The sequence below is a fragment of the Mycobacterium sp. SMC-17 genome (assembly GCF_045310915.1).
Taxonomy (GTDB): domain Bacteria; phylum Actinomycetota; class Actinomycetes; order Mycobacteriales; family Mycobacteriaceae; genus Mycobacterium.
Genome location: NZ_JBJIAK010000045.1, coordinates 1 through 50,289 on the forward strand (window position 1 = coordinate 1; position 50,289 = coordinate 50,289).

The window sequence follows — 50,289 nt, forward strand, 5'->3', positions numbered from 1 at the left end:
CCCGGTCGTACTTCTTCCGCTTCTCTGACATCGCTACTCCTTATAGCTGATGCCTCCACGGTCTCGGGGGAAGGTCACTTCTGCGATCCGGCCAGCCCGTGGCAGCGCGGCACCAACGAGAACACCAACGGCCTGCTGCGCCAGTACTTCCCCAAAGGCACCGACCTGAGTGTGTTCGGACCCGAAGACCTCGAACACGTCGCCCAGCAACTCAACGGACGCCCACGTAAAACGCTCGACTGGGACACCCCAGCCGAGCGCTTGCGTGATCTACTACTGACTCAATAACCAGCAGTGTTGCGACGACCCCTAGAAACCGCCGGTGTAGATGCGCCGCGTCTGGGTGACGTCTCCGTAGACAGTCACCTTGGTGTCCGCGACCATCGTGATGCGCCCGTCGGTGCCGGCGAGGATCTCCGCGATCACGAACGTCACGGCGGCTGCTTGAACGCGGACGGCATCCGCCGACCGTAGCGCCGCCGTACGTCAGGATTCAGGAACCGGCGGCGTGTCGGATCGCTGGTTCTCCACCGCGACCTGTCGGCCTCCGGCTCTAGGCTGCGATAGCGGCTGAGCTGAGGAGGAACCTGAGGTGAACAAGGCCGAGCGACTGTGGCGCCTGCGAGACGGAGTGCTGGCGTGGCTGTACGAACTGCGGATCGAAGGACAGACCATCTCCCAGGCGCTACCGGAACCGTTCATGGCCGCGACCGCGTGGTCCGATGCGGAGGTCACCCACCAGGAGTTGAACGCGGCGGTCGAGTGGCTTATGGAGGAGGGCTACGTGAATGGCCATGGCACCATGCAGCGGGTCGTTATCCGGCCGCGCCTGACCCCTTACGGCGAGAAGTATGCAGCGTCTGGCCGATCCGTCCGAGACCTCCCGGGAGTAATTGAAGTGAACAGTCCCTACCTGCACATCGAGGGCAGCAGCGGCGTCGCCGTCGCGTTCGGAAGCAACAACGTCACGCAGAACGTCAACGTTCAACAGAAGGTCGAGCAGGCCCGAGCCCTCGCCGGGGCGATCGAGCGGGCGCTACCCGCCATCGCCGACGAGCAGGTGCGCTCTGACGCCGAACAGCTGGCGCTGGAGATTCGGGCCGAGTCGCAATCGGCAGAGCCGAAGCAGGGAAAGTTCAAGGAACTGGCCACGAAGGCGATGACAGCGATCGCCACTGCGGCCGGGACAGAATTCGGCAAGGCGATCATCGACACAGCGCTTCCGCTGCTGTCTTGAGGTCGTCTGCCAACGTCGGATAGCTGTACTGGACACAGGCTGACCCCGGGACCGGATCGACCAGTCCCGGGGCCGGCGGTCAGCTACCGACGCCCTTCTGTCCGCTGTCCCTGGTCCGTTCCTGCCGACAACGCGGGCAATCACCGCACCGCTGCGACGGGTCAGCTCCCAGCGGGATGAACTGGGCGTGGTAGCCGGGGTGGTTGCAGTATCCGCAGATCACCATGGTGCGGTTCTCCTGATTCTTAGTGGGGTGAGTGACACGGACGTGCCCTTCAGCCCTTCATGTGCGAACCCGCGCCGAACACAGTGCCGGCGTTCCGACCGAGTGCGTGCACCCCTCCGAAGTAGCGTTTTCCGGCATGACGAACACAAGCAGTGAAGTGACGGCAACCGAGCGGTTCTTCGAGGCATCAGGGCCGATGGCGACATCGCTTTTGAAGTGCAACGCGCACCGCTACCGCGAGTGCCTGATGTCCGACCGGGGCGCAGTCACGATGTGGCTCAGCTCCGGGGAGGTGGAACACATCGCCGGCACCCGCTACCTCGACATTGAGCGGCTGCGTGGCGAAGAGAACGAGGGCGCAGTCGAGGTCATCTATCTCGGCGTGGTGCTGCGGTCGTACCCGGCCGGTACATGGAAGCGATGGGAGTCCGTCGAAACCGTCGACCCGTTTACCGTCTGACCTGTCGGACCCGCTGGCTACCGTGGATTCAGCCGCACCGCGGCGGCATTTCGACTCCACGGGAGAACTCATGACCTTCGACGAACTCCGCGCCCTCATCGCCAACTCGCATGCGCGTGACTGGCAGCGAATCAAGCTGATGGGGCCGACCTACCGCGACCGCTTCGGCGCATGGAGCAGTCCCGCCGACGGCACCTCCGGCCTCGACCACGACACCCACGCCGAGTTGGCCGTGTACCGGCCGGACATCGATCTCACGATCGCGTACGGGATGCCACAGAGCCAGCACGGGCACAGCTTGACGTTCAAGTGGTCGGAGGCGTTCCCCGACGCCGAGACCCGCGAGATCAGCATCGCCGACATCTTCTGGCGCGGCTCGTTGGTGGACCGCGTCAATTACGTCTACGTGGATGGCGGCCGTGGGATCGTACCGATCGGCGGCGGGCACCAGGGGCTGCGCATCAACCGGTACCAACTCGCGGTGGCGCGGCTCCTCAGCGGTATAGCGGACTACGACGAGTGGGAGCGATACTTCGGCGCGGTGCCGTTTGAGCTGCAGGATTGAAGTGGCGCTCCACCTCATCGATCTTCGCCCCGGGGACGCCGGCAGTCGCTGGTGGATGCCTCCGTTCGACCAGGCCGTGGAATACGAGCACCCGCACTGGTGGAACCGCCAGCTCGGCGACGACCCGTGGTGCCTTCAGGTGATCGAGGACGACACCGAGGTCGCGCGGGTCGAGTTCGACGACCCGGGCGGCATCAACCCGCAGTACGCGAACGTCCCTGAGTTGGGCGACGACCGGCTGGAGATCCAGTTCATCGAAGTATCCACTGCGGCTCGTGGCCGCGGCGTTGGAACGCAGCTGGTGCGGGACCTGATGGAGAGGCATCCGGATCGGCGGCTGTTCGCGTACAGCGAGGGCGCGGACCGATTCTGGTCGAGGCTCGGATGGGAGCCGTTCGTGCACCCGGCGGGCGGCTACCGCACCCTGTTCATCCAGCCTGCTGGCGAGGTTTAGAACCTGCCACAGAATGCCTCCGGTCGCCTTCTCATCCACTCCCAGATCTCATATTTGTAATGGTGTATGACGATTGTACGATTTGCGTAATACACAACTACGGATGGAGTCGGCGTGGCCGTTCTTAATATCCGCGTGGAGGACCGGATTCGTGACCAGCTCAAGGAGTTGGCCGACGCGGAGGGGGTGTCACTCAGCGAGTACGTGCGCGATCTGGTCCTGGCTGCGGTGGTCCCGGTGTTCGAGCGGGAAGTCGAGCCCGGCGAAGAGCCCGCACCGGAAACTATGCGACTTGCCGACCGGCAGGTCCTTGCCCTGCTCCACCGCATCCTCGCGCGAGTGCTGCCCGAGGACTCCAACGACATTGATGGAGACGCCGAGTATCAGCTGGAACGTGCGCAGGTGATCGAGGCGGGCTTCACCGGGGAGTACTGGCGCGAAGTCGCAGGGTTCCGGACTGAGCTGTCCAAGCGTGACTGCGACCGGGTGCTGGACATCCTCGACATGTTCCGCGTGATCACCTACAGCATCCAGCGGTTGGCGAAGGACGGAGTCGCCGTCAGCGATGAGCTGAGCTACGACTTGGAGTTCCACGGCTTCGACTTCCGCGACGGGCTCGAGGGGCAGATGGCCGACTATGTCAAGTTCCTGATGAGCGACGGCCGGTGGGCTGAACTGCAGCCGCAGGTGGACCGTAACGACCGCGGCAACTCGCACCACAAGGTGCTGGACACGTACCAGCGGATGCTTGCCGAGCACCGCCGCATCATGGACAGCCGCGGCCGCGGGTTCCGCCGCGATGACTACCTGCTGTCCCTGGAGGAGCTGGAGCAGATCGCCGCGGCTCGGATCCACCCGTCACACCGTGGGTAACGCAGCGCAGCGAGAGCGGGAACGAAGGGCCGCTGAGGGGATGCTGGCGCAGGCATATGCGCGAGCGCCTGGTGGCTACGTTGCGTTCCTTGACGAGACGTTCCAGCTCGACGACTCGGACAAGAACCGAGAGCGGACCGGGTTCCCCTCCCCCGCACCTGGTCACGGCGAAGGAGCAGTAGCCATCACCCGGTTCTCCACGGCGCAAATGGCCGAACTGAACGACGCCGTCAAACCCCGCCTCGCGGATGTGTACTCCCGGTGCGCGCCGCTGCTCAGCAAGCGAGGCCAGCAGATCGTCGACCGTGCGCTGAAGAAGGGCACAGTCGGCGGGGATGTCGGCATGCAGACGCTGCTCGAACCGGCGATGCTTCTCAGCCTCGTCGCCGACAGTGACGCGATGTACGAGCTGGCGGCGGTGGTCACCGACATCCCGTTCATCGGCGACTACGGCCTCTGGGCTCCGTGTGAGGCGGTCATCGCCGCCGCGTACCGGGTGCTCACCCGCGACAGCGACCCCCGGGCTACCAAGGTCGAACTGTGGTTGTCGCTGCCGGAGAACGGCGGCGAACCCGGGCCACCGGTGGTTCATCAGGCGATGACGAACCGGCTGAACGGCCTTCTCGTGGAACAGATTCAGTCTGACGCGTACGCGCCGCCTCTGAAGCTGCCGCAGTTCTCCTACGTGATCGGGAAGCTGCGGGAACTGGCGGTGATGTGGGCGTTCGGCGGATCCGTGGCGTGGCCGCGTGAACGGATCGACGAAGCTATCGCGGCGGTGAGGGTGCAAGTCGCCGACTTCGTCGTGCCGCAGTGACCGGCCCCGCGTGGGACGGCCGTCCACTGCGGCTTCCGGCACCACCGGACCCGGAGCACGCCGCCGAGCTGGCGCAACGCGCCGTCGATGCCGCGCGAAACGTCTCCGGCATCGACCTCGATTACACCCCAGAGTCGCTGAGGCTGGTGGACGAAGTCTTGGACAGCTTCCGGGAGCCGGGTTCGGACGCGGTGGCCGAGACCATCTTCGTGTTCGGCTGCTACGTCGGGGAGGTACTCGTCCGGAACGCTGGCTACGAGTGGGCGCGAACCCCGCCGGAGATCACCCGCATCTTCATGCCGCTCACCGTGTTCCGTGCGTCCACCGCGTCGCGGGTGAATCCGATCGGGAAGGCCTTCAAGCGGGTCGACAACGGCCCAATCGACGACATCCCGTACTTCTACCAACTCTTCAGCGACGTCGATCTCTGACCCGACCAGAGGTAACCAGCACAAGTTCGAGTTCCTTGAGTACTTCCGCGACACGACCGTCCCGGCGCCGCAACCGGCCGCGTGCTCGCAGCGACGCATGAACGGGCCGGTCTAGACGTGCGTGCGGCGGCGCGAGCTTCGGGCTTCACTGCCTTAGTCTCAAGTTCCCAAACTGACGTGGACAGCCGCTGAAGGAGTCCGTGTGCTTGAAATGGTAGTGACTTGGCATCCGGGTGCAGGTGGTAGCAGCTTGCGCACCGGCAGCCGTGCGATCGCGCCCGCCCTGCTGTACGCAGACAAATTAGTTGTGTGGTCCGATGAGCGCGACCATGCCCTGGAGGCCGCAGACTACTTTGAGTTACTAGACGTCTCCGAGGACATAGTCGAATTCGAGGGACTCGACTCGTCCTATCTTGGTGAAGATAACGTGCTGGTCGGATTGGATGAGCCGGCCAATGAGATGGTCGTTGAGTGGCACTCAAACGAAATCTCAAAGCTATCGGTTGATGATGTCGACGGAATCTGGCAGCACGTGCAGGTCATGCAGGATATAAATCGAGATTCCGTGATTGATTTCGTCTTCGACAGTCTTCTGCCAAGAGACTACGATCTCTTTTCGGAAATACTTGATCGCGTCAGGCGTACTCCGTATACGCATATGAAATCCGACGAGTGTGTGAGCGAAGTATTACTCGCCAATCATATTATCCAGACCCAAGGGCGCATCGGGCTTCTTGATGACTTGCGCGGCAATATCGACATCAGGGCGACGCAGTTCGGGAAAGACAACTTGGTCTCCTACGCCCAAACGCTGAATGCTCAGGGATCTTTGGGTGTCGGCGCGATTCAACGTTTGCCGTCCATTCGTCAGATTGAATGGACGGAGGTGTGGCACGCGCGGGAACAATTACAAGCCCCGCTTCGTCGATTCCGGTCCGCGACTCTGGAGCTTGTCAAAGGGCAGGTTGCACACCCCGTCGACGAAGAATTTGCCGCATTCGTTGATTTCACATGGCAGTCGAAAATGTCGCCAGCGATAGAAGAGGTGGAAGAACTTGTGCGGGAAAAATCGCTCCGCCAAATGTTCTTCTTGAACGCACTGGGTGATCTGAAAACGTACGCGGGACCCGGCATTGGAATCGCTGTCGCGGAGACTATCAACGTGGCAGGTTGGGTAGGCGCCTCCGTTGGCGCGGCTACTGCTGCCGGTAAGCTAGCTGCGGATTTCATCAAGGCGCGAAGAGAAGTAGCCAAGCACAATTTCTTCTACCTCTACGAAATCGAGCGGCGAGCAGCGAAAGCACTTCCCGAGTAATTTGCCGGGGATGGGGGTGGCGTTCGCCGGGTTCACGATCATGCCGCGTTCTCCTTCGCCTCGCGGTAGTTGTAGACGCTCTGCCTCGAGATGCCGTACTCCGCGGCGAGCTTCGTCGCGGACTCACCCGCCGCGAGCCGCGCCCGCAGCTCAGCAGCCTGCTCACCCGTCGGCTTCGCCTTCCTCCCCTTGTAGACCCCGCGCGCCTTGGCCAACGCGATGCCCTCCCTCTGCCGCTCGAGGATGAGGGAGCGCTCGAACTCGGCGACGGCCCCGAGCATGGTCAGGAGCAGGTTGTTCATCGGGGAGTCGTCCCCGGCGAAGGCCAGCCCCTCCTTGAGGAACTCGACGCGGACGCCGCGGGCGGTGAGCTCGCGGACGATGCGGCGGAGGTCGTCGACATTGCGGGCGAGCCGGTCCATGCTGTGCACGACGAAGGTGTCGCCATCGCGCAGGAACCGCAGCGCCTCGGCAAGTGCCGGCCGGTCGGTGCTCCTGCCGGAGGCCTTGTCCTCGAAGACGCGATCCACCGGAACACCGTCGAGCTGCCGCTCGGTGTTCTGGTCGGCAGTACTGACTCGCAGATACCCGACTCGTTCGCCCACGGTGCGTCCCCGGCTTGATGTGTCGAGTTAGCCTCTGAGACCTGCCGCGACACTGTGTCCATCAATGCGATTCGGACCCTAGATGTGCGCACTGACAGAAACCGGCCCGCGACGCGTTTGGGTACACCCCAGATGTACGACACGATCACTGTTTCGCGCGAGTGTGCCCCGGCGTCTCGATACTCGCCAGAAGAGTGCGGCGGGCGAACTACCGTGAGCCCATGACTCAGGGTTGGCCAGCCGGTGCTCATCACGTCGCGTACGACAAACTGCCGGATGTTCTGTGGGACGGCTCTTCTCACCATGCGCGCCTTGTGCATGAGTTGTATCCCGGCGAGGCTGCCTGGGACGCACAGCGGGTGGCGATCTCCATAGGAACCGCTGTGGAGCTTCTCCTCAAGCACGCGCTGGCACGTCAGAGTTTCCACCTGCTGCCCGACAAGTACGCGGTCGAGACAGCACTGACGCTGGACGACAAGGGAACCATGCAGGACCACCTGCCACAGCTGACGACGGTCACGGGACTGGTCGCCTTCGACCGAGCAAACGCTCAGTGCAGCCTGAAGCTGAATAAGAAGGACTTCGAATCGATCTTCCAGGTCCGAAACGCAGCCATTCACCTCGGAGTCGCGTCGACAAAGGCCAACGAGGCCGCGCTCAAGAAGATGGTGCTGCTCACCGACGAGGTGTTCACGCACCTAGGCACCGAACGTTCGGAACAGGTTCGGTATTGGGGTGGCGAGGAGGCGGAGAAGTTCGTCCGCGCGATCGTCGACGAAGCGGTCACCGAGGCGAAGGCCCGGTATGAGCAGATGGTGCGCCGAGCTAGGGAGGACTACCAGAGGCTGGAGCGGAGCCTGGTTGATGCGGGCAGAGCGGAGATCATCAAGCAGTACGCGCTGGTGCCGCCGACGATCGATTCGGTCCGAGAGGAGGCCTCGCCGCACGAATGCCCCGCGTGCCAGAACATGGGCTGGGTGGTCTACGAGGTGCACCGCGGGCATCCGATGGTCGAGTACTCGGATACCGGGGAATACGGGTACGAACCCGCCGGTGCTGCATATGTCGAACGGGAAGGCTCTGCCGACCGGTTCGAGTGCGGAGTGTGCCGACTCAAGCTGGATCGCCGGGAGCATCTCGTCGAGGCTGGGGTGCCGCTGGAGATCGAGCTGGAAGCGGACGACGCGACGGAACAGGAGATAAGCGACTTCGAGGAAGCTCAAGTCGAGTCCTACTTCGAGCGGATGAGTGACGAGATGCGTGGGAAGTAGTCTCGTGCTGACTCGGGTGCTCAGTTCCGGTTGAGGCCGAACTCCTGAGTCATCAGCGCCCGCTTGTAGTGGGACTCTGATTCGTTAACTTCCGAGGGCGAGGTGCTGGGGCCGAACACGCGCAGGATGCTGAATCTGAAGTGCCGGGCATGGTCGGTCTTGCCGCCGCCGGCTCCGATGCTGATCTTGGCGAGTTCCTTGAGCGCGTGGTTGCCACCGTGACCGTCCTGTGCGTACGACCTCCACCGCTGCAGTATCCGCTCGGCGCCATCGGCTTTCCCGACGTACTGCTTGCCGTTGGAGGAGTCGGTGATCAGGTAGATGCCCTGCACCTGTGACAGCGCGGCCCGCCAGTCGGCGTAGCGGCGATCCGACACCATCTCGCCGAGCTCGTGGAAGGTGAGCAGCACCTTGTCGAACCCCGGAAACGGAACGTGATCGCGGTCGGCGATCTCGAGGACAGGCATGCCCGCCACGCGGGAAGCGCGGCGGTGCCAGACCCGCGGGGTGTCCCACTCCACGACGAGTCGGTTGACGAGCGGAGTCAGGAAGTCGCTGCGGTGCAGATCGAAGTATCGGACGTCGGCCGTGCGCTCGGCGGTGATCTCGCCGCGGTTCTCGAACACTCCCCACAACCGGGACCGTTTCTTACCGTCGGCGACCAGGACCACCCAGAACCGCTCCGGTTCGGGAGGGAATTGGCGGGGTGAGGCGCCTTGGAACCGCGTGTATCGCCGAACCTTGTCCTCGGTCAGATCCTCCGGCCCGCGCAGACCCAACTCCTCCCCCGTGTTGAAGCTGTGCCGGATCACGCGGATGTCGTCGAGGCTGATGGGCGGGTCGTGCTCGGCGCCGAGCGCGGCAAGCACGTGGCCGAGTGTCAGAAAAGCGCCAGCGACAGGGGCATCGCCCTCGTCAGGGGCGGGGTTGATGTCCAGGTTCCCCACAGGGAGCAGACTACGGCCAGAGTCGCGGTACGAGACTGAGTTCGAAGTTCATGACCGGCCGTCGCGCAAGTCGACCCTGCGGCGACCGGCCAGCCTCATAGTGTGTCGGCATGTCGGTCCCCTACGTGTTGCAAGCCGCCCCCGATGTCATCGAGCTGTGGTCGACGGTCCGCCTGCCGTTCGAACCGCGCGACTGGGTGCTCGACATGCGCAACGACTTGCGCCGAGCGCTGCGCGACTCAGCTGCGAAGTCGGGTGGGAACCTGCACGCGGTGTACAGCGCAGCCGACGACGGCGCATTTGTCGATACCGAGAACGTCTTGCTCTACAACGTAGGGAGCGCCGCGCTCCGCCCACTGATGGCACGTTCGGTGACCTTCGAACGCGGCTACGAGATGCCGCCGCCACCGTCGGGCAGCGGACTTACCGAAGGTGCGACCCTGCACTACCAGCGCTACCGCGAGGCGCGCGACGACGCGTACGAGTTCTGGAAACCTGGAAAGCAAGTGGCCGCGTTCACCGGGGTCCCCGTGGACTCCGTTACCGGCAAGCCCGCCCCGGTGTGGAAGGCGATACGGGACTTCGCGGCGCCACCAGCCGAGACCGCCACTGCGCCAACACGATTCCTTCTCAAGGTCCACGTAACGGACACGAGAAAGGACAGGCCCGCGAACTCGTTGGCCGACATCGTGAAGCCGACCCTCGACGGCATCATCAGCGCCTATCACAGCCACGAGGGCTCCGACGGCGTCGTCGAAGCTCAGCGGCTCGAGGTGGCGGGGCTGGGATCGGCGGAGACGCTGCGGGACCAGCTTCATGATCGGCGATGGGCCGCACTCGGGGGCAGGCGACTGTTGTCATCGTTCGGCCCGACGGGAGTGCAGTGGAACCCCGCCGACGACTTCTGCGTCGCCGCCCACATCACCCTCAGCACCGGCCGTTCCGTCGCGGACGGCCACCATGCCCGGTGGCGACTGTCGGGCGAGCTGGCGGAGGCCATCCCCGTGCGTAAGGGCTGACGCCCGGGTCCCTCTCTGTTAATTTGCCCGGGCAGTCGGTCGCGCAGGCTGGAATGGGAGATGCGATCGAAGTGATCCTTCGTACGTCTGGCCGGGCCTACATTCAGTTGCACACGGACGGACTATCGGAGGGCGGGCGGCGTGAGCGAGCGGAGACGGCCGACCATGGGTGAGCGCGGTGCGCTGCCCGATCCCATACGCGGCATCCGCTACGGGATCGAAGAACCGTGCGGCGATGTCCCTGCGTGGCGGCAGAACAATCCACAGCAACGACCCGAGCCGAAGCCGCCCAGCCTGTGGGATCGAATCCGGGGCTGGTTCACGTAGGAGTCGATGAGGCGACCTCATGCGGTGATTATTGGAGCGACGTCAGTCGACCAGCACACGTGTGAGTCGCAGTAATCAGGCCACGAGAGCGAGGACGGTAGCCACCATCTGGATCGCGCCGCCCGCGGCGATGAGGGCCGTGGCCAACTGCTGGTCGTGGAGCAGCGCCGGCACGACCTTCGACTCCTGCTGCCCCGGGTAGAGAAGGCCGTCGTCCTGGTACCGCGGGTTGTCGGGGCGGATGCGGACCATCAGAATCGACCCGATCAGCGTGACCAGAGCGCCTAGCGCGGCGGTGATCGCTGCGGCGAGCTTCACGGCCGTCTCCTTTCCGTTGCGCTCCCGGGGATGTCGTGGTCCGAGGAGCAGAGTCGAGGCCATCCGGGTGCGCCGTGCGGGTAGGCGGTCAGTCCAACTCCTCGCTGTACACGTCGCTCTCGCTGAGACCCGGCAGTCGCTCCGCGAGCAGGTTCTGCACCATGGTGCGCGCCCCGGTCTCGGAGGCGCTCGGCGCGCTCCAGGTCCGTTCGTGACCGGGGCGTTCGCGCACCGTCCAGGACACCACCCACAGCGGTGTGCCGGCTATCGCGGTGTGGTCATCGTCGTCGGCGGTGCGCGTGCTGAGTGCGACTCGGACTACACCCCGGCGCATCCCCATGCCGTGGACGGTACGCGGCGGGTGCGACACCGGAGTTGGGATCGGTAGCGCCGCGGTGGTGGTGCGCTTCGTCCATGTGGTGGACGATTCCGGTGGTGGTCATCGCGTTCGACGTGGCGCTCATCGCCCTGTTCGCAACCGTCAAGCGACGGGGGCTTCGGCGCTTTGGACCTGCCCGCCGCGGAAGGTTCGGGTCTGCTGCCGGCGCCGGCTGGACGGCCGGTGCAGACTCCTCGGGTTACAGCGACGGAGGCCATGTAGGCCACGGAGGCCACTCAGGTTGCGGGGGCGGGCACAGCGGGTGCGGGGGCGGAAGCAGTTGTGGCGGGGGCGGCTGCGGCGGTGGCTGCTGATGATCGCGCTGCGGAGGGCGGGCAGCTCGGGATTGTCAGGACCTACGCCCCGTCGACGGTGCCCCGCCCAGCACCTCGCGCCCGCCGAACAACAGCTCTGGGTTCTTGACGAGCCCGCGGGACTTGCCGGTCGGCCCCTTCTGTCGCGGCGGCCGCAGGGCCTTCTTCTGGATCTGCAGCGCCCGCTCGTAGAGACGCCGGTACTCGGGTCCCTTTTCTACGAGGCGTGCTGCCTCGTTCACGATCTCGTGGAGTCGCGCGAGGCCTTTGCCTTGGAGCGGCTGTTTGGCCGCCAGCCCGGACAGCTCGCGGTGGGTGTGACCGAGCCATCCGCCGCCTTTCCCAACTGGAGGCTTCGCGCCGGGTGACGGAACACCGGCCTCGCGGGTCCGGGTACGAACCGCGGACACGCGGCGTAGAAGGTCGAGGAGTCCTTCGGACCGGTCGTTACGAGACCGCTGCCGCAGCCGGGCCGCGAGGCTGTCGAGCATCCGGATCTCGCCTGAGGTGAGGGGACGGTCGGCGGGGATCAGCTCGACGCGTGCCACCACTAGGGCGATCTCTTCGAGCTTCGGATTCGGGCGCCACGGCTTTTTGCTCTGCATGGTGGGGTCAGCGTAAGCGGAGGGACCGACGCCGCGGTGGGGCTCGCGGTGATCCGGCTAAGAGCAGCTGTCACACTCGCCGGTGACTGGCAACTCGATGCGGCAAGTCGGACACAGCTTCGGTTCCGGCGGCTCGACCTGTTCCTTACGGCGCGCTCTGGACGGGAACCCGATACCGAGGCACGCCGCGCACGTGCAGCCGCCCGGGTGGCCGCGGGCGTAGAGATCCGGAGGAGCACCTCTGCTCCCCATCGTGCGCCGTCGACCCATCAGACGCCTCCTCCGACGAGACACCAGTACACGGTCGGTCACCGCAGCGTAAGCCGAAGGCCCGACGCGGTGGTGATGTTCGCGGCGGTCAGGCAGCTCTCGCGAGACCTACTCCTCCTGCGGCTTCCTCTTCTTCACGGGTGGCTTCGGCCGCAGCTGCGACCAGTCCACCGTCACCGTCCGCTTGCCCGCGTCCTCCGGGTCCGGCTGCGGAGGTAGGACACGGAAGACGAGGTAGCCATCCACGCCCTTCGGGTTCGGGCGGCCGTCTCGGCGGAGTTCTACGCGGTGGGGGCGGCCGCCCTCGGGCCACTTCTCGGTCAAGTACGGGACGAACTCTGCGGGGTCGCGCAGCGGGATGGACTCGGCGGGGTCGAGATCGTCGAGACAGAAAGGGACCCAGGTCTCGCGGAAGCGCGGCGGCATGGCTGCATTCTCTAAAACAGAGAACTCCGGGAGGAAGTGGGTAGGGCTCGGCGGGTGGGTCCTCTACCTGTTTTGCTGACGCACCCGATCGAAGCTCCACCGGATCGCCGCGGCCAGATTCGCTTTGTACCCGGCCTCGAGTTCGTTGTCGTGCTGGCGCTGTATCCACGACGGATGCTTCGCGGCGAAGACGAGCGGCACGCCCCCTGGAAGCCGCCCCCGCGGCGGCTCGAAGGGTGGCACCGACACTCGCGCTCGCGGGTAGAAGAACGACACGACACGTTCGGCGTCGCGGCCCAACGTGATCACCAGTCGGGGGCGCACGATCTCAAGCTCGCGGTGGAGGAACGGTGCGCAGTTGACGATCTCGTGCTGATGAGACGCGCGGTTCTTGGGCTGATTTTGACAGCGGATTCGAGAGTCGTTTGATCACGAATTCGGGAGTCGTTGAGGGCGCCTGGGCTGCCAGATTGCTCACGAATTCGGGAGTCACTGATGCTGGGCTCGGACCCGGTGCCGCCGCTTCACATTCTCGACTCAAGGCTGGCGGGTCACCGCGAGCGCTGTCCCGAGAATCCATACGAACAAGAAGGCCGGCATTGCCGTGATCGAGAGGCCCTGCAGGGAAAGTGGGCCTTCCTCGACGATGAATGCGGCGAGCAGGAGTGGGTGTACTGCGGCGGCTGCGATCGCAAGATGTGCGGTGTATAGGGGTAGCACTCTGTGGCGGTATACCGCGATGGCGAATGAGCCGAGCGCCACGACGGTGGGCATCCCTGACATCGCCAACAGTCCAAAGGTCAAGTCGTAGAGCAGTGTTGACAGCTCTGCGGTGTGTTCCCGGTAAAGCAAGAGGTTGAACGCGGTGAAGCCGCTGAGCAAGAGGATCACACAGCCGAAGAAGCTGGCGGCAAAGCACACCGGCAGCGTTGATCGCGTGGGCAGCCGATCGCGCAGGTAAGTCCAGAGCCCGGCACCGAAGACAAACCATAGGGTGACGCCCACAGTGTTGAGCAGCTGAGTAACGACCAGCTGATCATGGTGGTCCACCGCCCACACCGCCACATCAGTGCCCGACGTCTGGGTTTGCGGGTAGGACCAGATCGGATACACCGGCAAGGTCAACGCCGGCAGCGCAAACCCGATCACGCCGCTCCATCGGGTCACGCGTGCCGAACTCCCATAGGCCGGTGTCTCGGCGCTCGTCACGTTGCTGTCGTTCATGGCAGCCCCCTCAGTGGCAATCTGACCAGTGGACAGTTCTTCGAACTGTCGTCAGCATGCCCGATCCGAGGAAACTTATCAATGGTCAGATTGCTCGGTAGGCTGCCCATATGGCTTCAACTGCGCGGTCGCGGCCGTATCACCACGGGCAGCTTGAGCGGGCGGCGATCGACGGTGCCATCAAGGAGGTGGAGGGCGTCGGAGTTGCTGCGGTAAGCATGCGCCGTATCGCCCGCCATGCTGGCGTGTCCCACTCAGCACTGGCTTATCAGTTCGGTGACAAGGCCGGCATCTTCACTGCGGTAGCGACCGAGGGGTTCGGCCTGCAGGCAGAAATGCTCCGTGCGGCCGCGACGGGCCCGGCCGGATTCCTGTTGGGCGGCCATGCCTATGTGAAATTTGCCCTTACCCACCGGGGCTACTTCGAGGTGATGTTCCGCCCTTACCTGTACCGCGGCGACGACCCGAAGCTGTTGGTCGCCAAGAACGCGGCATTCGATATTTTGTATGGCACGGCCCGATCCGGTCTGACATTGCACCGCTCGGAACCGGTCACCGACGAAGCTGTCCGTGCACTCGCCATGGCGGGGTGGTCACTGTCTCACGGGTTGGCCACACTGGCGTTGACGGCCAACATTAGTGAGCAGATCGACACGGACCCCTCGGTTCTGGCTGGGCAAATGATGCAGGGCGTTATCGCCTTGGCTGAACTGGCCAAACAGGTATCGACTGATCAGAGGTAACAGTCGAGGACCGCAGCGCATGCGCGGTGAAGCTGATCCAGTCGATGAGCAGCGCGGCGTCATAACCAGCATGGTTATAACCGTTGGCCTGTAAGTGCGCCACCAGCAGCGTAGCGATGGAATCGCTACGCAAGAACTCGTCGAGGACGGTGAGCACTTCTGCGAGGTTGGCCAGCTCGCCATCGCTGACCGCGGTGCGGGTCCTCGCTGGTCGGTCCGAATCCTCAATCACTTGGCTGGCTCGGTCTGATCGGTGGTCTTGGCGCGGGTCTGTGCCAGGCGGAAGGAGTCGGTGCCGGTTTCGATGATGTTGCCGCCGAAGGTGAGTCGGTCCACGATCGCTGCGCACAACCTCGGGTCGCTGAACGTTTTGGTCCAGCCGGAGAAACTCTCATTGGACGCGATCGCCACCGATGCCTTCTCTTCGCGTTCGGTGAGCACCTGAAACAGCAGTTCAGCGCCGCGGCGATCCAGTTCCATGTAGCCCAACTCGTCGATGCAGAGCAGATCAACCCGGCCGTAGCGGGCGATGGTCTTGGACAGCTGTTTGTCGTCGGAGGCTTCGACGAGTTCGTTGACCAGCTTGGTGGCCAGGGTGTACTTCACCCGATAGCCGGCCATCGCCGCCTCGGTGCCCAACGCGATCAGCAGATGGCTCTTGCCGGTGCCGGAATCGCCGATCAAACACAGCGGCAACCCTTTCTTGACCCATTCGCATTTCGCCAAGGTGTGCACTGCGGCGGCATCGACGTGCGGATTGGCGTCGAAGTCCCAGGCCCGCAACGACTTATCGCGGGGAAACCCGGCGGCTTTGATCCGCCGCGTCGCGCGGCGCCGGGCTCGGTCATCGCATTCGGCCATCAACAGCTCGGCCAGGAATCCGCGGTAGGACATCTGCTCGGCGGCGGCCTCATCGGCCAGCTCGGCGAAGTTGGCGCGGATCGTCGGTAGACGCAGCATCCGGCAGGCCTGCTCGACCGCGGCGTCGGAGGCCTGCTCGGTCAATCCGCGCCGGTGCGGCAGGCTGGTGCTCACAGAAGTCGTAGTGGTCATGGCGTGGCGGTGTCCTTCCTGGGGGTGCGCAGCAGGGCGTCGTAAGCCGCCACCGAGGGCAGCGGGCGGGAATCAATGGGTAACGCGGCCAGCCGCCTTGCGGTCAACGACGCCACCGCCTCGGTGTCATCGCCGGTTTCGCGGTGTTCATCTGACAGTTCAGAGGTGCTGTCCTCAGCGGCCTTTCGCGCTTCCAGGACCACGGCATCGGCGGTGAGCGCTCCGGCGGCCTGGGCGCGGGCCAACCCGATGACCACCACCTCGTGCGGTAGGTGCCGGTGCGCCAGGAGTACGCCGATCAGTTCGCGGGTGCCGGCGGCGTCACCGTGAGTCTTGCGTGCCGCGGCCCACCAGGCGTCGTGCACCGGGGTGAAACGCCCAACCGCGCGGGCCTGCTCCAACGCCGTCGACCCCGGCAGGGCACCGGGTTTGCGCAGCAGGATCTCCAGGTAGTGATCCAATTCCAGCCGGGTTTCGGCCTTGCCCGGCAAGCGTTCATGGGTCGCGACCAGCTGGCGGTCGCAGTACACCTCCAGGTGCGAGGCGTGCAGCTGCACCCGAACTTGGCGGCCGGCGAACCGGACCGGTACCGAATACCGGTTGGTGCGCACCGTGATCTGACTGTGCCGATCCACCCGCAGGTTGAACCAACGGCCGGTCTCGAACGCGGCATCCGGCAGCGGCGAGAGCAATGGCGCCTCGACGGTGAACAGTTCACCGACAGTGCGGACCCGGGAACCGATGCGCCGGTCGAGGTCATCGGCGTCCCATTTGTCGATCATGGCGTCGAGTTCGGCGATCGATTCGACCTGCGGGACCGGGACGAAGTGATTGCGGCGAAACCAGCCGATCTGGCCTTCCACGCCGCCTTTCTCGTGGGCGCCTTCGATGCCCGGCTGACAATAGAAAGCCTCCACCGCGTAGTGGGAGCGAAACGCCACCCAGCGGTCGTTTTCCACCCGGTGCCGTGACAACCCCAGCACCGCCGACACCGCCGATTTCAGGTTGTCGTAACGGATTCGGCCGAATGGCACCCCACCAAGAACCTCGAAGGCGTGCACGTGGCCTTCCAGGAACGCTTCCTGGCCGGCGGACAGGAACACCCGGTGGACCGCGCGGCCGGAGAACGACAGGCGTAGCGAGAACAACGTGCACGTGACCGGCTGGCCGCGTAGTTCGATCACCACATCGCCGAAGTCGACCTCGGCTTCCTCGCCGGGCCGGTGCGATTGCGGGACGAACACCTCGACCGGGGCGCGGCCGGATTCGGCCAGGACCTCCCCGCGGCGCACCGACATATACGCCCGCACCCGCGAATACGACACGTCGGCTTGGTGCTCCTCGCGCAGCCGGTCGAAGATCCGCTTGGCCGTGTGGCGTTGTTTGCGCGGGGCGGTCAGATCGGCGCGCAGCCAACCGTCGATGACCTCGCGGTAGTCATCGATCTTGCTGCCCCGGCTGGGATAGTGCTTACGTTCCGAAGGCCACGCCGACCCCAGCGCTTTGTGCACCGTCGTCCACGACACCCGGTACTCGCGCTGAATCGCCCGCGCCGACTTCCCGGCGCGGGCATCCCGGCGAATCGCCGCATACAACTCCACCTTGGACGCCGAAGGCCGCACACCGGTATCCAACCCGCGCCACATGGACAGCCCGTGACTCCCGAATTCACAGTCAACGACTCCGCCTCGACAACACCGACTCCGAAATTCGTGATCAAACGACTCTCGAATCAGTAGTCAAAGTCATTGGGCGGATGGCAGTGCACCGCGTTGCTGATGAACACCTGCTTCTTCGTGAGGCCGGCGAGCGCGATGCCCTCGTCGATCAGGTCGCCGCTCCCTTCGGTGAACGGGATCTGGCTCTCCATACACTTCTCGCACAGGCTCTGCCCGACCAGAGCCACCGGTGACGTCAGGCACCCGTAGCCGGGCGCAGACGCGGTGACGCCGGGGATGTTCATGCCGTCGCAGCGGCGACAGTTGGCGATCTCGGTGTCGAGGGTGATCTTGAGCCTTCGCCGCGAGGCGTCGATGTCGTGCTCCACCGCGTTCGAGCTCATCGGTGGAGTGTAGGTAGGGCGAGGTCAGCGGCGGCGTGGATCACGAGCCACACTTTCACGTTCCGTATTCGGGTACATCGTGGTTCGGTGCCTTCTACCGAGGACCCGTGAACCGGCCCACGTATTGGATCGGTCGGAGCTCGAAGTGTGTCTCGTCGACAGGCCCGTGGTGCTCCGTGAAGCTGGCAGCCGTCCCGAGGTTCAGGTCGATGCCGTGGAAGATCCAGATCGAGTACCTGTCCGGGTGGTCACGCGAGTGCATCAATTCGCGGAGCGTTATGAAGAAGGCTGGGTCCGCTGATCGGGTTCCCTTCACCTCGAAGCGTCCGGCGCCCGAGCCTCAGCGGGTGGATCACACCATCGGCCATCAACTTGTAGAAGTGTGTCGGCCCAACCCTCAGCGCCTTAACCGCCTCCGGAATGCTCAGCAGGGTCAGGTCGTCATGGTCGATGGGTTCCGCAGCTACGTCCATGCCGCCAGACGGTATGCCCCCGCGTGAATACCGGTGGCTGAAATAGGTATAGCTTTTCACGCCAAATCCGCAACGAGCTATACCCGAAACATCAGGAACGGCAACGGGATAACCCGTTGCCGGTGACGGTGCAGAAGACGTTGCCGGCAGGCTATGCCGCCTCGCTGATGATGTGGTCGACCTCCGCAGCCGGGATCAACCTCCGCCTGCCGAGCCTGATCGACCGCAGCTCCCCCGACCGCAGCTGCGAGTAGATCAGCGACCGCCTCACCTTCAGTCGGTCGGCAGCTTCTTCCACGGTTAGTACCGTCGCGGTGCCGCAGCGGGTGCGGGTTCACTTTGCGTCGCCGCCAAAACCGCGGCGATCGTCGCGGCCAGCGCGGCCGGGTCTGTGGTGCTCATACCTGCAATCCGATCACGCGTTTCCGATTCCGACGAACGATCCGTACGACACGCCGAAACACGTCGGTGCACACCGAGAACGTCACCGCTCACCCCACACCCTGGGCGACAGCAGCGCCGCCGCAGACGCCAACGACTCCCGGGAGGTGTGTGCGTAAGTGCGCATCGCCAGCACACCGTCAGCGTGCCCAAGCTACGCCGCGATCGTCGCTGTGGGTGCACCTCGCAGGTGCAAGAGCGTCGCCGCGGTGTGCCGGGATGCATGAAGGCGGCGGTGCGGGACACCGGCGAACATCAGCGACCTGTTCCACCACGCGTTCAGTGCGCGGGGGCTGACCGGGCGGCCGTACGGATGCGCGATCACGTAGCCGTCGTTCGGCCCCTCCCACAGCTCACCCGCCACGAGTCGCGTTGTCCGCTGCTCACGCCGGACTCTGCGCAGGATGGGGATCAGGTGCGGAGGCACGTCGAGTTCCCTTGCGCTGGAGAGCGTCTTGGCGTCGTCCTGCTCGATCACACCTTGCGCCGTTGACACCCTCGTTGCCCGGATCGCGAGCGTCGGAACCTCGGCGTCGAGGGTGATCGCGGACCATCGTAGCCCGGCCAGTTCACCGCGGCGCAGGCCAGGCAGTGCGAGATGCACGAAGAGCTCTCGTAGATGCGCGTGCTCAATCTCCCGCACCACCTTCGGAGCGGCGTCGGCCGGCGGAGCAGACACCGCGTGGGCGTCAACGAGCTGCTCGACTTCGACTTCGGACAACACATCATCGAGCTTCAGGTCCGGTGCACCCGACGGCCGACGCAGCGGCTCCACGAGGTCGATCACATTCCTCGGCAAGATGCCTTGAGCCTGAAGGTCTTTCCACACGGACCGCCACCGCGCCAGCATGGGGTTGATGCTCGTGCGCGCCCACAAACCGCGTGGTCCGGTGCCGTCACGGAGCTCGACGACGAGCTTCTCCACGTCCGCCTTGACGATCTTCTGCACCGGGCGGTCGCCGTACTTCTCGATGACTGGAGCGAGCGCGGCGGTGTACGCGGCGTGGGTGGTGGGCTTGATTCGCTTGCCCGCCAGCCACTGTTCGCACGCCGCCTTCACCGTGAGTTGTGACGGCGCGGTGCACGTTCCGGCTGCTCGTTCTGCAGTGACGGTGGCGTGCGCGTCTATCGCTTCTTTCAACGTGCGGAACCTCCGGCGGCGTTGATGCCGCGCGCCGTTGGGGCCTGTTACTTCGAGCCTTACCTCGTACCGACGGCCGGACGGGAACTCGCGCACCGTCACGTAACTCGGGATCTTCATGCGTCTACCTCACCCTAGAAATTCGGTGAGACCAGCCGCGCGGAACGACACGCCGACACAGCTCGCGGGACCGATTCCGGCCCCCATGTGTCATGTTGAGTCACCTTCGGAGACGGCCGCTCCGGGTCCGATACTTGATGGGCGGCATATCCGCTGGTGTTGGCGGTGGCGGAGGGATTTGAACCCCCGGTTGGGTTTAACCAACTCTCGCTTTCAAGGCGAGTGCATTAGGCCGCTCTGCCACGCCACCGCCGAACAGCCTAAGGGGTCCGGGCCCGAACAACCTCAGAGGGTCCGTGTGTAGCGTTGCGGCTATGCGCGCGATCGTCGTCGAATCCCCAGGTCAGCTGGCATGGTCCGAGGTCCCGGACGTCACGGCCAAAGCGGGCGAGGTCGTCATCGACGTCACGGCCGCCGGAGTGAACCGGGCCGACCTGCTGCAAGCCGCGGGCCTCTATCCCCCGCCGCCGGGCGCCAGCGACATTCTCGGGCTGGAGGTTTCCGGCGTCGTCTCCGAGGTCGGTGCCGGCGTCGGGAACTGGGCTGTCGGTGACGAGGTGTGCGCCCTGCTGGCCGGCGGCGGCTACGCCGAGAAGGTGGCCGTGCCCGCGGCCCAGGTCATGCCGATCCCCGCGGGGGTGAGCCTGCAGCATGCGGCCGGTCTGCCGGAGGTCGCCGCCACGGTGTGGTCCAACCTGTCCATGACCGCGCATCTGCGGTCCGGCCAGCTGGTGCTGCTGCACGGCGGCGCCAGCGGCATCGGCACGCATGCGATCCAGGTCGCGCACGCACTGGGCGCCCGCGTCGCAGTCACCGCGTCACTCGAAAAGCTGGAGCTCTGCCGCGAACTGGGCGCCGACATCCTGATCAACTACCGCGACGAAGACTTCGTCGCGCGGATCACCGAGGTGGGCGGCGCCGACGTCATCTTCGACATCATGGGTGCGGCGTACCTGGACCGGAACATCGACGCGCTCGCACCCGACGGCCGCGTGGTGATCATCGGCATGCAGGGCGGCGTCAAGGGCGAACTGAACATCGCCAAGCTGCTGGGTAAACGGGCCGGCGTCATCGCCACCGCGTTGCGCTCCCGCCCGCTCGACGGGCCGTCCGGCAAGGCCGCGGTGATCTCCGAAGTGGTGCAACATGTTTGGCCCATGATTGCCGACGGCCGGGTGAAGCCCATCATCGGCGCCGAGCTGCCCATCGAACAGGCGGCGGCAGCCCACCAGCTCCTGCAGGCGGGGGCGGTATCCGGGAAAGTGCTTCTGCAAGTCAGGGATTGAGCTCGCCGAAACTGACCACATGGCGGTTTCGAGGCCGGTTTTCCGCCACCAGGTCACGCTCGCGGCGCTGAGCGGAATCGATGAACTCACCGAAAGCGCAACGCCCTGAACGCAGGATCAACCGAGGCCGATAGGTTGGCAGAGTGACGTTCACGTACACCGCGCCGGTCCGCTATCTCGAGGTCGACCAGCAGGGCGTGGTCTTCAACATGTGGTACCTGGCCTACATGGACGAGGCCTTCGGCGCGTTCATCGCCCGGACGGCGTCATGGCGCGACATCTTCGAGGCGGGCGTCGACGCCCAGGTGGTCCACACCGAACTGGACTGGTCAGGCTCCCTGAAGTGGGGCGACCAGATTCACGTCGACGTCACCGTGCCGGCCCGGGGCCGCACCTCGTTCACCGTCGAATTCCTCATCCACGCAGGCGATTCCGCGCGGCCCATCGTCACCGCGCGGACCGTCTACGTCTGTATCGCGACCGACGGCTCCGGGAAGGTCGAACCGCCGCAGCTGCTGCTCGACGCTCTGGCCTACGCGTAACTAACCGAGCGACGCCAGCGCCCGGACGAGCTGGTCCACTTCGGCCGTCGTCGTGTAGTGCCCGAGACCGACCGTCACGGCACCGCCGACGTCATTGACGCCGATGGCCTCCAGCACCCGGGAGTTGCCGTCCGACACGGCCAGTACGCCGTTGTCGGCGAGCCGGCTGATGACGCGGTCGGCGGGCACGCCCTGGACGGCGAAGCTCAGCACCGGAATGGCGGCCTCGGGTGCGCCGAGCACCATGACCAACGGCAACGACCGCAGCGAGTTACGCAGGTACCCGAACACCCGGCTGAGGTAGGCCTCGGCCGACTGCATGGATCGTGCGAGCCGTTCGCGGCGGGAGCCGGTCGCGGCGTCGTCGAGGTTCGCCAGGTACTCGATACTGGCGACGACGCCACCGAGCAGTCCGAACTGGTGCGCGCCCACTTCCAGGCGCGCGGCCCCGGTGGCGTTCGGATCGAGCGAAACCGCCGCCAGGGTGTCGATCATCGCGGGGTCGCGGAACACGAGCGCACCGATCGGCGGGCCACCCCACGCGATCGCGTTCAGCGCCACCACATCGGCGTCGACGTCGTTGATGTCGAGCAGTCGGTAAGGCGCGGCCACCGAGTGGTCGACGACGACCATGCCGCCGTTCTCCCGGGCCATTTTGGTCACGGGCCGCAGATCAGTGACGGTGCCGAGCTTCGAGGATGCCGACGTGATCGCGATCAGCCGGGTCGGCCGGGTGATGAGCGTCTCCCACTGCCAGCTGGGCAGTTCGCCGGTCTCGATGTCGACCTCGGCCCACTTCACCTTCGCGCCATAGCGATTCGCGGCCCGCAGCCACGGCGCGATGTTGGCCTCGTCGTCCAGGCGGGTGACGACCACTTCGTAGCCCAGCCCCGACCGCGACGCCGACGCCTCGGCCAGCGAGTTCAGCAGGACGGCACGGTCGGCGCCGAACACCACGCCGCGCGGGTCGCCACCGACGAGATCGGCGACCGCCTGTCGCGCGGCGGTCAGGACCGCGGCGCTGCGCTGCGCGGCCGGATGCGGGCCGGCGGCCGACGACATGGAACCGCGGAAGGCGGTCGAAACGGTGGTCGCTACCGAATCCGGCAGCAGCATTCCGGTCGGGGCATCGAAGTGCACCCAGCCGCCGCCCAATGACGGGTGCAGACCGCGCACCCGGGCGACGTCGTATGCCATGCCATGCCAACCTTCGAGCGATTCAGGCCTGCCAGCCAAATTTTTCCGGCGGGCGTGCCCCGCTGCACACCGGCGAAAGCCGGGCCACCCGAACAGCCATACTAGTGCAGTGAGCTTGGCGTCCGGCGTCCTTGTCGCCCTGTTGATCATGGTGATCCCTGGAGCAATCACCGCCCGCGTAGCACAGCTAACCTGGCCCGTTGCCATCGCAGTCGGCCCCGCAGTGACCTACGGCATCGTGGCCCTGGCCGTCCTGCCACTGGGTGCCGTCGGGGTCCCCTGGAACGGCTGGACGGCTCTGCTGGCATTCGTCATCGTGGTCGCGGTGGTTGCCGGGCTTCGTCGTGCGCTACGGCGCTACCGCGACACCGCGGCAGAAGCGCTCGCGATAAGCCGCGGCCCGGCCCTGTTCGTCGCCGCGGGAATTCTCGTCGGCGCGACGGCGATCGCAATTTCAGCAATCCTCGGCATGCCACATTGGCAATCCATTCCGAGCACCTGGGACTCGGTCTGGCACGGCAACACCATCCGCTGGATTCTCGACGTCGGTCAGGCCTCACCCACCCACATGGGTGAGCTTCGTAACGTCGAGACGCACGCGTTGCTGTACTACCCGTCGACCTTCCACGCCCTGGCCGCCGTCTTCTGCCAACTCACCGGTGCCGCGCCCGCGACGGCCTACACCCTGCACTCCCTGGCGGCCTCGGTCTGGCTGTTCCCGGTCAGCGCGGCGAGTCTCACGTGGGCCATGGTCCGGCCGTACAAGTGCCAGCGCTGGAGCGCCGGAGCCGCCGCCGCGGCGGGGGCGCTGGCGGCGTCGTTCACCGCGGTGCCCTACGTCGAGTTCGACGTTGCCGCCGTCCCCAACCTGGTGGCCTACGGCCTCGCCGGGCCGACGACCGTGCTGATCATGTCGTGCCTGCGGCACCGTGACCGGATCCCGCTGGCCGTCATCGCACTGATCGGGGTGTTCTCCACCCACATCACGGGCGGCGTCGTCGTCGTCACCTTCGTCGGCGCCTGGTGGCTGTGCGACACCCTCCGGAATCCGGTGCGCGGCCGGCTCGCCGACTTCGTGACCCTGGCGGCCGTCGCCGTGCCGTCTCTGCTGCTGTTCCTGCCCCAGTTCATCGGAGTGCTCGCGCAGGCCGACATCATCGTCGGGCACGCTTTCGTCACGCATCAGACCCGGCTCCGGGTGCTGTTCAACGCCATCGTGCAGCACACGCGCCACCTCAACGACTACCCGATTCAGAACATGCTGATCGCGCTCGGCGGCATCGGCGGTCTGATCCTGCTGATCAAGCGCGTCTGGTGGCCGGCGTTTGTGTGGGTGGTGCTGATGGTCGCGATCGTGCATTCCGGTGCGCCGTTCGGCGGTCCGATCGGCGCGCTGATCGGGTCGTACGCGGACCTCTACTACAGCGACCCGCGCCGGCTGTCCGCCGTGGTCACCCTGCTGATCACGCCGTTCGCCGGCATCGCATTGTTCGCCGTCATCGCCTTCGCCGTCGGTTGGCTGCAGAAACGTGCGCCCCGGACAGAGCGGTTCTGGGCCGCGGTGACAGTGGCCCTGCTCGCGTTTTCGACGGTCGGCCTCGCGTGGCACTACTTCCCGCGGCACCGCTACCTGATCGGCCAGAAGTACGACCAGATCATGGTCAACGACAAGAATCTCCAGGCCTTCGCCTACCTGGCGACGCTGCCCGGCGCCAAGGACACCTTGATCGGCAACGCGAACACCGACGGCACGTCGTGGATGTACGCGGTCGCCGGCCTACATCCGCTGTGGACCCACTACGACTACCCGCAGCAACAGGGCCCGGGCTACCACCGCTTCATCTTCTGGGCCTACGCCGACGACGCCGACACCGATCGGCGGATCGCCGAGGCCGTGCACGCCCTGAACATCAAGTACGTGATCACCAGCTCGACCATCGTCAAGGGGTTCGTCATGCCCGACGGACTAGTGTCGCTGGATAGGTCGAAGTCGTGGGCGAAGATCTACGACAATGGGCGGTCCCGCATCTACGAGTGGCGCGGCGACGCCGCACCGGCGAACAGATAGGAACACTGCAGGCATGACGCTGAAACCAGAAGACGACGACGACAACATCGAGGTCATCGGCGGGGACCTGGCATTGGGCGGGGAACCGGGACAGGACTCCGACCAGGGCGACGAAGGCAAATCGCTGACCGACTTGGTCGAGCAGCCGGCCAAGGTCATGCGCATCGGCACCATGATCAAGCAGCTGCTGGAAGAAGTACGCTCCGCGCCGCTGGACGAGGCGAGCCGGAACCGCTTGCGCGACATCCACCGGTCGAGCATCCAGGAGCTCGAAGACGGCCTCGCGCCGGAGCTGACCGAGGAGCTGGAACGACTGTCGCTGCCGTTCTCCGAGGAGAAGGTGCCGTCGGCCGCCGAGCTGCGCATCGCGCAGGCCCAGCTGGTCGGCTGGCTCGAAGGCCTGTTCCACGGCATCCAGACGGCCCTGTTCGCTCAGCAGATGGCCGCCCGGGCACAGCTCGAGCAGATGCGTCAGGGCGCCCTGCCGCCCGGCGCCGACGCCGGTCGCGGCCCGTTCCAGTCCGGCACCGGCCAGTACCTGTAGACGTGACGGAACCGCACATCTCCACGCAGAACGCGTGGGTCGAATTCCCGATCTTCGACGCGAAGTCCCGTTCGCTCAAAAAGGCGTTCCTGGGCAAGGCCGGCGGCGGGATCAACCGCAACGAGTCGAATGTCGTTGTGATCGAAGCACTTCGGGATATCACCATGTCGCTCAACATGGGCGACCGGGTCGGTCTGGTCGGGCACAACGGCGCCGGCAAGTCGACGCTGCTGCGCCTGCTGTCGGGCATCTACGAACCGACGCGCGGTTCGGCGACCGTCCGCGGCCGCGTGGCCCCGGTCTTCGACCTGGGTGTCGGCATGGACCCGGAGATCTCCGGTTTCGAGAACATCATCATCCGCGGTCTGTTCCTGGGGCAGACCCGCAAGCAGATGCTGGCCAAGGTCGACGAGATCGCCGAGTTCACCGAACTCGGCGAGTACCTCTCGATGCCACTGCGCACATACTCCACCGGTATGCGCGTGCGCCTGGCCATGGGTGTGGTCACCAGCATCGACCCCGAAATCCTGCTGCTCGACGAGGGCATCGGCGCGGTCGACGCGGAATTCCTCAAGAAGGCCCGCACCCGGCTGCAAGCCTTGGTGGAACGCTCCGGAATCCTGGTGTTCGCAAGCCATTCCAACGAATTCCTGGCCCGGCTGTGCCAGACCGCGATGTGGGTCGACCACGGCACCATCCGCATGACCGGTGGCATCGAGGACGTCGTCCGCGCTTATGAGGGCGAGGACGCGGCACGGCACGTGCGCGAGGTGCTCGAAGAGAACGAGCGCGAGCGCCAGACGTGACCGACATGTTGTGCGCGGTGATCGTCACCCACCGACGGCCGGAGCTGTTGGCGAAATCCCTTGCCGTGGTGTGTTCCCAGACGCGACTGCCCGACCACGTCATCGTCGTCGACAACGACAACGATCCGGCGGTGCGGGTTCTCGTCGAGTCCCAGCCGGTCGCGACGACGTACCTCGGTTCGGCCCGAAACCTCGGCGGCGCAGGCGGTTTCGCCCTCGGCATCCTGTATGCCCTGTCGCTGGGCGCCGAGTGGGTCTGGCTGGCCGACGACGACGGACGCCCCGCCGACTCGTCCGTGCTCGCGACGCTGCTGGACTGTGCGGCCAAGCACGACCTGGCCGAGGTGTCCCCCATGGTGTGTGACCTGAATGAACCTGCCCGCCTGGCCTTTCCGCTGCGCCGCGGTTTGGTGTGGCGGCGGTATGTGTCCGAGTTGCAGGTCGACAAGAATGCCGGCGTCGACCTGCTGCCCGGCATCGCGTCGTTGTTCAACGGCGCACTGTTCCGGGCCGCGACGCTGGAAGCCGTTGGCGTACCGGATATCCGGCTGTTCGTCCGCGGTGACGAGGTCGAGGTGCACCGCCGGCTCGTCCGCTCCGGCCTGCCGTTCGGTACGTGCCTGAACGCGGTGTACCTGCACCCGCAGGGGTCCGACGAGTTCAAGCCGATCCTCGGCGGCCGCATGCACACGCAGTACCCCGACGACGCCACCAAACGCTATTTCACGTACCGCAACCGCGGCTACCTGCAGTCCCAACCAGGTCTGCGCAAGCTGGTTCCCCAGGAGTGGGTGCGGTTCGGGTGGTACTTCCTGATCACCCGACGTGATCCGGCCGGGTTGCGTGAGTGGATGCGGTTGCGCCGCTTGGGACGAGACGAGAAGTTCAGCAGGCCCGGTGCGGGCGGACCCACGACAGGAGGACAGCGATGACGTTCACCGACGCGGCCGCGCAGTCCAAGACGCTGCGCCGCGCCTGGGGCGACCTGGTGACCGGCTTCGGCAAGCGCGAGCTCTGGCTGCACCTGGGCTGGCAGGACATCAAGCAGCGCTACCGGCGCTCGGTACTCGGCCCCATCTGGATCACCATCGCCACCGGCACCATGGCCGTGGCACTGGGTGGCCTGTACTCGCAGCTGTTCCACCTACCGCTGGCCGAGCACCTGCCCTACGTGACGTTGGGCCTGATCATCTGGAACCTGATCAACGCGTCGATCCTCGAAGGCGCTGACGTGTTCATCGCCAATGAGGGCCTCATCAAACAACTTCCGACGCCGCTGTCGGTGCACGTCTACCGGTTGGTGTGGCGGCAGGTGCTGCTGTTCGCGCACAACATCATCATCTTCGTGATCATCGCGATCATCTTCCCCAAGCCGTGGTCGTGGGCCGACCTGTCGGTGATCCCCGCGCTGGCGCTGATCGTGGCCAACTGCGTCTGGGTCGCGCTGTGTTTCGGCATCCTGGCGACGCGGTACCGGGACATCAGTCCGCTGCTGGCGAGCCTGGTGCAGCTGCTGTTCTACATCACGCCCATCATCTGGAACGACCAGACACTGCGTCTTCAGGGTGCGGGCACCTGGTCGAAAATCATTGAGCTGAACCCACTTCTGCACTACGTGGACATCGTGCGTGCGCCGCTGCTCGGTGAACCCCAGGAATTGCGGCACTGGCTCGTGGTGATCACGTTGACCGTTGCGGGCTGGATCGTCGCCGCGCTGGCGATGCGGCAGTACCGCGCGCGCGTGCCGTACTGGGTGTAGTTCGCCACCTCGGCGGTCCGGCGCGGCGATCGACGGGCCGCGTGTCGCGCAGGTCACTGCGCCGGGCTCAGCTGGTTGTCTCCACGGATCCGGCCGGTCACCTGAGCGTCACCTCGGGTTCGGTGGCGCGGAGTTCAATTGGGGCGACCGGCTTTCCGCGTTCCAACAGGAGCAACCATGACCATCACCGAAACTCCCACCACCAACGACACCGCGAACGGGCAGGTCATCGAGGCCGAGCTCGTCGAGACCACCAAGGCCGCCGCCGAAGAGGCGACCAACACCGGCCTGGCCATCCGCGAGGTGCTGAGCGGCGTGCTGGAGCGTCAGCTCGACGCCGGCCACAGCCTCACCCGTCAACTGGTCAGTGCGACCTCCGCCGCCACCGAGGCGGTCGTCGAGTCGCCCGCCAAGGTGATCTCCTCCATCCGTGACGGCGCCACCCTGCCGGATGCGGTGAGCGAGACCGGTTCGGCTGTTCAGGACGTCCTGGCCGAGTCGGGACGCGACATCCGCAGCGCCGTCGGCGAATACGTCGGCCGTAACGCCGTCGGCCCCAACGCCATCATCGCCGGTGCGTCGCAGGTGGCCGGCTCGCTGGTCCGCGCCCAGGGCGCCCTGACCGCGACCGCGGTGGACGGGCTGTTCACCGTGGCCGGCACCGCGGCCCAGGGCGTCGAGGACGTCCGCGAGGTCGCCTCGCGCGAGTGGGGCGAGCTGCGCACCACCGCGTCGTCGGCCCGCGAGGCCATCGAAGCGCAGGTCTCGGCCTCTCGCGAGAGCATCCGGGACGCTTTCGACACCACTGCTTGATTCACCGCGACGCTCGGGATCGGTCGGAGTGCGGGCCGATCCCGAGCACCAGCGCGTCCAGATTCAGGGCACCAGCCGGCTGTTACTCACCGCCGCCCTTGGCCGAACCATGATCGCTCTTGCCGGCACCCTGTGACTTGCCGGCCGCGTCACGCGAGTGACCACTGGTGGTACCGGAGCCCGACGCGGCGTTGTCCGCGCCCTTCGCCTTCGCGTCCCGCTTGGTTTTCGGGGTGCTCTTGCGCGTGGGGGTCGTGGTCCCGTCGTCGGCACTCTTGGTCCCGTCTGCGGTGGACGCTCCGGTAGCGCTGCTCGACGACTTGGCACCGCGCGTCCGGCGATCTTGCTTCACCGCGGCCGCGGCGGAGTCGGTACCCGCGTCAGCCGCCGGAGCCTCGACCTTGTCGGACGCGGCCGGCTTGGTCGCCGACGCGGAGTCGTCACCGGCACCGGCCGCGGGCGCCGCAGCGTTGTCGTCAGCGCCCGCCGCGGTCTTGTCAGCCCCGGTCTTGTCGGCCGCGGTCTTGTCGGCTCCGGTCTTGTCCGCACCGGTCTTCTCCGCACCGGTCTTCTCGGAGGCCGTCTTGTCAGGCGACGCGGTCGGAGCCACTGCGAGCGGACTTGCCGCCGCGGCCGGCTTGGCAGTCAGCGCCGCCTTCGCGTCAATCGAGACCGAGACCGTCGCCGACGCCGGTGACGGAACACTGACTGCGGCGGCGGGCGGCGGAGTCACCGGCTTGATCGCGGTTGCGATGATGCCCAACGCATTTCGCAGCCCTTGCACGATGCCGTTCGGCCCGAGAATGCCCGCGCCGTCGCCGTTGTAGCCGTTGAGCAAGGCACCGGTGATGGATCCGGGCATCGCAACGATCGCGTTCACCACAGCACCCAGATTCTTCGCGCTGAACGCGTTGACCACGTTCTGCAGTCCGTCACCGGTGGCGGTCACGACGTCACTCATCACCGCAAGCAACGGCAATCCGGCCGTCAGAACCCAGCCCATGCCGGTCGGTGAGGTGATCGCGGTGTCGATCACGTTCAGCATGTTCTGCACCGGCTTACGGAATGCCGCTTGCACATCGGTGAGGATGCTCGTGGTCAGGATCGGCAGGACAAAGGGCGTGAGCACCGCGCTGTACAACGTCTGCACCGCGTCAGCGACATGCCCGGCGGCGAGCTGCTGGAACGCCTGCTTCAAGGATTCCGGCGTCGTGCCCAACTGCTGACCGACCGCAACCAGGTAGTCCCGCACGGATCCACCGACCGCGACGGCACTGGCGATCTGGTTCCGCACCACCTGGCCGAGGACGGGCGCCGGGTCTGCGATCACGCCGGTGACGATGCCCTTGGTGTTCTGCAGCGCCTCGGTGATGATCTGTCCCCATTGGGTGATCGGGTTCACCTGCGCGGCGAGTTGTACCGCACTTGCATGCAGTGCCGGCAGGTGCAGATCCGGCGCCGGCTGGTGGGTGACCGGAGCCAGAGCGATGACCCCGGCACCCATCAGTGCGACGCCCGTCGTGAGGCTGGAGCGAACAGCAATTTGCATGGTGCTTCCCCGAAGGTAGATGTGATATTGACCACAGCACCATAAATCCATATTGCCGCGCAGTTGCCGAAAATCGACGGATGGAACGTGTTTCATTTTGTCCGAAATGGCCACCCGGAGCGCCCATTTACGCCTAGGTTATTAGCTGGTCAGCCTAGATTGAGCGTTCGCAAACTTGAGTTAGATGCATTCATAATTGACTACTACGTCGATTTTTCTCCAGCTCCAGCAGCCGCCGCGCCAATTGCTACCAATTGGAAATATTACGCAAGCTACTGCTCGGCTCGGCGCTCGAAGGTGGCCGCGATTCGCCGACTACGCCGCGTCGGCGTCCCGAGCCCACGCTCCCCGCGAGGCGCGTTCCCGAGCCCAGCGGCACCGCCGGGCCCCGGGCATGAGAGTTGCTACCGGGTCAGCCCGACCCGCCACTCACGTACCAAGGACCGATCGGACGACAGCCTCATCGCCGTCGACTTCGACCAGCCCGAGCGCACTCGCATCACCGAGGCTGAGTGCGCCCGCGGCGAGACCGAGGATGCAGGCGGGGATCGCCGTCACGGAGGCATCGAGCTCGCGGCCGTCGTGCGGGCCGACCTCGAAGCCGGAGCGCGTCGCGCGGAGTTGCAGGGTCCGGTCGTCGACCACGAGGCCGATCGTCACGGCGGAGCGGACCTTGACCCGGCCGTTGAGCAGAGCCGGGACGGCGAGGGTCAGCCACTCCGGCCGGAAGGAGTCACCGCCGGCGGGACCGCTGATCATCAACGGCGTGGACCAGCGGAGCAGGCTCTCGATCGGCTGGCGCAGCTGCGCGCCCCACGGGGTGAGGGCGTACTCGACCGCACTTCCCTCGCCGGCCAACCGCCGCTCGACGACGCCCGCCGCCTCGAGGTCCCGGAGCCGATCCGCAAGCAGGTTGGTTGCGATACCCGGGAGATGGTCGATCAGGTCGCGATAGCGGGCGGGTGCGATGAGCAATTCCCGAACGATCAGCAGATTCCATCTGTCGCCGACGATTTCGAGCGAACGGGCGAGCCCACAGTATTGGTCGTAGCTCCGCATCGCCATCCTTCTGCTTGAATTTCTCAAGTGACTGTGAGATGTTCAAGCATACCGGGAAAGCCGATCCAACAGGGGTTGCCATGACCAACACCGCACAGACCACACGGCCCGCCTGGGTCGACGACGAACTGTTCCCGTTCGAGAGCCACTTCATCGAGATCGACGGCCACACCGTCCACTACGTCGACGAGGGAGCCGGCCCCACGCTGTTGATGCTGCACGGCAATCCGACCTGGTCATTCCTCTTCCGCGACGTGATCAGCTTGCTGTGCAAGGACTTTCGGTGCATCGCCCTCGACTACCCCGGCTTCGGACTGTCGACGCCCAGGCCCGGTTATCGCTACCTGCCCGAGGAGCACGCGGATGTCGTCACCACGTTCGTCGACGCTCTAGACCTGAAGGACGTCACGCTGGTCGGACAGGACTGGGGCGGCATGATCGGCCTCGCGGTGGCCCAGCGGCGCCCGGGGGTCTTCCATCGGCTGGTGCTGGCGAATACCTGGGCCTGGCCGGTCAACGGCGAGCTGCACTTCGAAGCGTTCGGCCGCATCATGGGCGGGCCGCCGACGCGCTTCCTGGTCCGCCAGTTCAATCTGCTGGTCAATGCGTTCATCCCCACCGGCCACCGGAGACGGAAGCTCACCGACGCCGAGATGGACCACTACCGGCAGGCGCTGGACACCGCGGACCGGCGCCAGGCGTCGGCCGTACTTCCCGGCCGCGTACTGGCGAGCCGGGACTTCTTCGCGGAGGTCGAGCGCGGGCTGCCGGACGTCGCCCACCTGCCGACCCTGATCGTCTGGGGCGACGCCGACATCGCCTTCCGCGCCCAGGAGCGTGAGCGACTGGAGGCGACGTTCCCCGACCACACGACCGTCATCGTCGAGGGCGCCGGAACCTATGTCGAGTCCGACGCCCCCGAGGAATTCGCTTCTGCGATCCGCGCATTCAGCGACGGCGCGGGACGGCCTTCCGCGTAGCGGCGTTCAGCCGGTTCCACGAGTTGATGACGGCGGCCATGCCGACGACATGCGCGAGCTCACGCTCGGTGAACACGGCGGCCGCTTGGGCATAGACGTCATCCGGAACCGGGCCACGGCTCAGATCGGTGATGGCCTCGGTGATGGCCAGCGCGGCGCGCTCGCGCTCGGTGAACAGGTCGCCGGCTTCCTCCCACGCGGCCACCAGGGCCAAGCGCTGCTCGGTCTCGCCGAACCGGCGCGCGTCGTGGACGTGCATGTCGAGGCAGAAGGCGCAGTGGTTGATCTGCGAGGCGCGAATCTTGATCAGCTCACCGATGGTCGAATCGAGTTCTTTGGACGCGGCGTTGCTGAAGGCCATCATCCCGGCGTACAGCTCGGGAGCGGCGTCATAGATATCGATGCGCCCCGCGTGGGCGGTGGTGGTCGGTGCATTCAGTGTCTCGGTCATGACATCCACGCTAGCCATCAAAAACCCGTGAACATGGTTCAATTTGGACGTGGTTTCATGGGCCAATTCTGAGCTGAGCAACGCCGGGCTGGACCTGCATCTGGACCTCGGCCAGACCGTCCAGCCGGGGCAGCGCGGCACCCGCGATCAGCTGATCCGGGCATTGCGGGAAGCGGTCCGGTCAAGCCGGCTACCTGCCGGGACCATGCTGCCGCCCTCCCGATCACTGGCGGCCGACCTCGGATTGGCCCGCAACACCGTCGCCGAGGCCTACGCCGAACTGGTCGCCGAGGGCTGGCTGGGCTCCCGCCAGGGCGCCGGCACCTGGGTCATCGGCGCGCACACCGAATCGGCACCGGCCACCCAGCGCGCCCAACCGGGCACCCCTACCCACAACCTCATGCCCGGTTCGGGAAACGTCGCGGCGTTCCCACGGCAGGCCTGGCTGGCGTCGGCCCGACGGGCCCTTACCAACGCCCCGACCGAAGCGCTCCGAACGGGCGACGCCCGTGGCCGCCACGAACTGCGCACCGCGCTGGCCACCTATCTGGCCCGGGCCCGCGGCGTGCGCACCACGGCCGAATCGATCGTCATCTGCGCCGGGACCCGGCACGCCGTCGAATTGCTGTCGAAAGTTCTCGCGCCGGGCACCATTGCGGTCGAGAGCTACGGTCTGTTCCTGTTCCGGGACTCCATCGCCGCCAGCGGCGCCGGCACCGTGCCCATCCGGATCGATGACCACGGCGCCGTCGTCGACAACCTCGAAAAGACCGGCGCCGCAGCGGTTCTGCTCACGCCGGCGCATCACTTCCCGCACGGCGTACCGTTGCATCCTTCGCGTCGGACCCGCGCTCTCGAGTGGGCGGTCCGCACGAAAGGCTATGTCCTGGAAGACGATTACGACGGCGAGTTCCGCTACGACCGGCAGCCGATCGGCTCGATGCAGGGTCTGGATCCCGGTCGGGTGGCCTATCTCGGCTCGGCCAGCAAGAGCCTGTCACCGGTGCTCCGGCTGGGCTGGATGGTGTTGCCCGACAACCTGATCGATCCGGTGCTGGCGGCGGCGGGCGGACAACAGTTCTACGTCAACGCCATCGAGCAGCTGACCATGGCCGACTTCATCGAATCCGGCCAGTACGACAAGCACATTCGCCGGATGCGCAACAGCTACCGCCGCCGGCGCGATGCCCTGGCGGCGAAGTTGTCCGGGCTGAATGTCGAGATCAGTGGACTGTCCGCCGGACTGCACGCGCTGATCCGGCTGCCGGACGATACCGAACACGAGGTCATGCGGCGCGCGGCCGACGCCGGGATCGCACTGTCCGGACTGGCACTGCTGCGCCATCCGGATGCCGCACTCGACACGCCACGACAGGACGGCGTGGTGGTCAGTTTCGGCACGCCCGCCGACCACGAGTTCACCGCGGCGCTCGACGCATTGCACGACGTGCTGACGGCCGTCAGCCGCTGAGCGCCGCGAGCTCCGCCTTCAGATTGGTCCGCGCCGCGTCCTCCCACAGCCGCCGCCCGGCCTCCGTGCGATACAGCGACGGCCCGGCGAGCATCGCCGCGATCATCCGGCCCCGCCACAGGGCGAAATCCGCATCGCTGACGTGGCCGTACTCGGCCCGCACCCGGGCGGTGTTGTGCTGGTAATCGACCGGCGGCACCGCCAGCACCGCCAGGTCTGCGTCGGACAGCACCTGGCCGTTGTGGTCGTCGGTTGCGGGATCGTGGGTGATGGTCACCCGCACCAAGCGGCCCACCTCCACCACGAACTCCGGGGCCACACCCAGATCGGTGAGGTCCGACTCCGCGAGCCGCGCGCTGTTCTCCTCGTCGTCGGACTGCCCGGCATAGACCGCGTCGTGGTACCAGGCCGCCAGGCGCACGGCGTCCGGATCGTCCGCGTACTCCTCCAGGGCGTCCACTCCGGCCAGGATGCCGCGCAGGTGACTCAGGTCGTGATAACTGCGGTGCGGCTCGGCCCACCGGCCCAGCAGCGCCGCCCCGACGTCGTCGACTCGCGGCGACGACGAATGCCGCGCCAACAGGGTGTGCCATGCCTGGAGCAAATCGGTCACGTGTCCATGGTGCACGTAAGCTGCCCGCGTGGCCGAGCCAGTGGACATCCCCGCCGAACACAACGCCGAACACAGTGCCGAGAAGGCCGTCGAGGCGTCTTTGGGCCTGGTGACGCAGGCGTGGCGGTTCGTCGTCACGGGTGGCCTGTCCGCGGTCGTCGACTACGGGCTGTACGCGCTGCTCAGTGCCGTTTTCGTCGCCAATGGCATGCCGGATGCCCGGGCGACGCTCATCGCGAAGACACTCAGCTTCATCGCCGGTACGACGACGGCCTATCTGATCAACCGGCGCTGGACCTTCCAGGCCGAACCGAGCCGGGCGCGCTTCATCGCGGTTGTGATCTTGTACGCAGTCACCTTCGGTCTTCAGGTCGGCATCAATCAGCTGTTCTATCTGCAATTCGCCGGCGAGTCCTGGCGGCGACCTGTGGCCTTTGTCATTGCCCAGGGCACGGCGACCGTCATCAACTTCGTGGTGCAGCGAACCGTGATTTTCCGGCTGAAGTGAGGTTGGCCGGTACCCTTTGACCGTTATGTCTACCCAGCCTGACGCCACGCTGCCCCTGACGCGCCGCGCCCTCACCGGGTTCGGCCGTACGGCACCGTCCGTGGCAAACGTGCTGTCCACACCCGATGTGTCAGTGATCGCCGAGGCGGTCAAGCGGGTCGCGGACGCAAACTCTTCCAGCCCCGCCCACCTGCGGCGAGGCATCCTCGGCCGCGGTCTCGGCCGCTCCTACGGCGACCAGGCGTGCAACGGCGGCGGCATCGTCGTCGACATGACGGCGCTCAACCGGATCCATTCGATCAGCTCCGAGACCGCCATCGCCGACGTCGACGCCGGGGTCAGCCTCGATCAGCTGATGAAGGCCGCGCTGCCGTTCGGGCTGTGGGTTCCGGTGCTGCCGGGCACCCGGCAGGTCACGGTCGGCGGTGCGATCGCCTCCGACATCCACGGCAAGAACCACCACAGCGCGGGCAGCTTCGGCAACCACGTGCTGTCGCTGGACCTGCTGATGGCCGACGGTGAGGTGCACACCATCACGCCCGACGGACCGGACAGCGAGCTGTTCTGGGCCACCGTCGCCGGCAACGGACTGACGGGCATCGTGATCCGGGCGCGCATCAAGATGACGCGCACCGAGAGCGCCTACTTCATCGCCGACGGCATCGCGACGCACGATCTCGAAGAGACCGTCGCCGTGCACCAGGACGGCAGCGAGGACAACTACACGTACTCGAGCGCGTGGTTCGACCTCATCAGCCCGGAGCCCAAGCTCGGCCGCGCCGCAGTGAGCCGCGGCAGCCTGGCCAAGGTCGATCAGCTGCCGGCCAAGCTGGCCAAGGATCCGCTGAAGTTCACCGCGCCCCAACTGCCGGCGATCCCGAACCTGTTCCCGGTCAGCTTCATGAACAAGCTCTCGCTGTCCATGATCGGCGAGGCGTTCTACCGCATGAGCGGCAACTACCAGGGCAAGATCGTCAACCTGACGCAGTTCTACCACATGCTCGACATCACCTCGGGCTGGCAATATGCCTATGGCCCATCGGGTTTCGCGCAGCACCAGTTTCTGGTTCCGCCCGATGCGCTCGAGGAGTTCAAGGGCATCATCCGCTGGATGCACACGCAGAAGCAGTACTCGGCGCTGAACGTCTTCAAGCTGTTCGGCCCGGGCAACAAGGCGCCGCTGAGCTTCCCGATGCAGGGCTGGAACGTCGCCCTCGATTTCCCGAACCGGCCGGGCGTCAACGAGTTCCTCAACGAACTCGACAAGCGCGCAATGGAATTCGGCGGTCGGGTGTACACCGCCAAGGACTCCCGCGTCAGCGCCGAGAGCTTCCACAAGATGTACCCGCGGATCGACGAGTGGATCGCCACCCGCCGCAAAGCCGACCCGAACGGCGTGTTCGCCTCCGACATGGCCCGCCGCCTCGAACTTCTCTAGGAGACTCAGTGATTGACGCAACCGGCAACCCGCAGACGATTCTGCTGTTCGGCGGTACCTCGGAGATCGGCCTGGCCATCGTCGAGCGCTACCTCAAGAACGCCAAGGCCCGCGTGATCCTCGCCGACCTGCCCAACGCCCCCAAGCGCGACGCGGCCATCGCCCAGATCGAGGCGGCCGGCGCCAAGGAGGTTGTCTACCTCGACTTCGACGCGCTGGACACCAAGTCGCACCCGGCCGTCATCGAATCCGCTTGGGAACAGGGCGATGTCGACGTCGCCATCGTCGCGTTCGGTGTCCTGGGCGACGCCGAGGAACTGTGGCAGAACCAGTCCAAGGCCGTGCTGACCGCCCAGATCAACTACACCGCAGCGGTTTCCGTCGGCGTGCTGGTCGGCGACAAGATGAAGGCGCAGGGCTTCGGGCAGATCATCGCCATGTCGTCGGTCGCCGGCGAACGGGTCCGCCGTTCCAACTTCGTGTACGGCTCCACCAAGGCCGGCCTCGACGGCTTCTACCTGGGCCTCGGAGAAGCGTTGCGGGAGTTCGGGGTTCGCGTTCTGGTCATCCGCCCCGGCCAGGTACGCACCACCACGACGCTCGAGCACTGGAAGGCCACCGGCGCCAAGGAGGCGCCGTTCACGGTCGACAAGGAAGACGTCGCCAACCAGGCCGTCGCTGCCGCCGCCAAGGGCAAGGAGCTCATCTGGGCGCCCAATCCGGTGCGCTACCTGATGGCCGTCATCCGGCACATCCCCCGGTCGATCTTCCGCAAACTCCCGCTCTGATGCGCAGCGCGCTGGCCGCAAGCGCCAGGGTGAGCGGCCAGATGCTGGCCGCCATGGCGCTGGCGGTGATCATCGCGGTCATTGCGCTGCAAGCGATTGCGCGCGTGCAATGGCCGGCGTTCAACTCGTCGAACCAGTTGCATGCCCTGACCACCGCCGGCCAGTGCGCCGTGCTCATCGGGCTACTGCTCGCGGGGTGGGCGTGGCGTCGCGGTTGGCGCAAGAGCGCCAAGGTCGCGGCCACGTCGCTCCTGGCGGCGTTCTCGGTCGTCACCCTCGGCATGCCGTTGGGCGCGACGAAACTGTACCTGTTCGGCATCTCGGTCGACCAGCAGTTCCGCACCGAGTACCTGACGCGGCTCACGGATACCGCTGTGCCGCACGACATGACGTACCTGGGGCTGCCGCCGTACTACCCGTCGGGCTGGTTCTGGCTCGGCGGCCGGGCGGCTGCGCTGACCGGCACGCCGGCATGGGAGATGTTCAAGCCGTGGGCGATCGTCACGATCGCCGCGGCGATCGTGGCCGCATTCGTGTTGTGGACGGCCATGATTCGCTTCGAGTACGCCCTGGCGGTGACGACGGCCACCGCGGCCGTCACGCTGGCGTACTCCTCCACTGAGCCCTACTCGGCCGTCCTCGTCGTCATGCTGCCGCCGGTGTTCGTGCTGGCGTGGTCGGGGCTCAAGGCTTCCTCGCCGGAGGCGAGCGATGGCGGACGCCGCGGCTGGGCCGCGATCATCGGCACGGGGATTTTCCTCGGCATCGCCGCGCTGTTCTACACCTTGTTGTTCGGCTACGCGGCGTTCACTCTCACGCTGATGGCGCTGCTGCTCGCGGTGTCCCGGCGCCAACTCCAGCCGCTGATCCGGGTAGCCGTCATCGCCGTCATCTCCGGCGTCATCGCCGCCATCCACTGGGCGCCGTACTACCTCGCCGTGCTCAAGGGGCACCCCGCCGACAAGGGCACCGCGCAGCACTACCTGCCGATGGCCGGCGCGCAGCTGACCTTCCCGATGCTCGACGCCACCCTGCTGGGCGTCATGTGCCTCGTCGGCACACTGTGGCTGGTGGTCAAGGGCCGCAGCTCGACACGCGCTGCCGCGCTGGGCATGGCGGTCGTGTCGGTGTACGCGTGGTCGCTGCTGTCGATGCTCGCCACCCTGGCCCGCACCACGCTGCTGTCGTTCCGGCTGCAGCCCACCCTGCTGGTGCTGCTCGTCGCGGCCGGCACCTTCGGCTTCCTGGAGGCCGCCCGCGCGCTGGCCAACCGGTACGCGCAGCCGACCACCAACCGGATCATCGCGGTGGCCGCCGTCATCGGCGCGATCGGCGCGGTGTCGTTCAGTCAGGCGATCCCGGACATCCTGCGGGCCGACATCGCCGTCGCCTACACCGACACCGACGGTTCCGGCCAGCGCGCCGACCGCCGGCCGCCGGGCTCCGAGCGGTATTACCAGGAGATCGACCGCAAGATCACCGCGGCGACGGGCAGGCCCCGCAACGAGACCGTCGTGATGACCGCCGACTACAGCTTCCTGTCCTACTACCCCTACTACGGGTTCCAGGGCCTGACGTCGCACTATGCGAACCCGCTGGCGCAATTCAAGGAACGCTCCGGCGCCATCGAGAGCTGGGCGACCATGACCAACCCCGACGCCTTCGCCAAGGCGCTCGACACGCTGCCGTGGCCGGCGCCGACGGTGTTCCTGATGCGCCATGGCGGCACCGGCACCTACACGCTGCGCCTGGCCGAGGACGTCTACCCCAACCAGCCCAACGTGCGGCGCTACCAGGTGGCCCTCGACGAGCGGCTGTTCGACAGCAAGCACTGGCAGGTCACCGATATCGGCCCGTTTGTGCTGGCCATCCGTAGCGGCCACTAACATCTAGGCCCGTGGCCGGGGAACCTGAGGTAGAGCGCAATCACCGCACAGCGCGGTGGATCGCGATCGTGGCCGGACTGCTCGGCGCGTTCCTGGCGATGGCGACGCCGCTGCTGCCGGTCACCCAGACCACGGCGCAGCTGAATTGGCCGCAGGCGGGCGTCCTCAAGAGCGTCGACGCGCCGCTGATCGGCTATGTGGCCACCGACCTCGACATCACCATCCCGTGTTCGGCGGCGGCCGGCCTCACCGGCCCGGCCACCACGCTGCTGTCCACCGTGCCCAAGCAGGCACCCAAGGCCGTCGACCGTGGCCTGCTGATCGAGCGCGTCGGCGGCGACCTGCTGGTGATCGTCCGCAACACCCCGGTCGTCAGCGCACCGCTGACCCAGGTGCTCAGCCCCGCGTGCAAGGAACTGCGATTCACTGCGCATGCCGACAAGGTCACCGGCGAGATCGTCGGCCTCGTGCAGGGACCGAAGGACAAGAACCCCGGCAAGCCACTGCGCGGTGAGCTCACCGGCTACGACTTCCGCCCGCAGATCGTCGGCGTCTTCACCGACCTGTCCGGTGCGGCGCCGCCGGGGCTGACGTTCTCGGCGACCGTCGACTCGCGCTACAGCACGGCCCCGACCCTGCTGAAGATGCTGGCGATGATCTTCGGCGTGGTGCTCACCGTCGTCGCACTCAGCGCCCTGCACGTGCTGGACCGCGCCGACGGCGTCCCGCACAAACGTTTCCTGCCATCGCGCTGGTGGTCGGTGAAGCCGCTGGACGGCGTCGTGATCACGACGTTGGTGTGGTGGCATTTCGTCGGCGCCAACACCTCGGACGACGGCTACATCCTCACCATGGCCCGCGTCTCCGAACACGCCGGCTACATGGCCAACTACTACCGCTGGTTCGGCACCCCCGAAGCGCCGTTCGGCTGGTACTACGACCTGCTGGCGCTGTGGGCGCACGTCTCCACATCGAGCATCTGGATGCGCCTGCCCACGCTCCTGATGGCCCTGGCGTGCTGGTGGGTGATCAGCCGCGAGGTGCTCCCCCGGCTCGGCCACGCGGTCAAGAACAGCCGCGCCGCCGCCTGGACGGCCGCCGGGATGTTCCTGGCGTTCTGGCTGCCGCTCAACAACGGCATCCGGCCGGAGCCCATCATCGCGCTCGGCATCCTCCTGACCTGGTGCTCGGTGGAACGCGGCGTCGCGACCAGCCGGCTGCTGCCGGTGGCCATCGCCATCATCATCGGTGCCCTGACGTTGTTCTCCGGCCCGACGGGCATCGCCGCGATCGGTGCCCTGCTGGTCGCCGTCGGCCCGCTGAAAACGATTGTGGCGCGGCATACTTCGCGCTTCGGTTATCTGGCTCTGCTGGCGCCGATCCTCGCCGCGGGCACGGTGACGGCGATCCTGATCTTCCGTGACCAGACGCTGGCCGCCGAGCTCGACGCCAGCTCCTTCAAGACCACCGTCGGCCCCGCGCTGAGCTGGTTCGACGAGCACATCCGCTACGAGCGGCTGTTCACCACCAGCCCCGACGGCTCGGTGGCCCGCCGCTTCGCGGTGCTGACGCTGCTGCTGGCATTGGCGGTATCGCTCGCAATGTCGTTGCGCAAGGGGCGAATTCCGGGCACTGCCGCCGGGCCGGCCCGCCGCATCGTCGGCATCACGATCATCTCGTTCCTGGCGATGATGTTCACGCCCACCAAGTGGACACACCACTTCGGCGTGTTCGCCGGGCTGGCCGGTTCGCTGGGCGCACTGGCCGCCATCGCGGTCGGCACCGTGGCCATGCGCTCACGCCGCAACCGCGCGATGTTCGCCGCGACGGTCCTGTTCGTCATGGCCCTGTCGTTCGCCACGGTGAACGGCTGGTGGTACGTGTCCAACTTCGGTGTGCCGTGGTCGAATCAGTTCCCCGAGTGGCACTTCGGCTTCACCACGTTCCTGTTCGGGCTGTCGTTCCTGACGCTCCTGTGGGCGGCGTGGCTGCACTTCTACGACCACGATCCCGAGCGCCCGGTCAGTCGCCGGATTCCCCAGGCGCCCTTGGCAATTGCGTCGTGGATCGTGGTGTTCTTCGAGGTGCTGTCACTGACCCTGGGCATGACGCAGCAGTGGCCGGCCTGGTCGGTGGGTCGTTCGAACCTCCAGGCGCTGACCGGTAAGACCTGCGGCCTGGCCGACGACGTCATGGTCGAACAGGACACCAACGCGGGCAAGCTCGTGCCGCAGTCCGGGACGGTCGGCGACGCCCTCGGCGCGGGCAGCGCAGAAGGCTTCACCCCCAACGGAATTCCCGCCGACGTCTCCGCGGACCCGGTCATGGAACCGCCCGGCGGCACCAACTTCGCCGACAACGACGGCGGCCCCGTCAGCGGTGCGGAACCGGGTACCGAAGGCGGCACCACCTTTGCGGCCGGAGTGAACGGTTCAAAGGCCCGGCTGCCCTACAACCTCGATCCGGCCACCACCCCGGTGCTCGGCAGTTGGCGCCCCGGCGTACAGATCCCGGCGCGGATGCGCTCGGGCTGGTACAAACTGCCGCCGCGCGATCAGGCCGGACCGCTGCTCGTCGTCGCCGCTGCGGGCCGTTTCAATCAGGGCGAGGTACGCGTCGAGTACGCCACCGACGCCCAGGCCGCGGCCGGCAAGATCGCCGGCGCGGTCGGCTTCGCCGATGTCGGTGCCGCACCCGCCTGGCGCAATCTGCGCGCCCCGATGGCCGCCATCCCGGCCGACGCCACCCTGATCCGCATCGTCGCCACCGACGACGACCTCGCGCCGCAGCACTGGATCGCCCTGACCCCGCCGCGCATCCCGAAGCTGCGCACGTTGCAGGACGTCGTCGGCTCGAAGGACCCGGTGATGCTGGACTGGCTCGTCGGCCTGGCGTTCCCGTGCCAGCGGCCGTTCGGTCACAACAACGGCGTCACCGAGGTGCCCAAGTGGCGCATCCTGCCGGACCGCTTCGGCGCCGAGGCCAACTCGCCCGTCATGGACTACCTCGGCGGCGGGCCGCTCGGCATCACCGAGCTGCTGTTCAAGGCCACCCCGGTGCCGACGTATCTGAAGGACGACTGGTTCCGGGACTGGGGCTCGCTGCAGCAGTTCACGCAGTACTACCCCGACGCGCAGCCGGCCCAGATCGACCTCGGGAAGGCCACGCGCAGCGGGCTGTGGGCCCCGGCGCCGCTGCGGCACTCGTAGTCAGTGGCCGCCGGACGGCCGCGGGCGTGTCGGCTCTGCTGCCACATGTTTGAGCTGTCCCGGGAGCGAGCACGCCATTCCTGACCAGGTGGCGGTGAACCGGCCCAGAAATCGCCGTGCCGTCAGTCTCGCCGCCGACATATTTGTCGCGATCGTGCGCACCCGGAAGTGGCGCACGACAAGTACGCCGTCCGGCTGTCTGCCCAGGGCAGCAAGCTCTATTGAGGGTCACATTCCGGCCAACTAGCTCGACATTCCCCGTCAGTGGCCCAGGCCACATATAACTGTCGCCTAGTCTTGAGCCTCGTGCCTGCCAGGACTGCCCGTCTCGTCGCGATCATCGCGGGCCTTGCCGGTCTGCTGCTCTGCGCGCTGACCCCACTGCTGCCCGTCAAGCAGACGACCGCGACCATCTTGTGGCCCCAGGCCCCCGGTGCCAGCGGAAACGTCTCCGATCTCACCGCCCCGCTGGTGTCGGGTGCGCCGCTGGCGCTGGATGTCTCCATCCCGTGCTCGGCCATCGCCACCGTGCCGGCGGCCGGTGGTCTGGTGTTCTCGACGATCCCACCGGACGGCATCGACGCCAGCCGCAACGGCCTGTTCGTGCGCGCCAACGCCGCGGACGTCGTCGTCGCTTTCCGGGACACCGTCGCCGCGGTCGCCAAGCGGTCCGACATCGCCGCCGGGAAGTGCAGCAACCTGCATCTCTGGGCGACCAACGGCGGCGTCGGCGCCGACTTCATCGGCCTGCCGGGAGCCGCCGGCACCGGCAGTGTGGAGAAGAAGCCCCAGGTGGCCGGCATCTTCACCGGCCTCAAGGTGCCCGCACAGCCCGGCTTGTCCGCGCGCGTCGACGTCGACACCCGGTTCATCGTGGTCCCGACGTTCGTGAAGTCGGCCGCCATGGCGCTCGGTGTGCTGCTGACGCTGGTCTCGATCGCCGCGCTGGCACTGCTGGACCGCCTGGACGGCCGCCGTGTGCACGACGGCTGGCAGCGCTTCTGGAAGGTCAGCCGCTGGCACTGGCTCGCGGACATCGCGGTGTTCGCCGGCCTCGGAGGCTGGCACCTGATCGGCGCCATCTCCTCCGACGACGGCTACAACCTGACCATCGCGCGGGTCTCCAGCCAGGCCGGCTATGTCGCCAACTACTACCGCTACTTCGGCACCTCCGAGGCGCCGTTCGACTGGTACCAGTCGGTGCTCGCCCATATGGCGAGCATCAGCACCGCCGGCGTGTGGATGCGGCTGCCCGCACTGCTGGCCGGCATCGCGACCTGGACGCTGCTGTCTCGCTGGGTGCTGCCGCGGCTCGGCCCCGGCGCCCGCGGGGTGTCGTCGAACGCAATCGCGATCTGGACCGCGGCGGCTGTCTTCCTGGCGGCCTGGTACCCGTTCAACAACGGCCTGCGCCCCGAGCCGCTGATCGCCTTCGGTGTCATCGCGACCTGGGTTCTCATCGAGTACGCCATCGCCACCCGGCGCCTGGCGCCCGCGGCGGTCGCGATCATCGTGGCGGCGTTCACCGCGACGACGGCGCCGCAGGGCCTGATCGCGCTGGCCCCGCTGCTCGTCGGCGCCCGCGCGCTGGTCCGCACGGTCCGCAGCCGCCGGGCCGGGACGGGCCTGCTGGCCCCGATCGCGACGCTGGCCGCCTCGGCGTCGCTGATCCTGACGGTGATCTTCCGGAACCAGACCCTGGCGACCGTGGCCGAGTCGGCGCGCATCAAGTACACCGTCGGCCCGACCATCTCCTGGTACCAGGAATTCCTGCGCTACTACTTCCTCACGGTCGAAGACAGCGTCGACAGCTCCATGACCCGCCGCTTCTCCGTGCTGATCCTGCTGCTGTGCCTGTTCGCCACCCTCGCCCTCCTGCTGCGCAAAGGCCGGGTCCCCGGCCTGGCCAGCGGTCCGGTGTGGCGCCTGCTCGGCAGCACCATGCTCGGCCTGCTGCTCCTGCACTTCACCCCGACCAAGTGGGCCGTGCAGTTCGGTGCGTTCGCGGGCCTCTCCGGTGCGTTCGGGGCGATCATCGCCTTCGCGTTCGCGACGGTCGGGCTGCACAGCCGGCGGAACCTGGCGCTGTACGTGACGGCACTGCTGTTCGTGCTGGCCTGGGCGACGTCCGGGATCAACGGCTGGTTCTACGTCGGCAACTACGGCGTGCCGTGGTTCGACCGGCAGCCCGTGCTGGCCGGCCACCCCGTCACCTCGATGTTCCTGGTGCTGGCGATCATCTCCGCCCTGCTTGCGGGCTGGCTGCACTTCCGCATCGACTACGCCGGGCACACCGAGGTCGCGGAGACCCGCCGCAACCGGGCGCTGGCGTCGACGCCGCTGCTGATCGTCGCGGTGATCATGGTCGTGCTCGAGGTCGGCTCGATGGCCAAGGGCTTCGTGCAGCGCTACCCGCAGTACACGACCGCGCGGGCCAACCTGGATGCGCTCGGGTTGTCCGACAAGAGCTGCGCGATGGCCAACGACGTGCTGGTCGAAGCCGACACCAATGCCGGCACGCTGCAGCCGGTGCCCGGCCAGACGTGGGGCAAGTACGGACCGCTGGGCGGCGAGAACCCCGTCGGCTTCACGCCGAACGGGATCAGCGACTCGCTCGCACCGCCGCATCCGGTGGTCGCGAACCCCGGCACCGTGAACTCCGACGGGTCGCCCAACAAGCCCAACGTCGGCGTCGCCTTCGCGGCCGGCACCGGTGGCGGCTACGGCCCGACGGGTGTCAACGGCTCCAACGTGTTCCTGCCGTTCGGCCTGGACCCCGCCCGCACCCCGGTGATGGGCAGCTTCAAGGAGAACGGCGTCGCCGCCAAGGCCACCTCCGCCTGGTACCAACTGCCGCCGCGCAGTGCGGACCGGCCGCTCGTGACCGTCGCCGCGGCCGGTGCCATCTGGTACTACGACGAAGAGCACGAGTTCCACTACGGCCAGTCGCTCAAGCTCCAGTGGGGCGTGCACCGGCCGGACGGCAGCTACCAGGCCCTCGCCGAGGTGCAGCCCATCGACACCTTCGCCCAATATGCTTGGCGCAACCTGCGATTCCCGCTCGCGTGGGCACCGCCGGAGGCCAACGTCGCCCGCATCGTGGCCGACGATCCGAACCTGTCGGAGGACCAGTGGTTCGGGTTCACGCCGCCGCGGGTCCCGACGCTGCAGACCGCGCAGCAGTTCCTGGGTTCGCAGACGCCGATCCTCATGGACATCGCCACCGCCGCGAACTTCCCGTGCCAGCGCCCGTTCTCCGAGCATCTCGGTGTCGCGGAGCTGCCGCAGTACCGCATCCTGCCGAACACCAAGCAGGTCGTGGTGTCGTCGAACATGTGGCAGTCCGCGCAGAAGGGTGGCCCGTTCCTGTTCATCCAGGCGCTGTTGCGGACGTCGACCATCCCCACCTACCTGCGCAACGACTGGTACCGAGATTGGGGCTCCATCGAACGGTACGACCCGGTGGTGCCGCCGTCAGTGGCGCCGCCCGCAGCGATTGACCAAGGCACCATGACCGTCAACGGCTGGAGCCGCCGCGGCCCGATCAGGGCCCTGCCATGAAGCCCGATCAGGGTCTTCCGATGACCGGGACGGGAATGAACGCACAGCAAGTCAAGGTCACCCGCTGGGTGGCCATCGTCGCGGGCCTGATCGGCTTCGTGCTGTCGGCACTGACGCCGCTGCTGCCGGTGGTGCAGACGACAGCGCAGCTGAACTGGCCGCAACAGGGCCAGTTCGGCAACGTGACGGCGCCGCTGATCTCGCAGACGCCGGTGACGATGACGGCGACCATCCCGTGCGACGTGCTGCGGACGCTGCCGCCCTCGGGCGGGCTGGTGTTCGGCACGGTACCCAAGGACGGCAAGCAGGCCGCACTGAACGGCCTGCTGGTCAACGTGTCCAGCAGCCGCGTCGACATCACCGACCGCAACGTGGTGATCGCCAGCGTGCCGCGGCTGAAAGCCATTGGTAATCCCGGTTGTTCGCGCATCGAGATCATCTCCGACAAGAACGGCACCTTCGCGACGTTCGTCGGGCTGACCGGCACCGACGGCAAGGAACTGCGCACCGGGTTCGCCGACCCGAACCTGCGGCCCACCGTCGTCGGCATCTTCACCGACCTCAAGGGCGCTGCTCCGCAGGGACTTTCGGTGTCCGCCACCATCGACACCCGGTTCATCAACCGGCCGACCATCATCAAGTACACCGCCATGTTCGGCGGCATCGCGGCGACCATCCTTGCGCTGCTGGCACTTTGGCGGCTGGACCGCCTCGACGGACGTCGCATGCAGCGCCTCATCCCGAGCCGCTGGCGGACCTTCAACATCGTCGACGGCGTCGTGATCGGCGGGTTCCTGCTGTGGCATGTGCTGGGCGCCGGGTCATCTGACGACGGCTACATCCTGGGCATGGCGCGCGTCGCGCCGCATGCGCAGTACATGATCAACTACTTCCGCTGGTTCGGTAGCCCCGAGGATCCGTTCGGCTGGTACTACAACGTGCTGGCCCTGATGACGCACGTCAGCGACGCCAGCATCTGGATCCGCCTGCCGGACTTGATCTGTGCGCTGATCTGCTGGCTATTGCTGTCCCGCGAGGTGCTCCCCCGCCTCGGACCCGCAGTCGTGGGCAGCAAGGCCGCCATGTGGGCCGCGGGCCTGGTCCTGATGGCCGCGTGGATGCCGTTCGACAACGGCCTGCGCCCCGAAGGCCAGATCGCCACTGGCGCCCTGATCACCTACGTCCTGATCGAACGTGCCATCGGCACCAGCCGGCTGACCCCGGCGGCGCTCGCCATCATCAGTGCGGCGTTCACCCTCGGGATCCAGCCGACCGGCCTGATCGCCGTGGCGGCGCTGCTCGCCGGTGGCCGACCGATTCTGCGCATCCTGGTGAAGCGGCGCCGCGAGGTCGGCACCTGGCCGCTGGTGCTCCCACTGCTGGCCGCCGGTTTCGTCGTCCTCACCGTGGTGTTCGTCAACCAGACCGCGGCAGGCGTGTTGGAGGCCACCAGGATTCGCACCGCGATCGGCCCGAGCCAGGCGTGGTACACCGAGAACCTTCGGTACTACTACCTGTTCCTGCCGACGGTCGACGGCTCGATGACCCGGCGCTTCGGCTTCCTGTTGACCGCGCTGAGCCTGTTCACGTCGATGTTCATGATCCTGCGGCGCAAGCGGGTTCCCGGTATCGCCCGCGGACCGGTGTGGCGCCTGATGGGCATCATCTTCGCCACCATGTTCTGCCTGATGTTCACCCCGACCAAGTGGGTGCACCACTTCGGCCTGTTCGCGGCCGTGGGCGCCGCGATGGCCGCGGTGGCCACCGTGCTGGTGTCGCGGTCGGTACTGAAGTCGGCGCGCAACCGCATGGCCGTCACCTCGGCGGTGCTGTTCCTGCTGGCGCTGGTTTCGGCCACCACCAACGGCTGGTGGTACGTGTCCAGTTACGGTGTGCCGTTCAACAACGACATGGTCGCTGTCGGCGGAATCAAGCTCAGCACAATCTTTTTGGTGCTGTTCGTGATCACCGCGGTGTGGGCGTTCTGGCTGCACTTCAACAGCGACCGTCCCGAAGGCCGCCTCACCCGGCTGGTCACGGCGGCCCCGATTCCCCTGGCCGCCGCGTTCATGGTGGTGGTGTGCGTGGCATCGATGGCGATCGGCGCGGTGCGCGAGTACCCGACGTACTCGAACCTGGCGAGCAATCTGCGGGCGCTCAAGGGTGGCTGCGGACTGGCCGACAACGTGCTGGTCGAGCCGGATTCGAACGCCGGCTTCCTGACGCCGCAGCCCGGTGAGTACGGGCCGCTCGGCGCGCTGGGCGGCGTGGGCCCCGTCGGCTTCACCCCCAATGGCGTGCCGGATCGTATTGTCGCCGAGGCAATTCGGCAGGACTTCCCGATGCCGGGCACCGACGCCGACTGGGACGCCGCGACGAAGCTCAAGACACCGGGTATCAACGGATCGACGGTGCCGCTGCCCTACGGCTTGGACCCCGCGCGGGTGCCGGTCGCCGGCACGTACATCACCGGCCCGCACTCGCAGGCCAAGCTGACGTCGGCCTGGTACGGCCTGCCGGCCGCCGACGCCGCGCATCCGCTCGTGGTCGTCACGGCCGCCGGCACCATCACCGGCTACAGCTCGCTCAAGGGCCGCACCGAGGGTCAGACCGTCGAGCTGGAGTACGGCCGCACCGGCCCCGACGGGCACCCCGTCGCCGGCGGACGCGTCGCGCCCTACGACATCGGCCCCACGCCGTCGTGGCGCAACCTGCGCTTCGACCGTCGCGAGATTCCGGCCGACGCCACCTACGTCCGCGTTGTGGCGGTGAACCTTTCGCTCAACGAGGGCGACTGGATCGCCGTCACCCCGCCGCGCGTGCCCGAGCTCAAGACCGTCGAGCAGTTCATCGGCAAGACCCAGCCGGTGCTGATGGACTGGGCTGTCGGCCTGGCGTTCCCGTGTCAGCAGCCGATGCTGGTGCGCAACGGCGTGACCGAGGTGCCGAAGTTCCGCATCACACCGGACTACACCGCCAAGAAGCAGGACACCGACACCTGGCAGGACGGCATCAACGGCGGCCTGCTGGGCATCACCGACGTGCTGCTGAAGGCCCACGTGATGTCGACGTACCTGTCCGACGACTGGGGCCGGGACTGGGGCTCGCTGCGTCAGTTCACGACCGTCGTCGACGCGACGACGGCCGAGCTGGACCTGGGCACCGCGGTCCACAGCGGGCTGTGGTCACCGGGGAAGATGCGGATCAAGCCCTAGCTCACTGCGCCGGATGGCCAGTTGTCACACGCTTTCGTCGGAAAGCTGTGATGACTGGCCATTCGGCGTTTGTGGGTATGCCCGTCTGATGGCGCGCCGAGGCGCCCTTGACAGATTCCCAATAAAACACAATCATTAGCAATCAAATCCAAGTGTTGCAGATCACAGATCGAGGGAGGTGTCGTGGCATCCACAGGACCCGCCTCCCGCGATGCTGCGGGCGCTCTCTACGCCGACCAGCGCAAACAGCAGCTACTCGAGATGCTTCGCCGCGATGGTCGAATCGACGCCGCCCGGACGGCGTTGGAGCTCGGCGTGACGGGCGAGACCATCCGCAAGGACCTCATCCTGCTGGAGCGCCAGGGCCTGTTGCGGCGGGTGCACGGTGGCGCGGTACGCGTCGACTACCTCCCCTACGAACCTGCCGTCG

Annotated in this window: 51 protein-coding genes and 1 tRNA gene; 31 read left to right on the forward strand and 21 right to left on the reverse strand. The window is 66.6% G+C overall.

Annotated elements, in window-relative coordinates; genetic code table 11:
- The coding region (locus tag ACJH7A_RS23335) for an IS30 family transposase (protein ID WP_406802781.1) at positions 1-288 on the forward strand (288 nt) is incomplete at its 5' end.
- A 21-nt stretch (positions 289-309) separates the two neighbouring features.
- On the opposite strand, the gene ACJH7A_RS23340 is transcribed toward ACJH7A_RS23335, so the two are convergent.
- Entirely contained in the window at positions 310-435 is a 126-nt protein-coding gene (locus tag ACJH7A_RS23340; protein ID WP_267886874.1) for a hypothetical protein, read from the reverse strand.
- Positions 436-592: 157 nt separating this feature from the next.
- Here ACJH7A_RS23340 and ACJH7A_RS23345 point away from each other — a divergent pair, with 157 nt between their 5' ends.
- From ACJH7A_RS23345 to ACJH7A_RS23380, 8 genes are all read left to right on the forward strand, one after another.
- The gene (locus ACJH7A_RS23345) at positions 593-1,237 is read left to right on the forward strand and encodes a hypothetical protein (RefSeq protein ID WP_061006115.1); all 645 of its coding nucleotides are present in this window, start codon (positions 593-595) and stop codon (positions 1,235-1,237) included.
- Positions 1,238-1,599: 362 nt separating this feature from the next.
- Entirely contained in the window at positions 1,600-1,923 is a 324-nt protein-coding gene (locus ACJH7A_RS23350) for a hypothetical protein (RefSeq protein ID WP_061006116.1), read from the forward strand.
- A gap of 70 nt (positions 1,924-1,993) precedes the next feature.
- Entirely contained in the window at positions 1,994-2,488 is a 495-nt protein-coding gene (locus ACJH7A_RS23355) for a hypothetical protein (protein WP_406802782.1), read from the forward strand.
- 1 nt (position 2,489) lies between these two features.
- Positions 2,490-2,942: an N-acetyltransferase gene (locus ACJH7A_RS23360; protein ID WP_061006118.1), complete on the forward strand. Its 453-nt coding sequence runs from the start codon at positions 2,490-2,492 to the stop codon at positions 2,940-2,942.
- 114 nt (positions 2,943-3,056) lie between these two features.
- Positions 3,057-3,815 (forward strand): YfbU family protein, encoded by a 759-nt coding sequence (locus ACJH7A_RS23365; RefSeq protein WP_061006119.1) that lies wholly within the window; start codon positions 3,057-3,059, stop codon positions 3,813-3,815.
- Between the two features lie 40 nt (positions 3,816-3,855).
- Positions 3,856-4,632, forward strand: coding sequence for a hypothetical protein (locus ACJH7A_RS23370; RefSeq protein WP_234785298.1), 777 nt, complete (start codon positions 3,856-3,858; stop codon positions 4,630-4,632).
- Positions 4,629-5,063 (forward strand): hypothetical protein, encoded by a 435-nt coding sequence (locus ACJH7A_RS23375; protein WP_204158502.1) that lies wholly within the window; start codon positions 4,629-4,631, stop codon positions 5,061-5,063. The genes ACJH7A_RS23370 and ACJH7A_RS23375 overlap by 4 nt, the downstream gene beginning before the upstream one ends.
- Before the next feature lie 202 nt (positions 5,064-5,265).
- Positions 5,266-6,378 (forward strand): hypothetical protein, encoded by a 1,113-nt coding sequence (locus ACJH7A_RS23380; protein ID WP_131808819.1) that lies wholly within the window; start codon positions 5,266-5,268, stop codon positions 6,376-6,378.
- A gap of 38 nt (positions 6,379-6,416) precedes the next feature.
- Here the strand turns inward: ACJH7A_RS23380 and ACJH7A_RS23385 are convergent, their stop codons facing one another.
- On the reverse strand, positions 6,417-6,983 hold the full coding sequence (locus tag ACJH7A_RS23385; RefSeq protein ID WP_061006121.1) for a recombinase family protein: 567 nt from the start codon (positions 6,981-6,983) through the stop codon (positions 6,417-6,419).
- A gap of 221 nt (positions 6,984-7,204) precedes the next feature.
- Between ACJH7A_RS23385 and ACJH7A_RS23390 the strand changes: the two genes are divergently transcribed.
- A complete protein-coding gene (locus ACJH7A_RS23390; protein ID WP_162563606.1) occupies positions 7,205-8,254 on the forward strand; it encodes a hypothetical protein in 1,050 nt (349 codons plus the stop codon).
- Positions 8,255-8,274: 20 nt separating this feature from the next.
- Here ACJH7A_RS23390 and ACJH7A_RS23395 read toward each other — a convergent pair whose 3' ends face one another.
- A complete protein-coding gene (locus tag ACJH7A_RS23395; RefSeq protein WP_234785299.1) occupies positions 8,275-9,201 on the reverse strand; it encodes a GIY-YIG nuclease family protein in 927 nt (308 codons plus the stop codon).
- 110 nt (positions 9,202-9,311) lie between these two features.
- On the opposite strand from ACJH7A_RS23395, the gene ACJH7A_RS23400 reads away from it, so the two are divergent.
- Together ACJH7A_RS23400 and ACJH7A_RS23405 are read left to right on the forward strand one after the other, a co-directional pair.
- Positions 9,312-10,220 (forward strand): hypothetical protein, encoded by a 909-nt coding sequence (locus ACJH7A_RS23400; RefSeq protein WP_061006123.1) that lies wholly within the window; start codon positions 9,312-9,314, stop codon positions 10,218-10,220.
- 141 nt (positions 10,221-10,361) lie between these two features.
- The gene (locus ACJH7A_RS23405) at positions 10,362-10,547 is read left to right on the forward strand and encodes a hypothetical protein (protein ID WP_162563607.1); all 186 of its coding nucleotides are present in this window, start codon (positions 10,362-10,364) and stop codon (positions 10,545-10,547) included.
- A 75-nt stretch (positions 10,548-10,622) separates the two neighbouring features.
- On the opposite strand, the gene ACJH7A_RS23410 is transcribed toward ACJH7A_RS23405, so the two are convergent.
- From ACJH7A_RS23410 to ACJH7A_RS23435, 6 genes are all read right to left on the reverse strand, one after another.
- Entirely contained in the window at positions 10,623-10,865 is a 243-nt protein-coding gene (locus ACJH7A_RS23410) for a hypothetical protein (protein WP_162563608.1), read from the reverse strand.
- 88 nt (positions 10,866-10,953) lie between these two features.
- Positions 10,954-11,205 carry a hypothetical protein gene (locus ACJH7A_RS23415; protein WP_162563609.1) on the reverse strand — a complete coding sequence of 84 codons (252 nt, stop codon included), beginning with the start codon at positions 11,203-11,205 and terminating at the stop codon, positions 10,954-10,956.
- A 388-nt stretch (positions 11,206-11,593) separates the two neighbouring features.
- A complete protein-coding gene (locus tag ACJH7A_RS23420; RefSeq protein ID WP_061006253.1) occupies positions 11,594-12,163 on the reverse strand; it encodes a hypothetical protein in 570 nt (189 codons plus the stop codon).
- A gap of 378 nt (positions 12,164-12,541) precedes the next feature.
- Complete coding sequence (locus ACJH7A_RS23425) at positions 12,542-12,859, reverse strand: hypothetical protein (RefSeq protein ID WP_061006252.1); 318 nt, start codon at positions 12,857-12,859, stop codon at positions 12,542-12,544.
- A gap of 63 nt (positions 12,860-12,922) precedes the next feature.
- Positions 12,923-13,273, reverse strand: a complete 351-nt coding sequence (locus ACJH7A_RS23430) for a uracil-DNA glycosylase family protein (RefSeq protein WP_082761689.1) — start codon at positions 13,271-13,273, stop codon at positions 12,923-12,925.
- Between the two features lie 123 nt (positions 13,274-13,396).
- Complete coding sequence (locus tag ACJH7A_RS23435; RefSeq protein WP_406802783.1) at positions 13,397-14,083, reverse strand: hypothetical protein; 687 nt, start codon at positions 14,081-14,083, stop codon at positions 13,397-13,399.
- Positions 14,084-14,193: 110 nt separating this feature from the next.
- Here ACJH7A_RS23435 and ACJH7A_RS23440 point away from each other — a divergent pair, with 110 nt between their 5' ends.
- Positions 14,194-14,826 (forward strand): TetR/AcrR family transcriptional regulator, encoded by a 633-nt coding sequence (locus ACJH7A_RS23440; RefSeq protein ID WP_406802784.1) that lies wholly within the window; start codon positions 14,194-14,196, stop codon positions 14,824-14,826.
- 228 nt (positions 14,827-15,054) lie between these two features.
- Here the strand turns inward: ACJH7A_RS23440 and istB are convergent, their stop codons facing one another.
- The 7 genes from istB to ACJH7A_RS23475 form a co-directional block, all read right to left on the reverse strand.
- The gene (gene istB / locus ACJH7A_RS23445) at positions 15,055-15,879 is read right to left on the reverse strand and encodes an IS21-like element helper ATPase IstB (RefSeq protein ID WP_406802785.1); all 825 of its coding nucleotides are present in this window, start codon (positions 15,877-15,879) and stop codon (positions 15,055-15,057) included.
- A complete protein-coding gene (gene istA / locus ACJH7A_RS23450) occupies positions 15,876-17,525 on the reverse strand; it encodes an IS21 family transposase (protein WP_406802786.1) in 1,650 nt (549 codons plus the stop codon). Before istA ends, istB begins: the two co-directional genes overlap by 4 nt.
- 86 nt (positions 17,526-17,611) lie before the next feature.
- Entirely contained in the window at positions 17,612-17,941 is a 330-nt protein-coding gene (locus ACJH7A_RS23455) for a uracil-DNA glycosylase family protein (protein WP_082761690.1), read from the reverse strand.
- A gap of 248 nt (positions 17,942-18,189) precedes the next feature.
- The gene (locus tag ACJH7A_RS23460) at positions 18,190-18,414 is read right to left on the reverse strand and encodes an AlpA family transcriptional regulator (protein WP_061006247.1); all 225 of its coding nucleotides are present in this window, start codon (positions 18,412-18,414) and stop codon (positions 18,190-18,192) included.
- Between the two features lie 151 nt (positions 18,415-18,565).
- Positions 18,566-18,712, reverse strand: coding sequence for an excisionase family DNA-binding protein (locus ACJH7A_RS23465; RefSeq protein ID WP_082761691.1), 147 nt, complete (start codon positions 18,710-18,712; stop codon positions 18,566-18,568).
- A 297-nt stretch (positions 18,713-19,009) separates the two neighbouring features.
- Positions 19,010-20,116, reverse strand: a complete 1,107-nt coding sequence (locus ACJH7A_RS23470) for a site-specific integrase (RefSeq protein ID WP_082761692.1) — start codon at positions 20,114-20,116, stop codon at positions 19,010-19,012.
- 160 nt (positions 20,117-20,276) lie between these two features.
- A tRNA-Ser gene (locus ACJH7A_RS23475) sits at positions 20,277-20,366 on the reverse strand.
- A 64-nt stretch (positions 20,367-20,430) separates the two neighbouring features.
- On the opposite strand from ACJH7A_RS23475, the gene ACJH7A_RS23480 reads away from it, so the two are divergent.
- Positions 20,431-21,402, forward strand: a complete 972-nt coding sequence (locus ACJH7A_RS23480; protein WP_406802787.1) for an NAD(P)H-quinone oxidoreductase — start codon at positions 20,431-20,433, stop codon at positions 21,400-21,402.
- A gap of 143 nt (positions 21,403-21,545) precedes the next feature.
- A complete protein-coding gene (locus ACJH7A_RS23485) occupies positions 21,546-21,944 on the forward strand; it encodes a thioesterase family protein (protein WP_212807475.1) in 399 nt (132 codons plus the stop codon).
- Here the strand turns inward: ACJH7A_RS23485 and ACJH7A_RS23490 are convergent, their stop codons facing one another.
- Positions 21,945-23,141 carry a cysteine desulfurase-like protein gene (locus tag ACJH7A_RS23490; protein ID WP_212807477.1) on the reverse strand — a complete coding sequence of 399 codons (1,197 nt, stop codon included), beginning with the start codon at positions 23,139-23,141 and terminating at the stop codon, positions 21,945-21,947.
- Between the two features lie 109 nt (positions 23,142-23,250).
- Here ACJH7A_RS23490 and ACJH7A_RS23495 point away from each other — a divergent pair, with 109 nt between their 5' ends.
- From ACJH7A_RS23495 to ACJH7A_RS23520, 6 genes are all read left to right on the forward strand, one after another.
- The gene (locus ACJH7A_RS23495) at positions 23,251-25,209 is read left to right on the forward strand and encodes a DUF6541 family protein (RefSeq protein ID WP_406802788.1); all 1,959 of its coding nucleotides are present in this window, start codon (positions 23,251-23,253) and stop codon (positions 25,207-25,209) included.
- Between the two features lie 13 nt (positions 25,210-25,222).
- On the forward strand, positions 25,223-25,753 hold the full coding sequence (locus ACJH7A_RS23500) for a bacterial proteasome activator family protein (RefSeq protein WP_293023487.1): 531 nt from the start codon (positions 25,223-25,225) through the stop codon (positions 25,751-25,753).
- Between the two features lie 2 nt (positions 25,754-25,755).
- Positions 25,756-26,559: an ABC transporter ATP-binding protein gene (locus tag ACJH7A_RS23505; protein ID WP_406802789.1), complete on the forward strand. Its 804-nt coding sequence runs from the start codon at positions 25,756-25,758 to the stop codon at positions 26,557-26,559.
- Positions 26,560-26,564: 5 nt separating this feature from the next.
- Positions 26,565-27,491 (forward strand): glycosyltransferase, encoded by a 927-nt coding sequence (locus ACJH7A_RS23510; RefSeq protein WP_406802799.1) that lies wholly within the window; start codon positions 26,565-26,567, stop codon positions 27,489-27,491.
- Positions 27,488-28,318 carry an ABC transporter permease gene (locus tag ACJH7A_RS23515; protein WP_212807491.1) on the forward strand — a complete coding sequence of 277 codons (831 nt, stop codon included), beginning with the start codon at positions 27,488-27,490 and terminating at the stop codon, positions 28,316-28,318. The genes ACJH7A_RS23510 and ACJH7A_RS23515 overlap by 4 nt, the downstream gene beginning before the upstream one ends.
- 177 nt (positions 28,319-28,495) lie before the next feature.
- Positions 28,496-29,131, forward strand: a complete 636-nt coding sequence (locus tag ACJH7A_RS23520; protein ID WP_212807493.1) for a hypothetical protein — start codon at positions 28,496-28,498, stop codon at positions 29,129-29,131.
- An 82-nt stretch (positions 29,132-29,213) separates the two neighbouring features.
- Here the strand turns inward: ACJH7A_RS23520 and ACJH7A_RS23525 are convergent, their stop codons facing one another.
- Entirely contained in the window at positions 29,214-30,680 is a 1,467-nt protein-coding gene (locus tag ACJH7A_RS23525; RefSeq protein WP_406802790.1) for a hypothetical protein, read from the reverse strand.
- A 429-nt stretch (positions 30,681-31,109) separates the two neighbouring features.
- Positions 31,110-31,739: a winged helix-turn-helix transcriptional regulator gene (locus tag ACJH7A_RS23530; protein WP_406802800.1), complete on the reverse strand. Its 630-nt coding sequence runs from the start codon at positions 31,737-31,739 to the stop codon at positions 31,110-31,112.
- 80 nt (positions 31,740-31,819) lie between these two features.
- Between ACJH7A_RS23530 and ACJH7A_RS23535 the strand changes: the two genes are divergently transcribed.
- Positions 31,820-32,719 carry an alpha/beta fold hydrolase gene (locus ACJH7A_RS23535; protein ID WP_406802791.1) on the forward strand — a complete coding sequence of 300 codons (900 nt, stop codon included), beginning with the start codon at positions 31,820-31,822 and terminating at the stop codon, positions 32,717-32,719.
- Here the strand turns inward: ACJH7A_RS23535 and ACJH7A_RS23540 are convergent.
- A complete protein-coding gene (locus ACJH7A_RS23540) occupies positions 32,688-33,170 on the reverse strand; it encodes a carboxymuconolactone decarboxylase family protein (RefSeq protein WP_406802792.1) in 483 nt (160 codons plus the stop codon). The genes ACJH7A_RS23535 and ACJH7A_RS23540 overlap by 32 nt on opposite strands.
- A 49-nt stretch (positions 33,171-33,219) precedes the next feature.
- Between ACJH7A_RS23540 and ACJH7A_RS23545 the strand changes: the two genes are divergently transcribed.
- Positions 33,220-34,641: a PLP-dependent aminotransferase family protein gene (locus ACJH7A_RS23545; protein ID WP_406802793.1), complete on the forward strand. Its 1,422-nt coding sequence runs from the start codon at positions 33,220-33,222 to the stop codon at positions 34,639-34,641.
- On the opposite strand, the gene ACJH7A_RS23550 is transcribed toward ACJH7A_RS23545, so the two are convergent.
- Positions 34,631-35,254, reverse strand: coding sequence for a metal-dependent phosphohydrolase (locus tag ACJH7A_RS23550; RefSeq protein WP_406802794.1), 624 nt, complete (start codon positions 35,252-35,254; stop codon positions 34,631-34,633). The genes ACJH7A_RS23545 and ACJH7A_RS23550 overlap by 11 nt on opposite strands.
- 46 nt (positions 35,255-35,300) lie before the next feature.
- On the opposite strand from ACJH7A_RS23550, the gene ACJH7A_RS23555 reads away from it, so the two are divergent.
- The 8 genes from ACJH7A_RS23555 to ACJH7A_RS23590 form a co-directional block, all read left to right on the forward strand.
- Positions 35,301-35,762, forward strand: a complete 462-nt coding sequence (locus ACJH7A_RS23555) for a GtrA family protein (RefSeq protein WP_318984282.1) — start codon at positions 35,301-35,303, stop codon at positions 35,760-35,762.
- A gap of 25 nt (positions 35,763-35,787) precedes the next feature.
- Positions 35,788-37,200: an FAD-binding protein gene (locus tag ACJH7A_RS23560; protein WP_406802795.1), complete on the forward strand. Its 1,413-nt coding sequence runs from the start codon at positions 35,788-35,790 to the stop codon at positions 37,198-37,200.
- An 8-nt stretch (positions 37,201-37,208) separates the two neighbouring features.
- On the forward strand, positions 37,209-37,988 hold the full coding sequence (locus ACJH7A_RS23565; protein ID WP_064861198.1) for a decaprenylphospho-beta-D-erythro-pentofuranosid-2-ulose 2-reductase: 780 nt from the start codon (positions 37,209-37,211) through the stop codon (positions 37,986-37,988).
- Entirely contained in the window at positions 37,988-39,874 is a 1,887-nt protein-coding gene (locus ACJH7A_RS23570; RefSeq protein ID WP_406802796.1) for a galactan 5-O-arabinofuranosyltransferase, read from the forward strand. Before ACJH7A_RS23565 ends, ACJH7A_RS23570 begins: the two co-directional genes overlap by 1 nt.
- An 11-nt stretch (positions 39,875-39,885) precedes the next feature.
- The gene (locus ACJH7A_RS23575) at positions 39,886-43,083 is read left to right on the forward strand and encodes an arabinosyltransferase domain-containing protein (protein WP_346415248.1); all 3,198 of its coding nucleotides are present in this window, start codon (positions 39,886-39,888) and stop codon (positions 43,081-43,083) included.
- A gap of 306 nt (positions 43,084-43,389) precedes the next feature.
- Positions 43,390-46,644 (forward strand): arabinosyltransferase domain-containing protein, encoded by a 3,255-nt coding sequence (locus tag ACJH7A_RS23580; RefSeq protein ID WP_346415249.1) that lies wholly within the window; start codon positions 43,390-43,392, stop codon positions 46,642-46,644.
- Positions 46,645-46,664: 20 nt separating this feature from the next.
- Positions 46,665-49,859 (forward strand): arabinosyltransferase domain-containing protein, encoded by a 3,195-nt coding sequence (locus ACJH7A_RS23585; RefSeq protein ID WP_406802797.1) that lies wholly within the window; start codon positions 46,665-46,667, stop codon positions 49,857-49,859.
- 183 nt (positions 49,860-50,042) lie between these two features.
- On the forward strand, positions 50,043-50,289 hold a 247-nt coding region (locus ACJH7A_RS23590; RefSeq protein ID WP_406802798.1), incomplete at its 3' end, for a DeoR family transcriptional regulator.

Coding starts and splice junctions, on each gene's coding strand:
- ACJH7A_RS23560 (WP_406802795.1), top strand. CDS start 35,788: ATGTCTACCCAGCCTGACGCCACGCTGCCCCTGACGCGCCGCGCCCTC.
- ACJH7A_RS23540 (WP_406802792.1), bottom strand. CDS start 33,170: ATGACCGAGACACTGAATGCACCGACCACCACCGCCCACGCGGGGCGC.
- ACJH7A_RS23425 (WP_061006252.1), bottom strand. CDS start 12,859: ATGCCGCCGCGCTTCCGCGAGACCTGGGTCCCTTTCTGTCTCGACGAT.
- istB (WP_406802785.1), bottom strand. CDS start 15,879: ATGACCACTACGACTTCTGTGAGCACCAGCCTGCCGCACCGGCGCGGA.
- ACJH7A_RS23370 (WP_234785298.1), top strand. CDS start 3,856: ATGCTGGCGCAGGCATATGCGCGAGCGCCTGGTGGCTACGTTGCGTTC.
- ACJH7A_RS23585 (WP_406802797.1), top strand. CDS start 46,665: ATGACCGGGACGGGAATGAACGCACAGCAAGTCAAGGTCACCCGCTGG.
- istA (WP_406802786.1), bottom strand. CDS start 17,525: ATGTGGCGCGGGTTGGATACCGGTGTGCGGCCTTCGGCGTCCAAGGTG.
- ACJH7A_RS23470 (WP_082761692.1), bottom strand. CDS start 20,116: ATGAAGATCCCGAGTTACGTGACGGTGCGCGAGTTCCCGTCCGGCCGT.
- ACJH7A_RS23500 (WP_293023487.1), top strand. CDS start 25,223: ATGACGCTGAAACCAGAAGACGACGACGACAACATCGAGGTCATCGGC.
- ACJH7A_RS23415 (WP_162563609.1), bottom strand. CDS start 11,205: ATGGGGATGCGCCGGGGTGTAGTCCGAGTCGCACTCAGCACGCGCACC.
- ACJH7A_RS23390 (WP_162563606.1), top strand. CDS start 7,205: ATGACTCAGGGTTGGCCAGCCGGTGCTCATCACGTCGCGTACGACAAA.
- ACJH7A_RS23440 (WP_406802784.1), top strand. CDS start 14,194: ATGGCTTCAACTGCGCGGTCGCGGCCGTATCACCACGGGCAGCTTGAG.
- ACJH7A_RS23350 (WP_061006116.1), top strand. CDS start 1,600: ATGACGAACACAAGCAGTGAAGTGACGGCAACCGAGCGGTTCTTCGAG.
- ACJH7A_RS23510 (WP_406802799.1), top strand. CDS start 26,565: ATGTTGTGCGCGGTGATCGTCACCCACCGACGGCCGGAGCTGTTGGCG.
- ACJH7A_RS23435 (WP_406802783.1), bottom strand. CDS start 14,083: ATGAACGACAGCAACGTGACGAGCGCCGAGACACCGGCCTATGGGAGT.
- ACJH7A_RS23570 (WP_406802796.1), top strand. CDS start 37,988: ATGCGCAGCGCGCTGGCCGCAAGCGCCAGGGTGAGCGGCCAGATGCTG.
- ACJH7A_RS23420 (WP_061006253.1), bottom strand. CDS start 12,163: ATGCAGAGCAAAAAGCCGTGGCGCCCGAATCCGAAGCTCGAAGAGATC.
- ACJH7A_RS23490 (WP_212807477.1), bottom strand. CDS start 23,141: ATGGCATACGACGTCGCCCGGGTGCGCGGTCTGCACCCGTCATTGGGC.
- ACJH7A_RS23460 (WP_061006247.1), bottom strand. CDS start 18,414: ATGGACGTAGCTGCGGAACCCATCGACCATGACGACCTGACCCTGCTG.
- ACJH7A_RS23400 (WP_061006123.1), top strand. CDS start 9,312: ATGTCGGTCCCCTACGTGTTGCAAGCCGCCCCCGATGTCATCGAGCTG.
- ACJH7A_RS23355 (WP_406802782.1), top strand. CDS start 1,994: ATGACCTTCGACGAACTCCGCGCCCTCATCGCCAACTCGCATGCGCGT.
- ACJH7A_RS23455 (WP_082761690.1), bottom strand. CDS start 17,941: ATGAGCTCGAACGCGGTGGAGCACGACATCGACGCCTCGCGGCGAAGG.
- ACJH7A_RS23535 (WP_406802791.1), top strand. CDS start 31,820: ATGACCAACACCGCACAGACCACACGGCCCGCCTGGGTCGACGACGAA.
- ACJH7A_RS23515 (WP_212807491.1), top strand. CDS start 27,488: ATGACGTTCACCGACGCGGCCGCGCAGTCCAAGACGCTGCGCCGCGCC.
- ACJH7A_RS23480 (WP_406802787.1), top strand. CDS start 20,431: ATGCGCGCGATCGTCGTCGAATCCCCAGGTCAGCTGGCATGGTCCGAG.
- ACJH7A_RS23525 (WP_406802790.1), bottom strand. CDS start 30,680: ATGCAAATTGCTGTTCGCTCCAGCCTCACGACGGGCGTCGCACTGATG.
- ACJH7A_RS23530 (WP_406802800.1), bottom strand. CDS start 31,739: ATGCGGAGCTACGACCAATACTGTGGGCTCGCCCGTTCGCTCGAAATC.
- ACJH7A_RS23520 (WP_212807493.1), top strand. CDS start 28,496: ATGACCATCACCGAAACTCCCACCACCAACGACACCGCGAACGGGCAG.